At 63.1% G+C, this 48,029-nt stretch carries 36 protein-coding genes and 6 tRNA genes (1 of these 42 running past the window's edge); 17 read left to right on the plus strand and 25 right to left on the minus strand.

All coding sequences use genetic code 11. The features are described 5' to 3' along the window. Window positions 1–378: 378 nt before the first annotated feature. From CSQ87_RS07635 to CSQ87_RS07645, 3 genes are all read right to left on the minus strand, one after another. A complete protein-coding gene (locus CSQ87_RS07635) occupies window positions 379–891 on the minus strand; it encodes a nitroreductase family protein (RefSeq protein WP_100513290.1) in 513 nt (170 codons plus the stop codon). Window positions 892–1,003: 112 nt separating this feature from the next. After that, window positions 1,004–1,079 (minus strand) — tRNA-Phe (locus CSQ87_RS07640). A gap of 55 nt (window positions 1,080–1,134) precedes the next feature. Continuing rightward, window positions 1,135–1,208 (minus strand) — tRNA-Asp (locus CSQ87_RS07645). Between the two features lie 323 nt (window positions 1,209–1,531). Here CSQ87_RS07645 and galE point away from each other — a divergent pair. From galE to CSQ87_RS07670, 5 genes are all read left to right on the plus strand, one after another. Then, window positions 1,532–2,545 (plus strand): UDP-glucose 4-epimerase GalE, encoded by a 1,014-nt coding sequence (galE, locus tag CSQ87_RS07650; RefSeq protein ID WP_100513291.1) that lies wholly within the window; start codon window positions 1,532–1,534, stop codon window positions 2,543–2,545. Window positions 2,546–2,733: 188 nt separating this feature from the next. Further along, window positions 2,734–3,639, plus strand: a complete 906-nt coding sequence (trmB, locus tag CSQ87_RS07655; protein WP_423734784.1) for a tRNA (guanosine(46)-N7)-methyltransferase TrmB — start codon at window positions 2,734–2,736, stop codon at window positions 3,637–3,639. Window positions 3,640–3,792: 153 nt separating this feature from the next. After that, a tRNA-Glu gene (locus tag CSQ87_RS07660) sits at window positions 3,793–3,864 on the plus strand. A 47-nt stretch (window positions 3,865–3,911) separates the two neighbouring features. Further along, a tRNA-Asp gene (locus CSQ87_RS07665) sits at window positions 3,912–3,985 on the plus strand. A gap of 46 nt (window positions 3,986–4,031) precedes the next feature. After that, window positions 4,032–4,107: transfer RNA gene (locus tag CSQ87_RS07670), tRNA-Phe, on the plus strand. 363 nt (window positions 4,108–4,470) lie between these two features. On the opposite strand, the gene CSQ87_RS07675 is transcribed toward CSQ87_RS07670, so the two are convergent. The 3 genes from CSQ87_RS07675 to CSQ87_RS07685 form a co-directional block, all read right to left on the minus strand. Then, window positions 4,471–5,004 (minus strand): low molecular weight protein-tyrosine-phosphatase, encoded by a 534-nt coding sequence (locus CSQ87_RS07675; protein ID WP_100513293.1) that lies wholly within the window; start codon window positions 5,002–5,004, stop codon window positions 4,471–4,473. Window positions 5,005–5,102: 98 nt separating this feature from the next. Next, the gene (locus CSQ87_RS07680; RefSeq protein WP_100513294.1) at window positions 5,103–5,774 is read right to left on the minus strand and encodes a dihydrofolate reductase; all 672 of its coding nucleotides are present in this window, start codon (window positions 5,772–5,774) and stop codon (window positions 5,103–5,105) included. 77 nt (window positions 5,775–5,851) lie between these two features. Then, window positions 5,852–6,724 (minus strand): thymidylate synthase, encoded by an 873-nt coding sequence (locus CSQ87_RS07685; RefSeq protein ID WP_100513295.1) that lies wholly within the window; start codon window positions 6,722–6,724, stop codon window positions 5,852–5,854. 278 nt (window positions 6,725–7,002) lie between these two features. Here CSQ87_RS07685 and CSQ87_RS07690 point away from each other — a divergent pair, with 278 nt between their 5' ends. Continuing rightward, a complete protein-coding gene (locus CSQ87_RS07690) occupies window positions 7,003–7,416 on the plus strand; it encodes an OsmC family protein (RefSeq protein WP_100513296.1) in 414 nt (137 codons plus the stop codon). A 183-nt stretch (window positions 7,417–7,599) separates the two neighbouring features. Here the strand turns inward: CSQ87_RS07690 and CSQ87_RS07695 are convergent, their stop codons facing one another. The 4 genes from CSQ87_RS07695 to CSQ87_RS07710 all read right to left on the minus strand — a co-directional run bounded on the left by CSQ87_RS07695 (window position 7,600) and on the right by CSQ87_RS07710 (window position 11,877). Beyond that, window positions 7,600–8,673 carry a universal stress protein gene (locus CSQ87_RS07695; RefSeq protein ID WP_100513297.1) on the minus strand — a complete coding sequence of 358 codons (1,074 nt, stop codon included), beginning with the start codon at window positions 8,671–8,673 and terminating at the stop codon, window positions 7,600–7,602. Between the two features lie 176 nt (window positions 8,674–8,849). Beyond that, window positions 8,850–9,689, minus strand: a complete 840-nt coding sequence (locus CSQ87_RS07700; RefSeq protein WP_165776795.1) for a C40 family peptidase — start codon at window positions 9,687–9,689, stop codon at window positions 8,850–8,852. A 283-nt stretch (window positions 9,690–9,972) separates the two neighbouring features. Further along, entirely contained in the window at window positions 9,973–10,806 is an 834-nt protein-coding gene (locus CSQ87_RS07705) for a C40 family peptidase (RefSeq protein ID WP_100513299.1), read from the minus strand. A 117-nt stretch (window positions 10,807–10,923) separates the two neighbouring features. Further along, window positions 10,924–11,877, minus strand: a complete 954-nt coding sequence (locus CSQ87_RS07710) for a CHAP domain-containing protein (RefSeq protein ID WP_100513300.1) — start codon at window positions 11,875–11,877, stop codon at window positions 10,924–10,926. A gap of 333 nt (window positions 11,878–12,210) precedes the next feature. Here CSQ87_RS07710 and serC point away from each other — a divergent pair, with 333 nt between their 5' ends. Further along, window positions 12,211–13,356 (plus strand): phosphoserine transaminase, encoded by a 1,146-nt coding sequence (serC, locus tag CSQ87_RS07715; protein ID WP_100513301.1) that lies wholly within the window; start codon window positions 12,211–12,213, stop codon window positions 13,354–13,356. Window positions 13,357–13,446: 90 nt separating this feature from the next. On the opposite strand, the gene CSQ87_RS07720 is transcribed toward serC, so the two are convergent. Then, window positions 13,447–15,018 (minus strand): type I phosphomannose isomerase catalytic subunit, encoded by a 1,572-nt coding sequence (locus tag CSQ87_RS07720; protein ID WP_100513302.1) that lies wholly within the window; start codon window positions 15,016–15,018, stop codon window positions 13,447–13,449. Window positions 15,019–15,101: 83 nt separating this feature from the next. Between CSQ87_RS07720 and CSQ87_RS07725 the strand changes: the two genes are divergently transcribed. Continuing rightward, window positions 15,102–15,365, plus strand: a complete 264-nt coding sequence (locus CSQ87_RS07725; RefSeq protein ID WP_100513303.1) for a DUF2530 domain-containing protein — start codon at window positions 15,102–15,104, stop codon at window positions 15,363–15,365. Between the two features lie 6 nt (window positions 15,366–15,371). On the opposite strand, the gene CSQ87_RS07730 is transcribed toward CSQ87_RS07725, so the two are convergent. Then, window positions 15,372–16,670, minus strand: a complete 1,299-nt coding sequence (locus CSQ87_RS07730; protein ID WP_243388887.1) for a sensor histidine kinase — start codon at window positions 16,668–16,670, stop codon at window positions 15,372–15,374. Between the two features lie 162 nt (window positions 16,671–16,832). On the opposite strand from CSQ87_RS07730, the gene phoU reads away from it, so the two are divergent. Beyond that, complete coding sequence (phoU, locus tag CSQ87_RS07735; RefSeq protein WP_100513304.1) at window positions 16,833–17,531, plus strand: phosphate signaling complex protein PhoU; 699 nt, start codon at window positions 16,833–16,835, stop codon at window positions 17,529–17,531. 237 nt (window positions 17,532–17,768) lie between these two features. On the opposite strand, the gene CSQ87_RS07740 is transcribed toward phoU, so the two are convergent. The 5 genes from CSQ87_RS07740 to CSQ87_RS07760 form a co-directional block, all read right to left on the minus strand. Further along, a complete protein-coding gene (locus CSQ87_RS07740; RefSeq protein WP_100513305.1) occupies window positions 17,769–18,506 on the minus strand; it encodes a phosphoglyceromutase in 738 nt (245 codons plus the stop codon). A gap of 155 nt (window positions 18,507–18,661) precedes the next feature. Next, window positions 18,662–19,885, minus strand: a complete 1,224-nt coding sequence (gene menA, locus CSQ87_RS07745; RefSeq protein ID WP_100513306.1) for a 1,4-dihydroxy-2-naphthoate octaprenyltransferase — start codon at window positions 19,883–19,885, stop codon at window positions 18,662–18,664. Window positions 19,886–20,090: 205 nt separating this feature from the next. Continuing rightward, window positions 20,091–21,455: a C40 family peptidase gene (locus CSQ87_RS07750; RefSeq protein ID WP_165776796.1), complete on the minus strand. Its 1,365-nt coding sequence runs from the start codon at window positions 21,453–21,455 to the stop codon at window positions 20,091–20,093. A 53-nt stretch (window positions 21,456–21,508) separates the two neighbouring features. Continuing rightward, complete coding sequence (locus tag CSQ87_RS07755) at window positions 21,509–22,234, minus strand: hypothetical protein (RefSeq protein ID WP_100513308.1); 726 nt, start codon at window positions 22,232–22,234, stop codon at window positions 21,509–21,511. Window positions 22,235–22,246: 12 nt separating this feature from the next. Continuing rightward, window positions 22,247–23,458, minus strand: a complete 1,212-nt coding sequence (locus CSQ87_RS07760) for a hypothetical protein (RefSeq protein ID WP_133122373.1) — start codon at window positions 23,456–23,458, stop codon at window positions 22,247–22,249. A gap of 488 nt (window positions 23,459–23,946) precedes the next feature. On the opposite strand from CSQ87_RS07760, the gene CSQ87_RS07765 reads away from it, so the two are divergent. After that, on the plus strand, window positions 23,947–25,671 hold the full coding sequence (locus CSQ87_RS07765) for an Ig-like domain-containing protein (RefSeq protein ID WP_100513310.1): 1,725 nt from the start codon (window positions 23,947–23,949) through the stop codon (window positions 25,669–25,671). A 211-nt stretch (window positions 25,672–25,882) separates the two neighbouring features. Here CSQ87_RS07765 and CSQ87_RS07770 read toward each other — a convergent pair whose 3' ends face one another. Then, window positions 25,883–27,118, minus strand: coding sequence for an MFS transporter (locus tag CSQ87_RS07770; RefSeq protein WP_100513400.1), 1,236 nt, complete (start codon window positions 27,116–27,118; stop codon window positions 25,883–25,885). Between the two features lie 1,121 nt (window positions 27,119–28,239). After that, a complete protein-coding gene (gene lysS / locus CSQ87_RS07775) occupies window positions 28,240–29,931 on the minus strand; it encodes a lysine--tRNA ligase (RefSeq protein ID WP_100513311.1) in 1,692 nt (563 codons plus the stop codon). 133 nt (window positions 29,932–30,064) lie between these two features. Between lysS and CSQ87_RS07780 the strand changes: the two genes are divergently transcribed. The 4 genes from CSQ87_RS07780 (at window position 30,065) to CSQ87_RS07795 (ending at window position 34,617) form a co-directional block, all read left to right on the plus strand. Continuing rightward, a tRNA-Pro gene (locus CSQ87_RS07780) sits at window positions 30,065–30,141 on the plus strand. Window positions 30,142–30,281: 140 nt separating this feature from the next. Further along, window positions 30,282–31,469 carry an MFS transporter gene (locus CSQ87_RS07785; RefSeq protein ID WP_100513312.1) on the plus strand — a complete coding sequence of 396 codons (1,188 nt, stop codon included), beginning with the start codon at window positions 30,282–30,284 and terminating at the stop codon, window positions 31,467–31,469. 195 nt (window positions 31,470–31,664) lie between these two features. Beyond that, window positions 31,665–33,794 carry a DUF4037 domain-containing protein gene (locus CSQ87_RS07790; protein WP_100513313.1) on the plus strand — a complete coding sequence of 710 codons (2,130 nt, stop codon included), beginning with the start codon at window positions 31,665–31,667 and terminating at the stop codon, window positions 33,792–33,794. A 67-nt stretch (window positions 33,795–33,861) separates the two neighbouring features. Further along, window positions 33,862–34,617: a DUF4125 family protein gene (locus CSQ87_RS07795; protein ID WP_100513314.1), complete on the plus strand. Its 756-nt coding sequence runs from the start codon at window positions 33,862–33,864 to the stop codon at window positions 34,615–34,617. A gap of 108 nt (window positions 34,618–34,725) precedes the next feature. Here CSQ87_RS07795 and CSQ87_RS07800 read toward each other — a convergent pair whose 3' ends face one another. Beyond that, complete coding sequence (locus CSQ87_RS07800; protein ID WP_100513315.1) at window positions 34,726–35,280, minus strand: GntR family transcriptional regulator; 555 nt, start codon at window positions 35,278–35,280, stop codon at window positions 34,726–34,728. Window positions 35,281–35,803: 523 nt separating this feature from the next. On the opposite strand from CSQ87_RS07800, the gene gdhA reads away from it, so the two are divergent. Then, on the plus strand, window positions 35,804–37,150 hold the full coding sequence (gene gdhA, locus CSQ87_RS07805) for an NADP-specific glutamate dehydrogenase (protein ID WP_100513316.1): 1,347 nt from the start codon (window positions 35,804–35,806) through the stop codon (window positions 37,148–37,150). Window positions 37,151–37,663: 513 nt separating this feature from the next. Next, a complete protein-coding gene (locus CSQ87_RS07810) occupies window positions 37,664–39,121 on the plus strand; it encodes a metallophosphoesterase (RefSeq protein WP_100513317.1) in 1,458 nt (485 codons plus the stop codon). 9 nt (window positions 39,122–39,130) lie between these two features. Here CSQ87_RS07810 and CSQ87_RS07815 read toward each other — a convergent pair whose 3' ends face one another. Further along, window positions 39,131–39,829 carry an NUDIX hydrolase gene (locus tag CSQ87_RS07815; protein WP_100513318.1) on the minus strand — a complete coding sequence of 233 codons (699 nt, stop codon included), beginning with the start codon at window positions 39,827–39,829 and terminating at the stop codon, window positions 39,131–39,133. Window positions 39,830–40,282: 453 nt separating this feature from the next. On the opposite strand from CSQ87_RS07815, the gene CSQ87_RS07820 reads away from it, so the two are divergent. Next, the gene (locus CSQ87_RS07820) at window positions 40,283–41,605 is read left to right on the plus strand and encodes a hypothetical protein (protein ID WP_243388888.1); all 1,323 of its coding nucleotides are present in this window, start codon (window positions 40,283–40,285) and stop codon (window positions 41,603–41,605) included. 123 nt (window positions 41,606–41,728) lie between these two features. Here CSQ87_RS07820 and CSQ87_RS07825 read toward each other — a convergent pair whose 3' ends face one another. The 4 genes from CSQ87_RS07825 to CSQ87_RS07840 form a co-directional block, all read right to left on the minus strand. Further along, window positions 41,729–43,150, minus strand: a complete 1,422-nt coding sequence (locus CSQ87_RS07825) for a tyrosine-protein kinase domain-containing protein (protein WP_100513319.1) — start codon at window positions 43,148–43,150, stop codon at window positions 41,729–41,731. Window positions 43,151–43,530: 380 nt separating this feature from the next. After that, window positions 43,531–46,542, minus strand: a complete 3,012-nt coding sequence (locus CSQ87_RS07830) for an InlB B-repeat-containing protein (protein ID WP_100513320.1) — start codon at window positions 46,540–46,542, stop codon at window positions 43,531–43,533. Between the two features lie 274 nt (window positions 46,543–46,816). Next, entirely contained in the window at window positions 46,817–47,590 is a 774-nt protein-coding gene (locus tag CSQ87_RS07835; protein WP_207761118.1) for a glycosyltransferase family 2 protein, read from the minus strand. Window positions 47,591–47,724: 134 nt separating this feature from the next. After that, window positions 47,725–48,029, minus strand: partial view of an immunoglobulin-like domain-containing protein gene (locus CSQ87_RS07840; RefSeq protein ID WP_100513322.1) — the 3' portion only. 2,572 nt of this gene lie beyond the right edge of the window; 305 of the gene's 2,877 nt are visible here — the last part of the coding sequence; the start codon falls outside the window, past its right edge; the stop codon is at window positions 47,725–47,727.

A 48,029-nucleotide genomic window follows, 5' to 3' on the forward strand; every position in this document is an offset into this window, starting at 1 on the left:
AAACCATGCTTGCGGGCGACATCGGGGATCTCCTTGATCGCACCGCGACCGAAGTACGCCGTCTGATTGAAAATCATCCTGTAGACCATCGTATTCTCCTTTGAGTGGTTGGTCATTCGTCGGATTTGCCGCATCCCACAGTGGATTCGACAACCGGTATTCATCGTACCGCCGATTTGATCGTTAAACTGTGAGCGTTCCCAAAATGTTGCGAGAATCCCGATAAGTGGGATGTGCGAGATCGGCCGAATGAGCCGCGACACTGCCGAAGCGCGGAATCACGCCACACCACGCCGTCACCGACAATGCCGCGCGCCCACGGATGGGCACATATTGGGATCGGTCGCACATCCCGAGCACATCCCATGTCCTCCCCGACTACCGGTATGAGACCAGTTCGTCCAGTGACTTGCGCTTCGCGTGCTTGGCCGACGGTTCGGTGTCGTCGGCCGGGTACCCGAGGTCCAGCATGGCCACGATCTCCTCCCCGTCCGGCACCGCAAACGCCTTTCGGGCCTTGTCCGGGTCAAACGCGTTGACCCAGCAGCTCGCCAGACCGGCGTCCGTGGCGGCCAGCATCATATGGGTCAAGGCGATGGAGGCGTCCTCCACACCGGACCCGTATCGACCACCGGGATAGGTATAGACGTCGTTGCGGGCGAACGTGACCAGCAGCACCACAGGGGCGCCATACCGGCATTCGGTCAGGGCGTCGACCGTGGCCAGACCGTCGTCGGAACGGATGACTGTGATGTGCTGTTCCTGCTGATCCACCGAGGTCGGCGCGATCCTACCCGCGTCGAGAATGCGCTCGAGCACCGGCTGCTCGACCTGCCGGTCGTCATACTTGCGGCATGCGTAACGGTTTCTGATGACTTCGTTGAATTCCATGGCGAATCCCCCAATCGACGGCCGCACGATGTTCGCGACCCCAATGCGGCACTATAATCCGTTAAATCGAAGGAAGATAACAAAAAAACCCGCGGAGTATTCCGCGGGTTGATGGTGGCTCCGAACGGCGTCGATCCGTTGACCTCACGATTTTCAGTCGTACGCTCTACCAACTGAGCTACAGAGCCAAGGGCGAACGGTTTGAAAAAAACCCGGCGAACCGGGCTGATCAATCCATTCAAGCGACTCCGACCGGACTTGAACCGGCGACCTCCGCCGTGACAGGGCGGCGCTCTAACCAACTGAGCTACGGAGCCATTTCCGCTGCGATCTCAAAACCGCAACGAATGAATATATTACTCGAAATCAAGAACAACGCAAGTCCAATCACACAATCGCTGTTTCGGGCGTGTCGCAACAGTCTCCAATCCTTGCAAAATCAAGCTTTTCAACCAATGCCACACCCCCTTCACGCAGGGGTGTCGCAACCGCGATCCGTGCGCTATACTGAAGATGTTCGAAAAAGTAACAAAAACGAGCACAAACGAACACTCGATGTGCGGGTGCCTGCGGCCAAGGAAGTGCCGCATCCCATGCGCACGACCCTGCCCACGGCTCGTTGCTATCAGAAAGGTGTGAGATGACAGTTCTGGTTACCGGAGGTTGCGGTTACATCGGCGCCCATGTGGTCCACGCGCTTCATCAGGCCGGAGAAAACGTAGTCGTGGTGGATGATCTGAGCTATGGCAAGCCCACCCGCATCGAAGGCTCCCGTCTGTACGGCATGGATATCTCCGCGCCGGGCGCCGGCGAGCGCCTCGCCGAGATCCTCGACGCCGAGGACGTCGACGCCGTCATCCACTTCGCCGCCCGCAAGCAGGTCGGCGAATCCGTGGAGAAGCCGCTGTGGTACTACCAGCAGAACATCGGCGGCATGCTCAACGTGCTCACCGGCATGAGCGAATCGAAGAAGACCCGCAAGCTCGTCTTCTCCTCCTCCGCCGCCACCTACGGCGTGCCGCCGGTCGACGTGGTGCCCGAGGACGTCGTGCCGATGCTGCCGATCAACCCGTACGGCCAGACCAAGCTGTTCGGCGAGTGGATGGCCCGCGCCTGCGAGGGCCGCTACGGCATCCGCTTCTGCGCCCTGCGCTACTTCAACGTGGCCGGCTGCGGCCCCGTCGAGCTCGAGGACCCGGCCATCCTCAACCTGATCCCGATGCTGCTCGACCGCCTGAAGAAGGGCAAGGCCCCGCTGATCTTCGGCGACGACTACCCGACCCCGGACGGCACCTGCGTGCGCGACTACATCCACGTCTCCGATCTGGCCGACGCGCATATCGCCGCCCTGCACTACCTCGACCGCGACGAGCGCAAGTACGACGCCTTCAACGTCGGCACCGGCGAAGGCACCTCCGTCCGTCAGATCGTCGACGAGCTCAAGAAGGTCACCGGACTGCCATTCGAGGAGCATGTGCAGGGCCGCCGCGCCGGCGATCCGCCGCACCTGATCGGCTCCCCGAAGCGCATCAACGAGGAGATGGGCTGGCACGCCAAGTACAACGTGGAGGACATCGTGGAGTCCGCGTGGAAGGCATGGCAGGCCAATCCCGAACACCATATCGACGTCGAGCATTGGAAGCAGACCGACTGATCGGCTGACAGCTCGATCGACTGATCGATCACCAGTCGCCGCAAGGCCGTCCGGCATTCGTCGGGCGGCCTTTCTTCGTCCGCCTTCGGTATCGTGGAGGTCACGAAACACCGCCGGGCAGCGAACGCACCGGCGGCATGACAGCGAACCGTATGGCAGCGAACCCGCATGACAGTGACAACGGAGGATTGATGAACGACCCGAATACCACGGCATCTGAGACCGCAACGCCCGAGACCACGAGCCCCGAGACCACCACACCCGATTGGCAGCCGGTCGAAGGCGCGATGCCGGGCACGGCGGGACCGGGACGCCGCCGGGAGCTGATGTCGTTCGTCCGCCGGTCCTCAAGGCTCGACAAGCGCCTGCAGAAGGCCTGGGACGCCTACGCATCGGAATATCTGCTCAACCTGCCGCAGTACGAGCACCGTGAGCTGTCCATCGACCCGGATTTCCGGTTCGACCATGATTTCGTCATCCGCACCTGGGGCAACGACCATCCCCTGACCGTGGAGATCGGCACCGGGCAGGGCGAGAACATCGTGGCGGCGGCGCAGACGAATCCGGACCGCAACTTCCTGGCCCTCGAGGTCTACCGCCCCGGCGTCGCGCACGCCCTGCTCAAGGCCGGCAAGTACGGTCTGTCCAATCTGCGCGTGGCCGAGGTCAACGCCCCCGATCTGATGAAGGCCGCTGAAACCGGACTGTTCGACGAGGTGTGGACGTTCTTCCCCGACCCGTGGCCCAAGACCAAGCATCATAAGCGCCGGATCGTCCAGCCCGCGCTGGCCGCCGAGGTGCATCGGGCGTTGCGGTCCGGCGGGGTGTGGCGCATCGCCACCGACATCGAGGACTATGCCCTGCATGTGCATGAGGTGATGGATGGACGGGACGATTTCGAGAACGTCGGCGGCATGACGGTGAGCCTGCCGACCGAACATGTAAGCAAGGGCACGGCCGACATGGCCGCACAGCTGCCGCACGCCGACTTCGCCGAATCGGAACGCTTCGAAGGCCGCGTGCTCACCAACTTCGAGAAGAAGGGTCTTGAGGCCGGTCGCGTGATCCACGATTTCACGTACCGGGCCGCGTAACACCGCCGGCCGATCGCGAACCGGCCGGTCGAGATCGGCCGAAATCCATGGGCGGGACCGCTCTCAGGACCGCCTGAGACCGTGCAGCATTCCGCGCGACACGCCGTATGTTGCACGGTCGGTCATTCTTCGGTATTGTCTATCGAGTTGTTCGCCCCCGTCGTCTAACGGTTAGGACATCAGACTTTCAATCTGACAACGAGAGTTCGACTCTCTCCGGGGGTACGAAGCGAAACCGTAAGGTTGAGTTTCATGAGTAGTTCACTACTTGTGGCTCCGTAGCTCAGTTGGTTAGAGCGCCGCCCTGTCACGGCGGAGGTCGCCGGTTCAAGTCCGGTCGGAGTCGCTTGAATAGTCTAGGCCCGGTTCATCCGGGTCTTCGATTATTCGCTGGCTCTGTAGCTCAGTTGGTAGAGCGTACGACTGAAAATCGTGAGGTCAACGGATCGACGCCGTTCGGAGCCACCACCAAGCCCGCCCCGTGCGGGCTTTTTTCATACATGTTTCATCCATGCCGATCATGCGCGCCATATCATACGCGTCCAGCAGACCGGACGTGGGCTCATTGGCTTGGCTCATTGGCTTCCCCCTTCGGGGGAAGCTGGCAGCCGCAGGCTGACTGATGAGGGGACAGCAACACAAGGGTTAGTCGCGTCCTGCGCGCGACTGGGGGCAGCCAAGGCAGTCTTCACTTAACCACCCCCAGTCTCGGTACTCTTCACCCTCACCTCATCCGTCTGACTTCGTCAGCCACCTTCCCCTCAAGGGGAAGGCAAAGAACAAGGGGATTAGACCGGAAAATCCATACGCCATAACGCGCTTCCGGTGGCGTCACTGCTGCAACTGGGTTTCGATCCAGTCAACGATGTAGGGGGCGACCTCCTCGATCTGGTCGATGGCCACCTCGAACTCACGCGGACCGCCGTACCAGGGATCCACCAGATCGATCTCGTCCTCGCGGCCGGGCTTCGGCTTCGGCAGGTTCGGGTCGAAGCTGCGGTACATGTGCACTTCGGCGCGCTTGCCGGCGGGCAGCTGACGTAGCAGCGCCCGCATGTGCGAAGCGGTCATCGGCAGGAACAGATCGGTCTCCTCGATCTCCTTGCGGGTGATCCGGTGTGCGAAATGATGAGCCGGCAGCTCGTATCCGCGCTCAAGCAGCACCTTGACCGCCCTGCGATCGATCGGATTGCCGTATTCCTCATCGCTTACGCCGCTGGACAGCACGCGCACCCGGTCGCCGAGCCCCCGCTCCTCGACCAGATGCCGCAGGATGATCTCCCCCATCGGGGACCGGCAGATGTTGCCGGTGCAGACGGTCATCACCGTGTACCTGTGGTCGTCGTTCCTGTGCTCGTCGGTCATACCTCACCTTTCCTTGATCGACGTCTTCCGCTCATTCAGCTTGATTCGGCCCGTTTTGGCTCATTCGGTGCAGCCCCGCTCGACGCAGACCGGTACGCTCACCGATCCACGCGCTCGTAGTTCACGAAACGGTATCCGCGGATGTCGCCCGCCTTCTCCGGCTTCATCCACCCGGTTTCGGTGGCCACCTTCCACGCGCCCTCATGCACCAGCGCGGCCAGATCGGGCGCGAACGTATCGGCGTCGAAATCCGCGTCGATCTCGGTGACGAAGGCCTTCGAGGCGAACGGCAGAGCCTGCTCAAAGATCTGCGCCCCACCGATCACCCAGATCTCGTTGCGTTCGATGCCGTCGTCGGGAATCGACTCCTGACGCGCGAGGTCCAGCGCGGCGTCGAGCGAATCCACCACGGTGGCGCCGACCGCGCGATACCGCCCATCATGGGAGATGACGATGTTGTCGCGGTTGGGCAACGGCCGGTACCGCTCCCCCAGCGACTCCCAGGTCTTCCGGCCCATCACCACGGGATGGGAGATCGTCAGACTCTTGAAATGCTTCAGATCCTCGGAAAGATGCCACGGCATCGTCCCCTCGAAACCGATCGCTCCCTCGCGACCGTCCTTCGACCGGGCCTGGGCCCAGATCAGATTCACCACGATGGGCCGAAGATCATCGTCGTGAAGATCCTCGTTCTCCCATTCCTCCTCAGAGCGCCCGGCGATACCGGGCTTGGGTTCGTGATAGCCGCTGCGGCTACTATCATGCTCCATGATGCATAACTCCTTACGCTGACAGTGTTCCTTATCGTAACCGTGAGAGAAGACGAGAGAAGACGTCCGGCAGTCCGTCAGACGGCCACGGGAGCCTTGATCGCCGGATGGTGGCGGTAGTCGATCAGCGAGAAGTCCTCGTACCGGTAGTCGAAGATCGAATCAGCCTTGCGGATCTCGATGCGCGGGTACGGATACGGCTCGCGGGAAAGCTGTTCGAGCACCTGATCGATGTGATTGTCGTAGATGTGGCAGTCGCCGCCGGTCCACACGAACTCGCCCGGCTCGAGACCGGCCTGCTGGGCCAGCATCAGGGTGAGCAACGAATACGAGGCAATGTTGAACGGCACGCCGAGGAACATGTCGCAGCTGCGCTGGTAGAGCTGGCAGCTCAGACGCCCGTCCGCCACGTAGAACTGGAACAGCGCGTGGCACGGCGGCAGGGCCATGTGCTCCACTTCGGCCGGATTCCACGCCGAGACGATCATGCGGCGGGAATCGGGATGGTTGCGGATGAGGTCGAGCACGTTCGCGATCTGATCGATGGTGTGGTTCGGGTCCTCGGGGGTCGGGGCCGGCCAGCTGCGCCACTGGACGCCGTACACCGGGCCGAGATCGCCGTTCTCGTCGGCCCATTCGTCCCAGATGTGCACGTTGTGCTCCTGCAGCCAGCGCACATTGCTCGATCCCTTGAGGAACCACAGCAGTTCGTAGGCCACGCCCTTGAAGTACACGGTCTTCGTGGTGACCAGCGGGAACGAGTCCTTGAGATCGAACCGCATCTGCTGGCCGAACAGGGAGATCGTGCCGGTGCCGGTGCGATCGGACTTCAGCGTGCCCTGCTCGAGGATTTTGCGGACCAGATCCTCGTACGGCGTGGGAATATCGGTTTCCGGACGGGCGGGGATGATGCTGCGAATGTGCGCGAGCTGCTGTTCTGTCAATGCCATGGGCACCAGTCTATCGGGGTCCATCGGCAGTGCTGGGCGATCGGCGGGGCGGGAGGATTGTCGTGACGGGAGATCGGCAGGACGGGAGATCGGCAGGACGGGAGATCGGCCGCATACTAACCGGCAGCATACGTAACCGGCAACATGGATGTGACGGACCCCATATTGCCTTGTCAGCGTACTTGGGTGGTCATGCGGGAGTTTGCGAGCGCCCATGGACTAGATTGGTAGGGGAAATACATCGTTATCGATGCATTACTAGGCACAAGGAGGCAAGCATGGGCAAGCGTATTTGGGTCGAGCGCAACAAGGACGGCTCCTGGGACGCGTTCTCGGAGGACGGCGCCCACATCAAGTTCGGCAAGGGCAAGGGCCTGTTCAACCCCGGTGATCTGATGAAGGTGGCTCTGGCCGGATGCGCCGCGCTGAGCAGCCAGTTCGCCATCGAGAACGCGCTGGGCGAGGGCAAGGGCGCGAAGATCTTCGTGGACGGCACACCCGACCAGAAGAACAACGCCTACAGCGATTTCAGCGAGGAACTGCACATCGACGCCTCCGGCGCCGGACTGCGCAAGGCGCAGGTGGATGACCTCAAGGAGCGTGTGCGTCGCCACGTCGAGAAGGGCTGCACCGTGCAGCACACCTACCAGCGTGAAACCCCGGTCGATCTCACCATCACCATCGACGAGTAGGACCTCTCATACATGTGCCCCCGCTGGCGGGGGCTGTCAGCTTTGCTGACTGGGGGTGGCCGAGTTCTTGATGATGAATTTTCATTCACCGTTACGATGAACTTGACCACCCCCAGTCCGTCTTACGACGGACAGCCCCCGCTAGCGGGGGCTCGGTGTATCATCGGCAGGCGATGCCTGCGGTTACGCCTTGTGCTCGGGATCGATCGTGGCCTCGATGGAGTGGGCGGTTTCCGGATCGGCGGTCGGCACGCTGACCTCCTGCACGCCGGAGATGTCGTCGATGGCCTTCGGGCTCACGTCGGCGGGCGAGGCCGGCACGGTGTCGAGACGGGACTCCGCGGCCTCCACGTACTTGCGCGGCACCACGTAGACCGGTCCCACCGAATGCTGCAGCAGGCCCTGGCTGGTGGAGCCGAGAATCAGACCGGTGAAGCCGCCGCGACCGCGGGAGCCGACGACGACCACGTCGTTGTTGTGGCTGGCCTCGGTCAGTGCGGTGACCGCGGAACCGGGCACCACCGACTTGGCGATCACCAGATCGGGGTAGCGCTCCTGGATCGGGGCGATACGCACGTCGAGATCCTCCAGATACGATTCCATGATGCTGTTCGCCTCGGCGCCGCCGGAGCCGCCGGACGCGAACATGCCCATGCCGCCGAAGCTCGGCACGGCGGAGAGCACCGTCAGTTGGGCTCCCCACTGGTGGGCGAAGTCGGCGGCGATGTCCAGCGCCTTGAGACCCCACTTCGATTCGTCGGAGCCGACGACCACGCGGGTGATGGTGTTGTTCAGGTGCATGAGGTTGCCGTCGTCGTCGGTGTACGGCACCACCACGATCGGGCAGTAGGCGTAGGCCGGCAGGCTGGAGCTGGTGGTGCCCAGCAGGCGTTCGGCGAGGCCGCCCTTGCCGCGGTTGCCGATGACGATCAGGTTGTAGTTGCGGGAAAGCTCAACGAATACGGAGCTCGGGTCGCCGGTGACGATCAGCGTGGCGGCCTCCACGCCCTGCTCGTCGGCGATGGCCTTGGCCTTCGACAGGATCTCCTGCGCGTCGGTGTGCGCCACGTTGTCGTCCCCCATCGCCGTGTAGGTGGCGTCGAACGATACCGCGGCATAGCTGGGCAGTGAATATGCGCAAACGATCTGCAGAGTCAGACCGGCATGCTTGGCGTAGTTCGCCGCCCACCATGTGGCCTTGTAGCTGGCATCCGAACCGTCCACACCAACAAGAATGGCTTTTTCGTTGACAGTCATGATGACCTCCCCTTGGAAAACCGTGAGCCCCGCGCCTATGCGTGGCTCTTACCTCCTAGGATAACGCCCGGAATCATGAAATGCACGTATGAAAACGCCCCAACCCGGTGTGGGGTTGGGGCGTGGAACGCATGCGATCGGGCCCATGCAACGGGCCTGAGGACTGCCGAAACGGACTAGTTCAGGGCGCCGCCGCCGATGAACGGCATGGTGCTCACGGCACGGACGGCGACTCCGCTACCGGCGGAATCGACCATCAGACCGTTGCCGATGTAGATGCCGACGTGGCCGGGATGACGTCCGGCGTAGTCGAAGAACACCAGATCGCCGTAGGCGAGCGAACCGGTGCTGTGCTTCATGTTGCCGGCGCCGCTGACCTTGGCGTACAGACCTTCCGGCGTATTGGAGTTGGTCGGCAGGCCGAGTGCGTAGTCGACCAGACCGGAGCAGGTGAACGCGGAGCTGGAGGTGCTGCCGGTCCACACGTAGCCGCTGGCACGGTAGGCGGAGCCGATCACCGACATGGCGCGACCGACGAAGGTGTTGTCGGATTCGCTCACCTCGGCGGCGCCGGAGTCCGCAGTCGCGGCCGACTCATCGGACGTGGAGTCGGTGGACGAAGACGAGGACGCGGAGGAGGACGTCGTGGATGCGCCGGTGGAGCCGGAAGCGCTCGACGTAGTGCTCTGCGCACTGCGCTCGGAGGATCGGCTGGCGGCTTCGATGTTCTGCTGGGCCTGTTCCTGAGCCTTCTTCTTGGCTTCGGCAGCGTCGCGCTCGGCCTTCGACTGGGTCTTGGGAACGTTGAGCGTCTCGATGCCGCCGTAGCTGTCATCGGTCTTCACGGAGGTGGACGTCGACTCCTTGAGCAGCGAGTCGTCACGGGTCTTCTGAGGGGTGAAGGAACGGGAGGAGGTCACCGCACCATCCTCCGCGGCGGAGGCGGTGGCCCCCGTAAACGAGATCAGCGTGCCGCTCATGGCAACCGCGGCCGCAATGGAAACAATCCTACGCATATATGTCATCGTTTCCCCACCCTACCGCACCGGAGGCGACAGGATCCGTCCGGACCGCGGATTTTTAGGGAATTTTAAGGTAAGCACGGCCATTCTGTAAGCCAGATCACATATTGCCGTCAGCAGTATGAGCCATGCGGACCGGACCGACAGGCATGGCCATGCACGGCAATGCGCAACCGCTTGCCCAGATCAGGGACCGCCACCGACGAAAAAAAGCGCCTCCGAAGAGGCGCTTGTAGACTATCGCTGTTATGGCAGCCGAAGAATCACGGCTCGAGGATCACAGCACGCGGCGGATGGCGTAGTTGCCACCGGGGAAGCCCCAGCTCACCGGGGTGAGCTGCGTGCCACGGCTCGGGTTCAGGGCGTTCATGATCATGCCGTCACCCACGTAGATGGCGGAGTGGGTGCTGTTGGCGAGGATGTCGCCGGGCTTGGCGTCGGCGAGGCTGGCGACCGGGGTGCCCACGGCGGCCTGTGCGCCGGAGCTGTGGGGCAGGCTGACGCCGAACTTGGCGAACACGTACATGAGGAAGCCGGAGCAATCCCAGCCGGACGGCGTGGATCCGCCGTACACGTAGGGAGCGCCCTGATACTGCAGTGCGGTCTCCACGACGGCCGTGGCGGTGCCGCTGGCGGGCGTGGTGGATGCGGCGGTATCGGTGACCGCGGCGGCGGACGACGAGGAAGCGGCCGCAGAGTTGGAAGACGAGGTCGTACCGGTGCCGGTACCGGTGGCGGCGCTACGAGACTGGGAGCGGCTGGCGTACGAGGACGTGGCCTGCTGCTGGGCCGCCTGCTGGGCGGCTTCCTGCGCGGCCTGCTGAGCCGCCTCGGCGGCGGCCTTGGCAGCGGCTTCGGCATCCTTCTCGGCCTTGGACTTGGTCTTCGGCACGTTCAGGCTTTCGATGCCGCCGTACTTGGTGGTGTCCTTCACGGAAGTCGAGGTCGACTCCTTGAGCAGCGCCGTGGTGCGCGACTCCTGTCCTTTGAAGGAACGCGAGGAGGTCACGACGGCAGCATCGTCCGCCATCGCGGCGGGAGCCACGAATGCGGAAAGAGAAACAACGGCGGCCGCGGCCGCGATAATCGAAACAGGCTTTGTCAGTGTCATTGGTTCACCACCATACCATCCGAACGGTAAATCGTTCGCTCACCGTCCGAAACAATCGGAATCGTCATCGGGAATTGCTACGAAAAAGCGGTTCCGAGGAACCGCCGAAAAGAACTGTCAGTAATGGATGTACTGGAAGTCGCTCACATTGGAGAACGTGCGCGAGAAGGACTTGCCGTTGTAGGTGGCACCGCATTCCGAAGTGATCACCTTGCCGTCCTTGATGGCCTCCACGATGGCCACATGGCCGTATGCGGAGCTGGCGCCTTCCTGACCGCGCTGGAAGACCATGATGTCGCCGACGCGCGGCGTGTTGTCCACCCAGTAGCCGAGCTCCTTGGCGGAGTTGGCCCAGTCCGCGCCGTTGCCGAAGTAGGAACCGACCGGCAGACCCAGCTGCTGACGGCGGGTGTAGGCCCACCAGGTGCACTGGGAGAACGCGTAGGCGTTGCCGGTGTCGCCCGAGGCATGATTCGGGTTGAATCCCTCGGGAATGCTGCCGGCGTCGCGATCCATCAGCTTGGCGACGTGGGGGTTGGCGGCCAGCGACTTCGACATCTGCGAGGTGTCGATCGTGTCGGCGGCCGAAGAGATGCTCCAATCGGCCGAGGTGTCGGCCACGGTGGTTTCGGCGGGGACGCCACGTTCCTCGGAACGGGAGACCATCACGCCGTCGCCGTTCTCCTGCGTGGAGACGTCGGATGCCGCCACGGCGTCGGCCTTGGCGATCACCGAGGTCTCGGCCTTGTCGGCCAGCGGCGTGACCTCACGGGAAACGTTGTTCGAAGCGTAGACGAAGCTCGACGCCGTGGCCGCGAGCAGGGCCAGCGAGCCGGCGGTCACGAACTGCTTCTTGTGGGCCCGCTGACGGGCGGCCTGACGGATGGCGCGACGCGTGTTCGGCGCCGCCTCGTTGAGCATCCGGGCCACTTCGGGCACCAGGGCAGCCATAGGAGCGTTGGCCTCCACCGCTGCCGCCGTGTGGGCGTCGCGCATTGCGCGGGTATGCCCCATCCTCACCACAACGGCGTTGCGCTGGGCATTGCGTGCCTTATGAGCCGCATGTCTCATTGCGAATCACTCCTTGGATATTTTTACCAAGTCGTCATCATAACCGTCTCATATTGCGACGGCAACTTGATGTAACCGATCGGAAGGTACTACCGTGTAGAGTTCGATCATCAAGCATCAAGCAGGCTTTCAGCTTTCCTCCAGATTCCCCGACGTCGTCCCCACTGGCCAAATCCGGACGAAATACAGTATTTACCAAGGAAAACTCCATCGCTCCGTCACATTTGCGCACAACATCGATCATCCGGCGCGATCGGATTTTCCCCCGGATCCCCAAAATGGAGAAGATCTCATTATTCGAGAAGATACACTGGTCTGACTACGCTCGACACCATGATCGAATCCGTGAAAATTCCCGCTTCCCTACTGCCCGAAGACGGCCGATTCGGCTGCGGTCCGAGCAAGATCCGCCCCAAGCAGGTCAAGGCCCTCGCGCAGGCCGGCACCACGCTGCTGGGCACCTCGCACCGTCAGTCGCCGGTCAAGCACGTCGTCGCCTCCATCCGCGAGGGACTGGCCGACTACTTCTCCATCCCCGACGGATGGCAGGTGGCGCTCGGCAACGGCGGCGCCAGCGCCTTCTGGGAGATGGCCTGTGCCTCGCTGATCGCCCGCAGGGGGGCCTTCGGCTCGTACGGCTCGTTCAGCGGCAAGTTCGCCGCCAGCGCGGCCAAGGCACCGTTCCTCGAAGAACCCGTTATATATAAAGGTGAATACGGCACCTGCGCGCTGCCCGAATACACCGAGGACGTCGACGTCTACGCATGGGCGCACAACGAGACATCCACCGGCGTGATGGCGCCCATCCGCCGCGTGCGCGGCAGCGTGGAGCAGGGTGCGCTCACGCTGATCGACGCGACCAGCGGCGCCGGCGGCCTTCCCGTCGACATCGCGCAGACCGACGCCTATTACTTCTCCCCGCAGAAGGTGTTCGGCTCCGACGGCGGCCTGTGGATCGCCATCCTCTCCCCCGATGCCATCGAGCGCGCCGCCACCGTGGAGCAGAGCGCCGAACTGGAGGGCGCGCGCCGCTGGGTGCCGCCGTTCCTGTCGCTCACCAAGGCACTGGAGAACTCCCGCAAGGATCAGACGCTGAACACCCCGGCCATCGGCACGCTGGTCCTGCTCGATGAGCAGGTGAAATGGCTCAACGAGCACGGCGGCCTCGACTGGGCCACGAAGCGCTGCGCCAAGTCGGCGGGCATCCTGTACTCCTGGGCCGAACAGTCCGATTACGCCACGCCGTTCGTCAAGGACACCGCGATCCGCTCGAACGTGGTCGTCACGATCGACCTCGACGAGTCGGTCAGCGCATCCGCCGTGGTGTCGGCCCTGCGCGACAACGGCATCGTGGACACCTCGGGATACCGCAAGCTGGGCCGCAACCAGCTGCGCATCGGCGTATTCCCCTCGGTCAAGCCCGACGACGTGGAGGCGCTCACCCACTGCGTGGACTACGTGGTGGAGCATCTGCACTGAACACCCAGCGATAAGCACTCAATCGCTGAGTGTTCGGTACCACTGAGCACTCAGCCCTAAGGCACCGGATTCCGATTCCGGACCGAGGACCTATATGCCGGTGGAGGCCATCAGCAGGTTTCCACCGGTTTTTTGATGCCCGATCGACTCCGACCCGCCCCCAACGCCGGTCGAATTTCCCGCGCCGGTCATATTCCCCGCGCCGGTCACGCGCAACAGACCGTCGTCGGCAGGTACGAACACGCCCTCGCCGCGACGAAGCGTCATCCGACGGACGTCGTCGGAGCGTTCCGTCTCGCAGCACAGGGAGCCGTCCACGCACACCACGATCCGCGGCCGATCCTGCGCCAGCACCGGCAGCGGCCAGTCGGCCACCCGACCGGCCTCCACATGCCCGTAGGTCAGGCTGAACTCGTCGATGCACGGATGGTACAGCGTCAGCCCCCGATGCGGGTCACACCGCGCGGGCCTCCGCGCGCCGCCTCCCCGCCGTTCACCGTCCCGGACGGTATACGGCACGACGGGAGGGACCGGCGCCGTATTCAGCGACCGGAGCAGATTGGGGACGTCACGGTGCTTGACCGTCAGCCCGGCACGCAGCACGTTGTCGGAATTCGTCATGATCTCGGCGGCCAGCCCATGGATATAGACGTGCGGCGTGCCGGGGGGAATGGACACCGACTCCCCCTCGCGCAGACGCACCGGATTCATCATCAGCAGACACAGGGCGCTGGCGTCGCCGGGAAACGCCTCCGCGGCCCGCAGCGCATTGGCCAGCATCCGCGACGTCTCCGACGCAGCCGATGCCCCGGAACGCGATCCGGAAGACGACCCAGTCGGCAGTCCGGTCCCGCCCCCGGCGACCTGCCCGGCATGGTCCCCCAACCGGGACACCGCCTCGCGCAGCACCGTCACCGTATCGACGTCGCGCCCGTACATGACCGCGAGCGCAAAGGCCCGGAACACCCGTCTCGACGTCTCCGACCATACACGGGCCGATTCGGGCATCATCCGGTCGATCACCGCCATCGTCGGCTCCGCCGTCCCGACCGCCGAACGATCGGCGGGACCGGTCATCGATCCCGACTGCAGGATGTCGGCCATCGCCCGGGCCAGCGGATGCCGTACCGATCGCAGGGCCCGGATCTGCCGGCTCACCGGCGCGAACCCTACGGAGGCGTCGAACGGTTCCAGGGCGACCACCATCTCATGCTTGCCCTGCATGTCCCTGAACGACCGGGCCGGATCGTCCTGCGGGATGCCCGCCGACTGTTCCCGGTGGAATCCACGGCGGGCTTCGAAGTCAAGGGGATGCACCTGCAGCGACAGCGGCATGCGCACCGCGATCACCTTGAGCAGGTACGGCAGGGTCGGCCCCCAGTGGCGCGAGGCGGTCTCGCCGAGCATCGGACCGGGGTCGCCACGCAGCAGATCGGCCAGCGGCATCCGCCTTGTTCCCCGCCGGGCGCTACCGACGAGGACGTCCGAGGTCATCGATCGCTGCCCGTGCGCGCTAAACCACATTTCGGCCAGCGGCTCCCCCGTCATCGCACCGACATCGATCGGGCCGTCACCTGCCGTCCCGGCCGCGCCGAACATCGTCTGCAGACGGTCATACGATCCCCATGCGTACCACTTCGGCACCGGTAGTATCGGGACCATGACTCCCCCTTGCACCTCGCCGAATCGACTGACGGACCTGACGGACCCCACACAAGGTTACCCTGAGTTGTATGGTATTGCCTATGAAATTGGCACCTATTCTCGACCCAAACGCGCGCAAGCCGGGTCCCAAGCCCGCGCAGGTCGACCTTCACAAGGTGTTCTTCATCGGCACGGCGATCTGGCTGCTGCTGGGCATCATCTGCCTGGCGCTGGTAATCGCCGGCCGTCATATGGTCAGTGCGCTGGTGGTGTGCATCGCCGGCATGATCATCGGCATCCTGCTGCTCGTCTGGGAGCATTTCAACCGCTGGAACTACCGGCGTCTGGCCAATCAGAAGCAGTGACCCCGCTTACTGGGCCAATGGCAGCACGAACGTGAACGTACTGCCCTTCTTCGGTGCGCTCCAGACCGACACCGACCCGCGGTGGGTCAGCGCCACATGCTTGACGATCGCCAGGCCCAGACCCACGCCGTCCTTGGTCCGTCCCGTCTGACCGCTGCCGCGATAGAAGCGCTCGAAGATGCGGGACTGCTCGTCCTTGGCGATGCCGCATCCCTGATCGATCACCCGCACCACCGCATGACGCCCGTCCTTGGTGGGGGCGACCGCGACGCCGACCGACGCTCTGGCCGGCGAATATTCGATGGCGTTCTGCACCAGTTTGACGAACGCGCCGCGCAACTGGTCGGCGTCGCCGTTGACCATGATGCCCTCATGCCCCTTGACCACCACACGCACCTGATCGGCCTCGGCCTCCGCGGACACCGTCTTCACGGCGGCGTTCACCTGTGCGAGCAGGTCGATCCGGTTCTCGTCGTCGGGCACGATCTTGCCCTGGGCCTTGATGAGCAGCAGCAGGTCCGACACCAGATGCCCCAGATGATCGGCGTACCCGCGCACACGGCTGGCGCCGACCAGAATGCGGTCGATGTCCACCTCGTCGTTCTCGAGGTCACGGCCGAGGATCTCCAGTTCCCGGGTCGGCTTGAGCAACTGTTCGGTCACGTTCGCCACGAAGTCGTCACGCACCTGCGCGAACCGCTTCTCCTCGCTGACGTCGTTGATCAGCACCACGACCATCGTCTTGGACATCTTACCCACCGTCACCTCAAGCCAGTTGGGCCGTGACGCGGACTCGGCGGCGTCCTCCCGCCACGATTCGTCGCCGTGCTCCCGGACCTCGGCCTCCTCCATCATCGGGCCGACGAACTGGGCGCACGTCTGGGTCACCACCTCGGCCGACCGCTTGCCGCCGTGCTGGCGGACGTCGTCGATCATGCGGGCGATCTCGTCGTTGACGATGCGGTCGTCGGCCACCACGCCGAGCCGATAGGCCACCGGACCGGTGCGCAGCACCTCGCCGTCCTCGTCCACCACCACGGAGAGCATCGGGACGAGGGAGAGCAGTCGGATGGTCTCGTAGTCCATCTCGTCGTCGTCCTCGTCGTCATCGTGTTTTCTGCGCGACCGGCGGAAGGTGAGCACCGCGCGCCAATGCGCGATGCGGTCGGTGTTGATGTATTTCGAGATATACGGGTAGCATGAGTTGTACAACCGAGTGATCAAGGCGAAGATCGCGATGATGATCATCACCCCGAAAATGGCGAGGATCATCATCGAAGCTGCATCGAGTCTGTCTGTAGGCACGTTACCCATTGTGGCACGCATCAAAGATGAACGTGCAGTGAACAAAGGGATGAACACTCAGACAACTGGGGGTTTACTCTGCGGGTCCGTTTCGGGCCGGATGCCGTCTTCACCTAGAATGGGAACGGTTGCACCCAGACTATATGGAAAGGCAATGAGAAAATGCGCGTTATTTTCAACGAGGAGCTGAAGCAGGTGGCCGACGACCTCGATCGTATGGCGCAGGAGGTGCGTACGGCGATTCTCGGTGCCGGCAAGGCACTGCTTGAGTCCGATGTTGAGGCAGCTCAGAATGTCATCGACGGCGATCTCGAGATCGACGCCCTGGAAACCAGCGTGATCAACCAGTGCGTGCAGCTGCTGGCCAAGCAGGGACCGGTCGCCACCGATCTGCGCGTGGTCGTCTCCACGCTGCGCCTGGCCTCCACCTTCGAGCGTATGGGCGATCTGGCCCGCCACGTGGCCGAGATCTCCCGCCGCACCTATCCGGAATCCGCGCTGACGCCGGAGACCCGCGGCATCTTCGAGCAGATGCAGGCGTTCCTGGATAACACCACCCAGAACCTGATCACCGCCCTGTCCACCCGCGACGAGAAGCTCGCCGAGCAGATCATCATCGACGACGACAAGCTCGACGATCTGCACCACCAGATCTTCGACATCGTCAACGGCGAGAACTGGACCGGCAACACCCAGCAGACCATCGACGTGGTCCTGCTCGGCCGGTTCTACGAGCGTTTCGGCGACCACGCCGTGTCCACCGCCCGTCGTCTGGTCTACATCGTCTCCGGCTTCGACCCTTCGAAGGAGCCGAAGGGCAAGGCTGACGCCGCCAAGGACCCGTACCTGAGCGCCAACTGATTCCACCGGCTCCGGCCATCTCATCGGTTAAGCGAAACCCTCCGCGGGCAGTGCCCGTCGGAGGGTTTTTCGTATCCGCTGCATACGCACGCTCCGGATATGACAAGGGCCGCACCCCGAATGTTCGGGAATGCGGCCCTGTGCAGATCTGACGGATCAGATCTGATCGGTCAGATCATCTGACCAACCGATCAGATCAGCCGGAAGTCATCCGGGAGGATCATCGCGATCGGCGAATCACTTGCCCTGGTTGGCGACGGCGGCGGCACCGGCGGCGGCGGCCTCCGGGTCGAGGTACTCGCCACGCGGCTTGATCGGCTTGAAGTTCTCGTCAAGCTCGTAGACCAGCGGGATGGCGGTCGGGATGTTGACCTTGGCGATCTCCTCTTCGCTCAGGCCGTCAAGCATCTTGACGATGGCGCGAAGGCTGTTGCCGTGGGCGGCGATCAGCACGGTCTTGCCGGACTTGAGCTCGGGGATGATCTCGGACTCCCAGTACGGGGTCACACGGGCCACGACGTTGGCCAGAGCCTCGGTCTCGGGGACCGGGTCGCCGGCGTAACGCGGGTCGTTGTTCTGGGAGTACTGATCGTTCGGATCGATCTCGGGCGGCGGGGTGGCGTAGGAACGACGCCACAGCATGAACTTCTCGTCGCCGAACTCCTGACGGATCTCGGACTTGTTCTTGCCCTGCAGGGCGCCGTAGTGGCGCTCGTTGAGGTGCCAGCTGCGCTTGACCGGGATCCACAGACGATCGGCGGCGTCAAGGGCGATGTTGGCGGTGTTGATGGCGCGACGCAGCAGGGAGGTGAAGACGATGTCCGGAAGGACGTTCTTCTCCTTGAGCAGCTCGCCACCGCGCTTGGCTTCGGCTTCGCCCTGCTCGGTCAGCGGGACGTCCACCCAGCCGGTGAACTGATTGGTCTTGTTCCATGCGCTCTGTCCATGACGGAGCAGTACTAGTTTGTAAGTCATACGGCTCAGTCTAGGCGACCGATGGGACGAGCGACAGGGCGGATTCCACGATATTTCAGCCCGTGGAACCGTTCGCTTGCCGTTCGGCGTCCGTTTGGTCTCCGTTTGCGATCCGTTCGCCCGGCACGTCGGTACGCAGCCGCCGGACCACCCCGCTACATCAGGAACGACAGCGTCCAATACTCGGCGGCCAGCACCAGCGAGGAGATCGTACACAGCGGCAGGGCCGGGCGGAATCGCCGACGATGCACGGCGACGATTGCGGCCGCGCACAGTCCCACGAACACGGCCAGCAGCACGATCGACGAGTAGTACATGACCGTCTGCGTGTGATACCAGGCCGTGCCGCATGACTCGACGGCATGATTCAGATCGCCGTCCGGGTATGCCACACCGCAGTCCGGCCCGAGGGCGACCACCTGCCATGCGTAGCTCGCCCGGAACAACAACAGTGTCATCGCCGCCGCACCGGCCAGTAGCACGTCGAGCAGGATCCTGCCGCCGCGCTCCCCCAGCCGCACCGGCCAGGTGCGCTTGCCGTGCCGACGGTCCTCGTCGACGTCACGCAGATTGTTGACGGTGAGCACCGACACGGCCACCAGCCCCACGGTCACGCCGCCCCAAATGCCAGAGAGCGACACCGTGCCGGTGAGGGCGAACTGCGTACCGATCGTGGCCACCAGACCGAAGAACACGAATACCGACACCTCGCCCCAGCCATGATAACCGTAGGGATGGCGGCCGCCCACGTAGAACCATCCGGCCAGCAGACAGGCCACGCCCACGAGGATGAACCACCAGTATCCGGTGAGCGCCACGACGCCGAGACCGGCCAGACAGGCCAGCGCCGCGCTCACCCCCGCGGCGATCAACACCGTTCGCGGCGGGACGCCGGAGGCGACCAGACGGGCCGGGGCCGGGCGCGATGCGTTCGCCGCCGTTCCCCCGCCGGTCTGACTGACTCCGACGGCACGTCCGACCACGCCGGCATTCCCGATCGTGCCGGCACGTCCGACCACACCGGTACGCCCCTGATCGACGCCGCGCACGCCGTCGGAGTAGTCGTTGGCGAAGTTGACTGCGATCTGGAGGAACAGCGCCACCAGTGCGCACAGCACGGATACCGCGACGAACCATCCGACGGAGGTGGAGCAGGCCCCTTGGGTCGAGGAAGCCATCGCACCGTTGACGACCGAGTTGACGGTACCGTAGGCCTCCGGACGGCCGCCGAACGTCGGGCAGGGCGGATGATCGACGTCCCCGCCCTGCGAATACGAGAAGACGCCCATCCACGATCTGGCCACGCCGATCAGCACGGGAGCGAGCGCCAGTGGCAGGGTCTGCGGACGCATGCCGCGAATCCAGGTCGAAATGCTCATGGCACCCGAATATACGAAGCGGGGCTGCTGTGCGGCCCCGACACGCTTACGGCGTGCGGTATCTGCACAGCAGCCCCACATGGTTTTAGGCCGTCCGGCAGTGGCCTATCTGCCGTCCGGCAGTGGTTTATAGGCCGTCCGGCGTTTTACGCGATGCCGTCCACCCCGCCTTCGCAAGACCATACGGGACGGCATCGCGAGTCGATCAGGAGAACGGGCGGGAGACGGCCCACGGCACGCGACCGCCCTTGAAGATGCTGTTGACGCTCACTCGCGGCACGTCGGCCTCGATCACCATATCGTTGCCGAGGTAGATCGCCACATGGCCGGGGTAGAAGATCAGATCGCCGCGCTGACGCTGGGACAGCGGCACGCGCGGGAAGCGCTTGTCTCCCGAAAGGTTGTTGGCGTCATGGCTGTGCCACGGATCGTACCAGTGGTTGTACGGATTGTATTCGGCCATGTTCATGCCGGTGGCGTACAGCGACTGCATCACCAGTCCGGCGCAGTCCACGCCGACTCCTGGGGCGAGCGCGTAATCCCACACGTACGGCGTGCCCATGTAGTCGTAGGCGCGGCTGATCATCGCCTCGATCGCATCATGGCGGCTGGCGGTGACGCTGAGCCGCGAGGGCGACGCGTAGTTCCACGGGGCCGGACGGTTGAACGTGACGCTGCGGGAGCTGACCTGGAAGTACTGCGGCTTGTTCTGCCAGCCGTACTTGTCGGTGGCGCCGTTCTTCGGGTTGAACCAGCGGCGGTACCCGTCGATCATATGGGTGCCGGAAAGCCGGGCGCCGGTGCGCTTGTCGAAGTAGCAGTACCGGTTGCCGATCTTCTGCCAGCCGGAATGGCGGTATCCGCTGCCGGATTCGAAGTAGTACCAGCTCGCGCCGATCTTCGCCTCGCCGAAGACCTTCTTGCCGTTGCGGGGATTGAAGTACATGGTCCGGCCGTTGGCGAGACGGATCCATCCGGTGCGGCGGGCGCCGGTGCGGTTGTCGAGATAGTAGACGCCACCGGCGATGCGCTGCTGGCCCTTGAGCGGCACGCCGTTTTCGATGTAGTACCACTGGCCGCCATCCTGCTGCCAGCCCACGGTGGTGGATTCCGAGCCGCGGCCGGTCGGCGTGTTCGGCTGATCGCTGTTGGTGTGTTCAGTGCTTTCGCTGCCCTTGCCGTATTCCAGTTCGGGTGTGGAGGCCGACGACGATCCTGACGATTCGGTTCCGGCGGCCGGCGTCTGCGTTGGCTGGGACTGCGTCGACTGAGACTGTGCCGACTGGGACTGCGTCGACTGAGACTGCGACGGTGACGACGACTGGGTCTGTGCGGTGTCGGTCTGTGCGGTTTCGGTCTGCGCGGTCTCGGTCTGCGTAGTGTCGGTCTGCGTAGTGTCGTTCTGTGCGGCATTACCCTGCGCGGTGTCGGCGAGCGCCGACGGCAGCAGCATCGACAATGCGCACACGGTGATCGCGGAGGCGACCGCCGCCCGTACGGCGGACCTGCCCTTCGGCCCGCGGTGAGCCCACCGACCGGTCTGGTTCTGGTGATCGTTCTGTGTTCTCATGATTCTCTGTGCTCTCATGATTCTCATCCCTTTGGCGCTCACGGATCCGGCAATTACCGTCCGGCCGCGAACATCAGCTGCACGCCGACGTTGTCGTTGACCGACCAGGTCATCGTCACGCCGTCCCATGAGGCCGATTGCAGGCCGTCATTCATGCCGGTGGCCTTGACCCGGTTCAGCACGGACTGCGGCACACGCGTTTCGCGGACCGCGCACTGGTAGGTGCGCTTGTCGGAGTCCTTGCCGGACATCAGGGTCAGCGTTTTGCCGCCGGACTCGCCTACCAAGGATTCGGTGGCGGTGGAGCCGGTGAAGTTCACATGCGGGTTGCAGGCCTGATCGGCGTGCTCCAGCAGTTTCGCGCCGGACACTGCGGCGGAGGCGGCTGACGACGATGCGGTGCCGTCGTTCGATGTGGAGGCGCTATCGGCCGTGCTGCCCGCTGCGGCCGCGTCATCCGTTGCTGCCGCGTTGTCCGCCGCCGAACCGTCCGACGACTGCGAGGTCGTCGATGCCGCGGCACCGGTCGTGCCGGACGGCGTGGCCGAGGCGGCATGGCCCGCACCGCGCGTGGCGGCGAAGGCGAATCCCATGCCCACGGCGAGCATGATGATCACGGCGGCCGCGATGATCACCGCGAGCAGGGTGCGCCTGCCCGGTCGGATGGCGGTCTCGCCGGTCGCCACGTTGCCGGTCGCCGTACTGTCGGTCGATGCGATGCCGGGCGCCACGCTGCCTGATGCGCTACTCGGCACGTTGTTCGGATTCTGGCTGCTCATGTCGCTCACCTTCTAGTACAGCGAGGTCCACGCGACGTGCTCGCCGCGCCAGCCGGCACGGACCACGGCGTTGTATTCGCTGAGGCTGGTGGTGTAGACGTGTTCGCCGCTGTTGCGGTTGTATAGGCGGTAGACGTTGCGCACGCCGGCCTTGGGCACGCGCCATGCCACGCCTTCGGCCCTCCAGCCGAGCTTGACCAGATGGTTGCGTTCGGCGAGGTTCATCGTCCACAGATGGTTGCCGTCATGCCGGTTGTACACGCGGTACACGGGCGAGCCTCCCCGGCTCACGGCCTTGAACGACACGCCTTCGTAGCGCCAGCCGAGGCGGACGAGCGAGTTCTTCTCGAATGCGCTGGTGGTGTAGTGGTGCAGGCCGGAACGGCGGTTGTACACGCGGTACACGGGCACGGCCAGCGAGGCGTCCTCGTCGTCGTAGCTGACGGCGAGCCGGGCCGGGGAACCCTGCGCGTTGACTCCGCGGGCGGTCAGGGCGATGGTGATCGTGGCATTCGCATAGCCGGCGTTGTGGAAGTAGATCCAGTTGGATTCGGTGCCGGCCGCGGCTCGGCATGCGGCACGGGAGCACAGATCGGCGGTCCGGTTGCCGAGGAAGTAGTCGCCGTAGACGCCCTGTGCGGCGCGGTGGGTCAGCCACGCGCCGAATCCGCTGGGGCCGGCCCAGGTCGGACCGCCCTTCTGATCGCCGAGGAAGCCAGCGTAGGTGTAGCTGCCGGAGGTCTCGCCGCCGCCCAGCTGACCGTAGGCGGAGATCACGAATGAGGGACGGGTGCCGCTCATCGTCTGCGCGCTGGCGATGCGGAACCGTCCGGTGTGACGCGGCGCAAGCGTGACGGTGTAGGTGCGCACGGTCTGCGTCTGGCGGCTGCCGGACGAGGTGATCAGACCGCCCTGACCGTCGGCCTGATACTGTTCGCGCATGCCGCTGCGGGCGTCGGCCGCGCCGGCGTCACGCAGGGATCCGAGCTGGCATTGTTCGCTGGCCGTGCAGTTGAAGGCTCCGGCGCCGTGACTCTTCAGGTAGTCGGCGTAGGTGGTGACGCCGGAGGCGAAATCCTTCACGGCATCCCAGGAGTTGGCGGCCGCGGAAGATCCGCCCTGCACTGACTGGCTGGATTCGCCGGACTGGGTGCCGGTCGCGGCCGTGATGTCACCGATCGCGTTGCTGGTTTCGGCGCCGGTCGCATCGGACGATCCGACCACGACACCCAACCCCTTCGACGGAAATTCGGAAGCGGTCAGATCAGACGCCGCGGCGGACGCGGTTCCGACCGTTCCGGTCGTCTCATCGGCCGACGCGATCCCGTTCGGCACCCCGAACGACAACGCCAGCGCGGCCGCACAGCATACGATGATTCCGCTTGCCACGGGGAAGCGGAGCGAACCCCTCGATATCTCACTCACACGCGAAACATACCCCCGACCCGCAGACATTGTCCGGCATGCGGATGGGGCGGTGGCGGCAGATGCGTTGCGGGACGGAAAGTCTAGAGCGAAAAGAGGAAACCCCGGCCTGGAAAACGGCACTGCCGAAGACGACCAGCACGAAGGCTACTACCATGAGCGGCAGAGAAGAACACCATTACGAAGGAGTCATGATGAGGTTCGGATTCCGCCTATTGCGGCAGGCCTCTCGCCAACCGCTATCCCATGCCATGCGCCGATCATTCGCCGGTATGGCGACGGCGGTCATGATCGTCACGATCGGCATCGGCCCGTCCACTGCGACCGCACAGACCACACAGACCGCTGCCGCCATACCGACGGTCACGGAGGTGCCGACCACAACCGTACCGGTCACGACCACGACCGGCGATGCCGCCGCGGCGACATCGGGCACGGCGATGTACCGCATGTACAACCGCAACTCCGGCGAACACTTCTACACGAGCCGGGCAGCGGAGCGCGACTATCTGGTGAAGGTCGGCTGGCGATACGAAGGCGTCGGCTGGTACGCCCCGACCACGGGCGATCCCGTCTACCGTCTGTACAACAGTCATGCCGGCGATCACCATTACACGAAGAGCGCGGCCGAACGCAATTATCTGGTGAAGGTCGGCTGGCGATACGAGGGCATCGGCTGGCGGTCGGGCGGATCGATTGCGGTGTACCGTCAGTACAACCGCCACGCCCGCAGGGGATCGCATAACTACACGACCAGCAAGGCCGAGAACGACATGCTGGTGCGGGTCGGTTGGAGGGCCGAGGGCATCGGCTGGTATGCGGCCGGTCTTGGACACGGAGCCAACGTCACGCCGGGAAGCAGCAGCAAACCGAATACCGGCAGCAACAGCAGCGGCAGCAACAGCAAACCGTCGAATCCTTCGACCAGCAAGCCGATCTCCGTGCCGTGGAACAGCACCACCCAGAAGGTCAGGCCCGGCAAGACGCTGAATCTCAACGTCGCCGGGCTCAAGGGCGCCACATGGACCAGTGCCCGTCCGCAGGCCGCCACGGTGAACCAGAACGGCGTGGTCACCGGCAAGGTCGTCGGAGAAACCACTATCATCGCCAAATTAGGGTCGCAGACGTTCTCCTGCAAGGTGATTTCCATCTACGATTACCGACTGTATCTGCTCAACGACTACGCCCATATGAACCGGGTCGATGGCATGGGCGTCTTCGCCTTCGTCAAGACCGACGATCCGGAGCCGCTTGATATCGGTTTTGACAACAGACAGTCGCCCAACGCCGGCGCTCCCGCGCAATTCGACGATATCAGCCAGCAGATCATCGAAGAGACCGTCAGCAACTATGCGAGGGTCAAAGGCGGCTATGTGTACCTCACCTACGCAACAAAGGGAGCGAATACATTTCTCCTGTCACGTGTCCGGGAGGACCAACACCAGTATTCGGCGGATCGCTTCAAACTGGCTTCGATCACCATGGATTTCGCCGACTATGACACCGCGGAGAACCAGTGGATCGACGGGCTGATCCGGGACCATACGAAACCCGGAATGACTCCGGTCGAAAAGATGAATGCCATCGCCGACTATCTTGGACCATTCGGCGACTCCGGTTTCACCTACAACCTCAGCTACATAGATGAGAATTCCCGGCAGCACGCGGCCATGCTCGCCACCGGACCGAAGATGAGCAAGCAGCCGTTCTGGCAGCGCAAGTACTGGGATTCCGCCGTCTCCCCCGGAGCGCTGGCCGACATCGCCAATCGCATCGGCGGCTGGGACGGCAAGGCCACCAGCATGTACCACAAGTACCAGTGGGGTTCCACGGACTGGCAGCGGTGGCACTCCTACGCCACCGCCACCTACCACGGCAAGGAATACCGCTGGTCGGTCTGCCCGGATGATTTCACGGGCGTGATCACTTTGCCGAAGCTGGACTTCACCAACCCCTCGTGGATGTACCCGGTGACGATGGAGAAGATGCCATCCGAGTTGAGCCATTTCTGAGCCGGACAGTCAATCGGACAGTCAAAGGCATCGATTACAACCATGATGCCTCATACGGAAGAGCCCGGGAACTCCCCTGATGCTTAGGGGAATTCCCGGGCTCTTCGGTAATCGGACTCGCTGAGTCGGCCGACCGGCCGACTGGCGGATGGCCGTTAGCGGACGGCTCTGCTGGCGGACGACGTTAGGTGGTTCTGCTGGCGGGTGGCCGTCAGCGGGTGGCGCCGTAGGAACGGAAGAAGGCGCCCATCGCGGCGATGTAGAGCACGCCGACGGTCATCACGAGGATCGCGCCGAGCTGCATGCCCATCGCATCGGAGGCCAGACCCATGAGCGGCGGGAAGATCGCACCGCCGATCAGGCCGATCATCATCAGGCCGGAGACCTCGTTCTGGCGCTGGGGCAGATGCAGCAGACCGGTGGTGAGCATGATCGAGAACACGTTCGCGTTGCCGAGGCCGACGCAGGCGAGGCCCACGTAGGCCAGCCACACCGGCATGCCCGCGACGCCGGAGAACAGCAGGAAGCACAGCGAGGACGCGGCCATGAGACCGCCGCACACGCGCAGCATGGCCTTGCGGCTGAACCGCTGCAGCAGCACCGAGCCGGACAGGCAGCCCAGGGTGCGGAACGCGAAGTACACGCTGGTGGCGCCGCCGGCCACCTCGAGGCTGAGCGAGGAGTGCTCCATGAGGATCTTCGGCGCGGTGGCGTTGATGCCCACGTCCACGCCCACATGGCAGACGATGCCGATGAAGCACAGCAGGATCACCGGGTTCTTCAGCAGCGCGAAGCAGTCGACCACGCTGGTATGACCGGCGTCGGGGGCGTTCTCGTTGATCTCGTCGAACTTAAGCATGACGAACGCGAGCACGGCCACCACCAGATAGATGGGATACAGCAGCCACCACTTGCCGAACATCATGGCGGCCCAGCCGGCGATCAGCGGCGCGATGAACGAGGCGATGGCCTTGACGAACTGGCCGAAGGTGAGCATGCCGGCGAGCTTCTCGTCATGGGCGAGGTTGCCGACCAGCGGGTTGAGGGAGACCTGCATGAACGTGTTGCCGATGCCGAGCAGGCAGAACGAGACGACGATGAAGACCAGCTGGGCGCCCTTGGCGGGGATCAGGTAGCCGATGATCGGCAGGAGGCAGCCGAGGGCGGTGATGGCGATGCTGACGAGCACCGTGTGACGGCGGCCGATGCGGTTCATCAGCATGCCGGCCGGCACGGAGAGCACCAGGAACCAGAAGAAGGTCATGGTGGTGAAGATGTTGCTCACCGAGTCGGACAGGCCGAAGTCGGACTGCACGTAGTTCGACGCGGTGCCGACCAGATCGACGAAGCCCATCACGAAGAACGACATCATGACGGGGACGAGTACGGTGAAGGGCGCGTTGCCGAGCTTGTCGGCAGCGGGTTCCCTGACCTCTTCGGAGGTCATGGTCTGAGAGGTGCTCATCGTGTGCTCTCTTTTCTGCTTTCCCGGATTCCGCGGTTTCTGCGGAATGACTGGTAGATATGACGCCGGTTGCGCCTTCAGGAACTCCAAGATGAGCAATGATCACAAGGATTTTGAAGTAACGCCCTTAATCGATTAACGGAGTTTATTAATAGAACGTTCAAACCGCAAATCGACACGCACAGGGCGGGGCAGAGGCTGGATTGGGAATGGATGAGAGGATCGCCCTGCCTCCGGCAGCCAGCTCCCGACATCTTGTGCGACATATAGCCTCATAGCGCCCCGCCGACGAGGACTGTCAGACTGGGGGCGGTCCGGCACCTATCGGATTCAACCGCCCCTCATCAGTCGGCGGGACCGACAGCTTCCCCCAGAGGGGGAAGCCCGAACACGACATTTCCCGCCTTCCCCTTGAGGGGAAGGTGGACGGCGCAAGCCGGCCGGATGAGGTGACAGGGGGGGCAAAGCAACATCCACCCACCCGTCAACCGACGGAGCCGACAGCCTCGAAGCCTTGCGCTTTGTATTCGTCAGGCCGGACACCGCGCCTCCCGGTCGGCCATATCGCCGATCCTCCAGCCATCCTATCCCCAGCTGCATGCCCAGTTCTCTCCATCCCTGATGGATTCGACTGCATATCGGCGTTTTTGCGTTCCGATCCATCAAATACCGACGATTTGCGATGGATCGGAGCGCATATCCGCACTTTTTGCAGCCCAATCCATCGGCCATCGGAGTCACGACATGAAGGAACCGCATGATTTCAACGATCTTGAAATCACGGATATCGGATTCCGATGGAGAGCACTGCAAAAATCAGGTTTTCGCACTCCGATCCATCAAATATCAGCAGATTTCGATGGAGCAGGGGCGAAAAATCGTATTTTGGCGTCGTTCTCCATCGAACGGAAACCGAGCAGGCCAGAAAGAGTAAAGAAAACCCCGCCGAAGCGGGGTGACAGGCGAGATCAACGTCCGACGCCCTCATCAGTCGGCGGGGCCGACAGCTTCCCCCAGAGGGGGAAGCCCCACAAGGATGCCGGGTCGTCCTCTCGCCTACAGGGCCAGCCTCTCGCTTAGAGAGCCAGCGGCTTGACCATCGTCTAGAGGGCCAGCGGCTTGACCAGCGGGAAGGTGATGGTTTCGCGGATCGTGGCGCCGGTCAGGGCGATGAGCAGTCGGTCGATGCCCATGCCCATGCCGCCGGCCGGGGGCATGCCCACGCCGAGGGCCTCGAGGAAGTCCTCATCGATGTCGCAGGCCTCTTCGTCGCCGGCGAGCGCGTCCTTGGCCTGGGCCACGAAGCGTTCGCGCTGCACGACCGGATCGTTGAGCTCGGAGTAGCCGGTGGCCAGCTCGAAGCCGCGCACGTAGAGATCCCACTTCTCTACCACGCCGGGCTTGGTGCGATGGCCCTTGACCAGCGGGGAGGTCTCCACCGGGAAGTCGCGCACGAAGGTCGGCTCGTAGAGCTTGTCCTCGTAGAAGTGCTCCCAGAGGTGTTCGACGAGCTTGCCGTGGTTCTCCACGTCGTCGCGCTCCACGCCGAGCTTGTCGGCGATCTCGCCCAGATGCTCCACGGAGGTGCCGGGGTTGTCGGGGCCGCCGTTGGGCACGATCTCCTCGCCGAGCGCCTCGGAGAGGGAGCCGTACATGCTCATCGTCTTCCATTCGCCGCCGAAGTCGTATTCGGTGCCGTCGAGCAGCGTCACCTTGTAGGAGCCGAACACGTCCTTGGCGGTCTTCTGCACGAGCTCCTTGACCAGCTGGCCGATGGTGTCGTACGTGCCGTAGGCCTGATACGCCTCGACCATGGTGAATTCAGGGGCGTGCGTGGCGTCGACGCCTTCGTTGCGGAAGTCGCGGTTGATCTCGAACACGCGGTCGATGCCGCCGACGAGGCAGCGCTTGAGGAACAGCTCGGGGGCGATGCGCAGGTAGAGGTCGAGGTCGAAGGCGTTCATGTGCGTGGTGAACGGACGGGCCGCGGCGCCACCGTGCACGGTCTGCAGCATCGGGGTCTCCACCTCGATGAAGTCGTGGTCGTCGAAGGTGCGGCGCAGGGAGGCCACGGCCTTGGAACGGTTGCGCACCATGTTGCGGATCTTCTCGTCCGCGATCATGCCGATGTACGGCTTGCGGGTGCGGGTGTCCTCGTTGAGCTCCTTGTGCAGGGCGGGCAGCGGCTGCAGCGCCTTGGAGGCGATGGCCCATTCGGTGGCGAACACGGAAAGCTCGCCGGTCTTGGAGGCGATGACGCGGCCACGGATGTACAGGTGGTCGCCGAGGTCGACGAGCTGCTTGAACTGCTTGAGCGAATCGGCGCCGATCTCGCGCTTGGAGACCATGCCCTGGATCTTCGTGCCGTCGCCCGCGGCGAGCTGCACGAAGCACAGGCCGCCGGCGTTGCGCAGGAACAGCACGCGTCCGGCGATGCCGACCACGTCCTCGGTCTCCTCGCCGGCTTCGAGCTTGCCGTCGTACTTGGCGCGCACCTCTTCGATGGTGGCGGTGACGTCAAGGTGCACCGGGTAGGGCGCGAGGCCGGAGTTGAGCATCAGGGCGCGCTTGGCCACGCGCATCTGCACCTGCTCGGAGTGGCCCAGCGGGCCGAATTCCTTGCCGGAGGGGTCGATGGCGTCGTCAAGGGTCGAACCGTTCTTCACGCGCTCGGTGATGGCGGCGTCCTGCCGCAGCAACATTTCGGCACGTTCGACGGTGGTCATGTGCGGGGTGGATTCCTGCTCGGTTTCGGAGGAATCGACGATGGGAGTGTTCTCGTTCGACTCAGTCATATCATCACAGTGTAGCGATGCGGCGATACAGCCCGACCGCGGCGGCAGGCCTCCCCTCCCCCACTGATTTTCAACGCGACACGCCGTATTTTTGCCAGCCGAATGAATCCGTGTATTATTTATCGAGGTTTTACGGGCTGTAGCGCAGCTTGGTAGCGCGCTTCGTTCGGGACGAAGAGGCCGCGGGTTCAAATCCCGCCAGCCCGACCAGTAAGGAGAACACCGGTTTCCGGTGTTCTCCTTTTTTCTATTCCAGAAGCAAACCAACAAACCAATCCCACACCACAACCAATCCCACACCACCACATCAACCACAATCAATCCCCACATCACCAATCAATGGAACCGCGATGAAGAAGAGTCTTATTGCACTGGCGTTCGGCGCCTTCGCGCTCGGCGCCGCCGAGTTCGTCATGATGGGCATCCTGTCGCAGGCCGCCCGCGACATGGGGGTCACGATCCCCCAGGCCGGCCATTACATCTCCGCCTACGCGATCGGCGTGTGCATCGGCACACTGATCCTGGTATTCGGCCGGCGCGTCCCGCCGAAGAAGCTCGTCATCCTGTTCATGGTGCTGGTCGTGGTGGGCAACGCCATGTCCACGTTCGCCACCGGCAACCTCATGCTCATCGTCGCCCGGTTCATCTCCGGCCTGCCGCACGGCGCGTTCTTCGGCACCGCCACGCTGATCGCCAAAACCGTGGCCGACAAGGGCAAGGAGGCGCAGGCCGTCTCCGCGATGGTCACCGGCCAGACCATCGCGAACATGCTCGGCGTGCCCGCCGGCACCATGCTCGGCGAATTCCTCTCATGGCGTCTCGCCTTCGGCGTGCTGGCCGCATGGGCCGCGGTGACCATCGTGCTCGATCTGCTGTGGATCCCGAACATCCCGGCCGTGCCCGACAAGGGTCTGGCCGGCCAGTTCGAGTTCCTGAAGAAGCGTGGGCCGTGGCTGATCCTGGCCGCGGTGTTCCTCGGCAACGGCGGCATCTTCTGCTGGTGGAGCTACGTCTCCCCGTGGCTGACCCGCGTGGGCGGCTGGTCGTCCGGCATGGTGCCCGCACTGATGATGCTCGCCGGCTTCGGCATGGTCGTCGGCGGTCTGATCGGCGGCCGGATCTGCGATTCGTGGCGGTACGCCGGCACCGCGGCCCTCGGCCAGACCATCTCCATGATCGGCCTGGTGGTCATCTTCCTCATTCCCGGCGGCCACGTCGGCACGGCGATCATGACGTTCGTGGTGGCGTTCGGCCTGTTCTTCGTCTCCTCGCCGCAGCAGCTGCTCATGGCCAACGCCGGCAAGGGCGGCGGCGAGCTGATCGGCGGCGCGACCGTGCAGGTGGCGTTCAACTTCGGCAACGCGGTCGGCTCGATGATCGGCGGCGCGGCGCTGAACGCCAGCGGCATGGACTATCACTTCACCGCACTGTCCGGCGTTCCGCTGGCCCTGATATCGGTGGTCTGCCTCGTCGTGTACTCCATGCGGCACGAATCCAACACCGGCGCGTACGAGCGCATGCGCGAGATTCAGGTCTGATCCGGATCTGATCCGGGTCTGACGCCACCCGCCGCGGCGAAATCGGAATCCTCGGAATCCTCGTGGGAGCTTCGACCGGAAAGGCAATGTGGGAAACCTCACAGGGCTTTTCCGGCCGAAGCTCCTTTCCGTATGACATAAACCGCATAGACTGAAATGCGGATTGGGCAGCGTCGACAATGAAACGAGGATCTTATGAGCAATTTCGACGTCAATGGGTTCATCAAGGGTCTGGATGCGATCTTCTCCGCACACGATGCCGCGACGAAGGCGGAACCGTATCTGCTGGAGGCTTTGCGTCACGCGCGTGAGGCCGCGGACGACGGCGCCCAGCTCACCGTGATCAACGAGCTGCTGGGCTTCTACCGTTCGCAGGGACGGCACGACGACAATCTGCCGCTGGTGAAGGAGTCGCTGGATCTGGCGAAGCGCATGGGGCTCGAGGGCAGCGACGCCTGGGCAACCACGCTGATCAACGCGGCCACCGCCACCCGCGCGGCCGGCAAGTACGACGACGCGGAGAAGCTGTACCGCGAGGCGTTGGAATCCAGCGAAAAGACGCTGGCCCCCACCGATCGCCGTCTGGCCGCGCTGCACAATAATCTGTCGATTCTCTACAGCGAGACGAACCGGTACGATCAGGCGGAGGCCGAACTGCGCGAGGCGCTGCGGATCCTGGAGTCCTCCAGCGTCAACGCGGCCGAGGACGTCGACGTGGCCTCCACGCACACGAATCTGGCGCTGATCCTGATGAACGAGAACCGCGACGACGAAGCGCTCAAGCACGCGGCCGAGGCGCTGCGCATCTACCGCCGCGGCCATCTGGAGAACAGCGCGCACTTCGCCTCGGCGCTGGCCGGGTACGCGCAGGCATGCTTCCACGCGGGCGATCTGGCGAACGCGGTGCGCGCCTACCGCAAGTCGCTGGCCGTGATCGAGGAATGCTACGGCCACAACGACTACTACACGATCACCAAGGAGAACCTCGAAGGGGCCGAGCAGGCCGCGACCAAGGCCGGCGTGCAGGTCCCGGCCGACGACGGCTCCGATTTCTGGGATGACGAAGGCTCCCGATTCGCCGACGACTCCTCCACCGCCACGAAGATCGCCGGCGCCGCGCAGTCGTTCGACTGGCATATCAAGCCCGAGGAGCAGGCGATGACCTCGTCCGCGGCACAGGCCGCACCGACGGCGTCTCCGGCTCCGGCAGCACAGCCCGCAACCGCGTCCGCACCCGACAAGCCGGCGACGACCGCACAGCCGACAACCACGCAGCCGGCGACCGCTCCCGCCCGTCCCGACATCACCGGTCTGGCGCTGGCCAAGCAGTACTGGCTCCACTGCGGCAAGCCGATGATCGCCGACCGCTACCCCGAGTATCAGGGCCGCATCGCCGCCGGTCTGGTCGGCCACGGTTCGGAATGCTACGGCTTCGACGACGCGATCTCGCAGGACCATGATTTCGGCCCGCGCTTCTGCCTATGGCTCACCGACGAGGATTACGCCAAGATCGGCGAACAGCTGCAGCACGATTACGAGACGCTGCTGCCGAAGGAGTTCATGGGGTTCACGGTGAAGGGCGCCGACTCCTCCACGCCGCGTGCGCAGGGGGCGAACCGCCGCGAGGGCGTGTTCTCCGTCGGCGACTTCTTCGAAGGCATCACCGGCTACCGCGAGGCGCCGGGCGATGACCCCGCCAAGGCGCACGAATGGCTGCTGCTGGACGAGGCCACGCTGGCCGCCGCCACGAACGGTCAGGTCTTCGCCGATCCGCTGGGCCTGTTCTCCAAGACCCGTCAGGGATTCAAGGCCATGCCCGACGACGTGCGGATCGCGTTGATCTCCCGCCGGCTGGGCATGATCTCACAGGCCGGCCAGTACAACTTCCCCCGCATGATCGAACGCGGCGACGGCGCGGCCGCATGGCTGTCGCTCGACGAGTTCGCCAAGGCGGTCTCGTCGTTCGTGTTCCTGCTCAACGAGCCGATCACCGTGGGCTACCTGCCGTACTACAAGTGGCAGTTCGCCGCGCTGCGCAAGCTCAGCCGCGGCATGTTCACCCGCCTGAGCGACGTGTGCGAGCAGCTGGAGACCATCCTGCGCCTTTCGTCGGCGGCCTGCTTCGGCGGCGCCGGGTTCGGCGAGGGCGGCAAGGGCGCGGGCCCGGCCGTGGACACCATCAACCAGACCATCGAGCACATCTGCGCCGAAGTGCTCAAGGAGATCAGGCGCGACGGGCTGACCCGCAGTGACGAGCCGTTCCTCGAATGGCAGCGGCCGTACGTGGAGGAGCACATCAGCAACCCGTGGCTGAAGAGCCTGTAAAACCACAATCACGGATTACGACGAAGACACCGCAGACGAAGACACCGCAGACATCAAGGAGACTGTCATGGCAGAAGAACAGCACGACAACGCAGCGAAACAGCCCACGGCGGACCGGCCTACGACGGACAAGGCCACGGTGGACCATGCCGCGGCCGACGACACCCACATCCTGCACCGCACGCTGTGGTACGACACCCCGGAGGACGTCAACGATCTGGCGCACAAGGCCGAGCTGGTCGTGCGGCATGAGTGGTCGCAGTTCCAGCAGGTGAACAATCAGGGAGGCCGGGCGAACTGCCAGGGCAACTGGCCGACCTTCCACCAGATGCGACTGAGCCAGTTCCTCACCTGGCGGCTTGAGATGGTCGACAGCTACGCCGAGGATCTGGACGACGCCGACGCCACCGGACGGAACCTGCTCACCGAGAAGTACGCCCGCATGATGGAGTCCACCGAGCCGGAGCGGTACCGCACCGAGCTCGAGCCGCATATGCCGAAGCTGGATCCGGAGCGGATCAAGGCGCAGGAGGCGGTGATCAAGCAGCAGGTGGCGTGGGCCCGCGACTTCCGCGAGCGCTTCCCGAAGCTCGGGCAGGCCATGCGCGTGCTCACCACCAGCGAGGACGTGATCGGCACCACGTCGTTCGAAACGTATCTGCGCGGCGAGCTGTGCACGTATTCGAACCGCACGTTCGCCATGTACGCGCAGATGATCGTGGATCTGACGAACGCCGGCGTGAATCTCACCGAGGAGACGCTGTGGCTGACCGTCTCTCTGGGCGGGTTCTCGTCCCTTGAGGAGGCCGAGGCCGCCCAGTGATGATCCCGGCGTCTGACGACCCCGTCTGGCGCCGGACGATCCCGACGGTGACTGTCCGACGGTGACTGCGAACCGGATCTCCCGGTTTCGCGGTCACCGTTTTTTCTGTCACCGTGTTCTGTTTCTGGCGGACGATCCCGTTCTGCCTGACCGCTGCATCTGCGCCACCGAGGCGAACAGCACCGACGTGGGCGAATCGTCCATGCCATCGGACAAGCGACCGGACGAGCGGCCGGAGGCGGACGGCACCGCCGTCGGAGTTTCCGTCCTGCCCGCCGCGTCATCCGTTCCGGCGATCTGCCGATACCGTCGGGCCATCGCCTCGGTCAGGTCGTCCAGGGAAATGCCCAATGTCACGGCCTCCCGTGCGATTTCGGCGACCCTCTCCCCCAGAAAGCGCATCCGGCCCTTGCCTCTCGCGCGCTGCTGCGCGCCGTCCGCCACGAACATGCCCAGACCGCGGCGCTTGACCAGCAGACCCTGATCCACCAGCAGGTTCATCCCCTTGAGTACCGTGGCCGGGTTGATCCGGTACGTCGCGGAGATCGCCGTGGTGCTGGGCACCTGCGTGCCCTCGGCGAATTCCCCGGTCAGGATCGCCGCTTCGATCTGCTCCGCCACCTGCAGGTACAGCGGCACGCCATTGTCCGTCGAAAATCGCATCGTCGTTCCTTCCGTCCTTTCGTCTTTCGTCGTTCCGTCTGTCGTCGATGCCGGCATCGTTACCTCATTACCGATGTAAGTAACCTTAGCGTAATCATGCTTTGTCCCCGATCGCGCCGCGCTCGACCACCCCCAGTCACGCTGCGCGTGCCAGCCCCCGACTCGTTGTGCGACGTGTGTTCGCAGGAGCACACTGCCACGAACAGTCCACTGGACTGTTCGTCCAGCGGGGCAAAGGCGGACCTACCAGCAAGCGCATTCTCGGCCCCCGCTGGCGGGGGCTGTCGGCGAGAGTCGACTGGGGGTGGCCGAACACCACGCACAAAGTCAACTGCGCAACCAGCATTCCGCCCAATAGGAATTTCCTATATCTGGAATAGGTATTCACAGGGAGCGGCCGTTGCCCTATGATGAGGGTGTTCATCAAATGGAGCCGTCGGCCAGCCCGCACGCCCGTCATCACAGTTGACGACCAGAGCATGCATCCATGCGAACCGTTCGGCTCATGATCAAGGGAGAACATATGTTCACCAACGAGTATCTCAAGCGCGTCTACGAGCAGGTCGAGCAGCGCGACGGCGATCAGCCCGAATTCCTGCAGGCCGTCAAGGAGGTCTTCGAAACCCTCGAGCCGGTTGTGGAGAAGCACCCGGAGTACGAGAAGAACGGCGTGCTTGAGCGCATCGTCGAGCCTGAGCGCGTGGTGAAGTTCCGCGTGGCCTGGGTGGACGACGAAGGCAAGGTGCAGGTGAACCGCGGCTACCGCGTCCAGTTCAACTCCGCGATCGGACCGTACAAGGGCGGTCTGCGCTTCCACCCGACCGTCAACGAGGGCGTCATCAAGTTCCTCGGCTTCGAGCAGATCCTGAAGAACAGCCTGACCACGCTGCCGATGGGCGGCGGCAAGGGCGGCTCCGACTTCAACCCGAAGGGCAAGTCCGACGCCGAGGTCATGCGCTTCTGCCAGGCATTCATGACCGAGCTGTGCCGTCACATCGGCCAGTTCACCGACGTTCCCGCCGGCGACATCAACGTGGGCGGCCGTGAGATCGGCTACCTGTTCGGCCAGTACAAGCGCATCCGCGACGAATACTCCGGCGTGCTCACCGGCAAGGGCCTGGAGTTCGGCGGATCGCTCGCCCGCACCGAGGCCACCGGCTACGGCGTGTGCTACTACACGCAGGAGGCCCTGCGCGTGCTGCGCAACGATTCGTTCGAGGGCAAGACCGTCGTGATCTCCGGTTCCGGCAACGTGGCCATCTACGCCGCGCAGAAGGCCGAGCAGCTGGGCGCGAAGGTCGTCACCGTCTCCGACTCCAATGGCTACGTGTATGACCCGAACGGCATCAACGTCGACGTGGTCAAGCAGATCAAGGAAGTGGAGCGCGGCCGCATCAAGGAGTACGCCGAGCGCGTGCCGGGTGCCGAATACCACGAGGGCTGCTCCGGCGTGTGGACCGTGAAGTGCGACATCGCGCTGCCGTGCGCCACCCAGAACGAGATCGACGAGGAGTCCGCCAAGGCGCTGGTGGCCAACGGCGTGCAGGCCGTGGTCGAGGGCGCGAACATGCCGAGCACCCCGGAGGCCATCGCCGTCTATCAGGACGCCGGCCTGCTGTACGGCCCGGCCAAGGCCGCGAACGCCGGTGGCGTGGCCGTCTCCGGTCTGGAGATGAGCCAGAACAGCTACCGTCTGAGCTGGACCTTCGAGGAGGTCGACGCCAAGCTGAAGAACATCATGGAGACCATCGTCGCCGAATCTCTGGCCGCCGCCAAGGAATACGGCCACGAGGGCGATCTGATGCTCGGCGCCAACGCCGCCGGCTTCGTCAAGGTCGCCAACGCCATGGTCGCCCAGGGCGTGCTGTGACCGTAGGCACCATCACCGCCGCCGTCACCGCCGCCGCGCGGTGATCCCACTCTAACGGTAATGGCCGGTCGCCTTCCTTTTCCCATACGGGTCGGGGAAGAAGACCGGCCATTACGTTCATCGGAACGTCCCAGCGTCCGCCGAGATCACCTATCTCCATTCTGAGGGCACATTTTGGGGGTATGCAGACACCTATCTCCATTCTGAGGGCACCTGCGCAAGTAGAACGACCGTTCACGCCACCCCACAAACCTTGAAATTCCAATAACGCCCCGACGACCATACTCGAGATCCGCCCGCCAAGCCGCCCCACAAAACGCAGATAGGTGGTTGCAGAGGCCCCAAACCGCCCCACAAAACGCAGATAGGTCCCGATAATGACGACGATCCGCGTCGAAACCGGCAATCAGCGGTCTCCCACCACGAAAGATTTTGTCCGTAAGACACCAAACGTTCAGATCGGGGATGCGAGGACGCTCGGACGAGCGAACCCCCACGATATACAGTGGTGGTATGACTCTTCGATTTCGCGGGAACGGCACGTTTCGTGTGCTGCAGATGGCCGACATCCAGGACGGGCCGAACGTCAACGAGGACACGATCCGTCTGATCCGTGAGGCGATCGACGTCACCGAACCGGATCTCATCGTACTCACCGGCGACCAGATCCGCGGATATGATCCCGCCTACATCGACACCTTCCTGCGCCGTCGCGGCGACCGGCCCGGCGAGCACATCCGCTCGGTCACGAAATTCGAGGCGAAGGTGCAGGGCATACACAGTGAGGACGTCGACCCGATCACCGCGATGAACCATACGCGCGAGAAGGTGCGCGAGACCTTCGCCTCGTTCCTCGAACCGGCGACCACCGCCGGGGTGCCGTTCGCCGCCACCTACGGCAACCATGATTTCCAGTGCGGCATCCTCGCCGACGAACAGGACGACATCTACCGCGAATTTCCCGGATGCCTCAACCCCCGGTGCGGTTCGGACGCACCGGCCACGCCGAACGAGCCGAACGCACTGAACGCACCGGCCAAGAACAGCGCCGATCCCCTCGCCTGCGAACCCGGCACGTTCGCCCTGCCGGTCGAGGCGTCGGACGGCAGCGGCCGGATCGCCATGAGCGTGATGATGGTGAATTCCGGCGACTACGCGGGCGACGGCGGCGATGAGGATGGCGAACCCGGCCCGTATCTCAACACCGAGGATCAGGAACGGAAGCACCCGATCACATTCAGCCTGTATTCGCAGCATGCCCGGACGATCGATCTGGCGGACAGCTCCGGCTACGGCACGCCCAGCCCCGAGGCCATCGCATGGCTCGGCGACGTGCAGCGGCATCTCGGCGAAAGCAACGGCGACGGCAAACCAGTTCCCGCGATCGCCTTCCAGCACATCCCCTCGCAGGAGTTCTACCAGTGCCTGCGCGAGGTGCCGGCATGGACCCCCTACGCCGTGGAGGGCACGCGCACCTTCGCCGGCAAATGCTATCTGCTCGATGAGTCCAAGTGCCGTCCCGGTTCGCTGCTCGGCGAGTCCATCGGCTGCGCCGACACGAACTGCGGCGAGGTCGAGGCGATGCGCGAGGCGGGCGGCTATTTCGCCCTGTTCGCCGGGCACGACCACAAGAACGCGTTCGTCGGCCACGTCGACGGACTCGATCTCGGCTACGCCCCCACCTGCGGATTCACATCGTACGGTCCGAAGTCCGCGTTGCGCGGCATCCGCCTGTTCACCTTCCACGAGGACGATCCCGCCGCCTACGACACCCGCATGCTCACCTGGGGCGAGCTGATCGGCGGACGCTCGGCAAACGAGGTGCGCGTCTTCGTCGGCGACCATCTCGTCACCGACGGCGCCTCCATGCGCAACGAACTGCGCAAGCCGCCGGTCCTCGCCACGCTCACCCTCACCGTCGCCGACATCGCCCACGTCCTGTGGCACAGCGTATTCAGGCGCCGGCGGTAAGCGGTTCTCCTATTCGGCGGAGCGGCGGGTGCGCCAGATGAGGTAGGCGGCGAGGGTGATGCAGTCCATGATGTCGCCGGCGGCGATCATCTCGGCGATCTCCTCCTCGGAGAGCCAGACCAGACGGGAATCCCGCGATTCGGCCGGAATGCGCCCGCCGTCGGCATCGATGGCACCGGCACCGGAAGCACCGACACCCCCGTCGACCGGCTGACCGTCGACGGCGAGCTCCACCACGGCGATCGAATCGCGAAGCTTGCAGGAATCGGCGTGCACCGACTGCAGGATCCGCCGCGAGGAGGCCCGCAACCCGGTTTCACGCAGCAGCTCCTCCTCGGCCACGGCGCCGGCGGTCATCCCCTTCATGCCCATGGACCGCGGGAACTCCCACTCGTACGAGTCGGTGGCAAACCGCCAGTGACGGGCCAGCAGCAGCTTGCCGTCACGCACGGCCACGCACACCACGCCCGGCATGCCGCCCTTCACCTGGGCGAACAGGATCGGCATGTGCTCATCAGCCGCAGAAGCCTCGTCCACGTCGGCGGACGACTCCCGGGCCTCGGGGCGGCCGGCCATGCTCACGTCGGCCTCAATCACCGTGAACCCGGACTCGTCTCCCCCTTCGAACACCACGCGCTCGTCATTGACCACGAACCCCGTCTCCAGACCGGATCGCACCGACGCCACGACATTGTCCACGTCCGCCATTCGTCATTCCTCCATATAGATCAAGTAGCAACAGATTGTTCCAGCCTATACGGTTTCCCCTTCGATCTCCAGCATGAACGGCAAAAGTCTCACCGTAGCCGATGGCCTTACACCCCCTCTTTGGGACGTCCGTGACTTTCCGTCGTCTTCACCTGATCTTCGTTTTCGCCTCGTACACTATGTACAGCTGATACGAACAAACCGACAGATCGTACCGAACAACCGTAGGAATCAACCGGATCAACAGACAGTACGACATAACAGCCCGGACCGTACCGACATACGGTACGACCATCACATATCTGGGGATGACGAATCACGATGGACACGAAACCGATCACATCACAGCCCGCAACGCCACAATCCGCAACGTCACAATCCACAACGTCACAATCCGCAACCCTTAAGCCCATGACACCGGAACATCTGACAATCAACACCGGCAGGACGACCGTGGAAACCGGCAGCCGATCCCGTCCCGGCGACCCCTCCCGTCCGATCATCGCCGATCTTTCCGATGGTCTGCTATATCTGGCGCTGGTCACCCTGCCGATCGACGGCACCTTCGCCGGCATCCAGCTGCCGTACTGGACGCCGATCGCCCCCTGGTTCTTCCTCGCCTACGCACTGGTGAACTGGCGGTATCTGCGCCTGACCGTGCGGCGGTTCCTGCCGTTCTTCCTGTTTCCGCTGCTGCTGGCGCTTACGTCGGTGTACGGGTGGCAGACCATCGCGGTCCACCCCACGGCGCTGATCAAATCGTTCCTGTCGATCGTGCTGGCGCTGGCGTGCCTGTCGTCGCTGGACATCGCCTTCCGGCAGAAGCGGCTTTCGTGGAAATCCGCGGTCACCGTGCTGGTGACGACGTACTGGGTGGCGTTCGCCACGGGAATCCTGCAGTATCTCGCGCAGGGCAACCATCTCAACTGGTATCCGGTGCGGGCGTATTTCATCGATATCCTGTATCGCCGCTACATCTGGGTGCGACCGCAGTTCCTGTTCGCCGAACCCTCGTACATCGGCATGCATCTGTTCGGCGTGCTGCTCCCCTGCTACTGGGTCACCCGCGACCGGCGACTGGCCGTGCTCGTGCCGGTGTTCGCCGTCGGCGCCATCGCCATGGGATCGGGCACGCGCATCATCATCGATTCCGTGGTCGCGCTGTTCCTGTGGCTGATCGCCTCGGTGAACTTCCGCAACCGCAAGGCCACGTGGGGGTTCATCGGCGGCATGGCGGTGATCGGCGTCGGATCGGTCGGCGCCATGTTCCTCAATCCGCGGCTCAATTCGCTGCTCACGCATGGGCTGCTGGCCGGGGACGGTTCGATGTCGGCGCGCATCTTCCACGCGCTGGCGCCGATGTGGTCGTGGCTGCATTATCCGTCGCGGTTCCTGTTCGGCTGGGGCGCCGGCAACATCGCCAACGCGGTGAAGGCCGGCTATGCGGGGGCGCGACGCTGGTATGACGCCCACGGCGGCGTTGTGGGCTGGGAGATCCGGAGCCTGGCCAATCCGCCGGCCGACACGTTCACGATGAGCCTGTATTCGAGCTTCATCACCGAATTCGGCATCCTGATGTTCGCCGTGTTCCTGCTGATGACGCTGATCCACGTCACCCGGTATCACGCCTGGAACCGCGTCACGATCGTGTGGCTGGTGCTGCTCGCCTACCTGTACATCCAGTTCGAGTCCTACGCCTTCTACGCCATCCCCCTGTTCATTTGGGCAGTGAGCAACCAGCATGAGCGTGGAAAGACGAACGAGATAACGAAGTAGGGAGGACCGCAAATTTCCGTATAGCACGACTTTGCTTGTGTTAGCAGTAAGGGCGAAACCCGTGAGTTGGGTTTCGCCCTTAGTTTGATCTGCCTTCAGAGGCTTCTACACTGAGGAGGCCAATCAGCGCTTGCGCTTCTTGCGGCCGTGGCCCTTCTTGTCGTCCTCGTAATAGTAGTAATAGTAGTTCTTCGAGTGGGTCTTCTTCGGGTCGGCGAAGTTGAACACGAAGCCGAGGATCGGCACTTCGGCGGTCTTCAGGGACTGCATGGTGTTCTGCAGCTCCTTCTTCTCGACCACGCCCTTACCGGTGACCAGCACGAGACCGCCGGCCATGCGACCGAACACCGTGGCATCGTTCGACACCGACAGCGGGGCGGTATCGATGAGCACGTAGTCGTACTGGGTGAGCGCCTGATTGACCAGCTCGGTCATGAGGTGCGAGTTGAGCAGGATGCTGGCGTTGGCCGGGCGCTTGCCGGCGGGCAGGATGTGCAGGTTCTGCTTCCAGTACTTCTGCACCACGTCCTTCGGCGTGGCCTGACCGGACAGCACATGAGAGAGGCCCACATGACCCTCGATGCCGAGCTTGTGTGCGACGGAGGGGTGGCGAAGATCGGCGTCAATGAGCAGCACGCGCTTGCCTTCCTCGGCGAGGGCCACGGCGATGTTGGAGGAGATCGTGGTCTTGCCTTCGGAAGGATCGGTGGAGGTGATGACGATCAGACGTCCGTGCTCGTTCTCGTCGGTGGTGAGGAAGGAGAGATTGGTACGGATGCGGCGAAATTCCTCGGCCTCACGACCGGCGGGCTGGGCCACGATGACCGGACGGCTTTCGTCAAGGGAACTGTTCTGGGCGATGGTGCCGAGCGAGGAGGCGTGGGTGATGGAACGCACGTCGTCGGAACTGTCGACCTTGGTGTTGAGCATGTCCTTGAGCAGTGCGGCGCCGATGCCGGCGACGACGCCGAGCACGATGGCGACAAGCATGTACAGCGGAATGTTGGGAGAACTCGGCTGGGAAGGCACGCTGGCCTTGTTCACCACGGCAAGCTGCACCGGGGACTTCTGCTTCTGCGGCGCAGTATCACTGGCTGACGCGCTTGATGTCACATAGTCGGACAGACTCTTGGCCACGGCGTTGGCGATATCCGACGACTGCTGAGCGTCCTTGCTTTCCACCGAGATATCAACCATGAACGTGTTGGTCGGATTGGACACGGTGACCATATTGGCCAGATCGTCGGCAGTGAGATTCAGACCGAGTTCGCTGATCACCGGCTCAAGCACGGCTTCGGTCTTGGCCAGCTGCGGATACGTCTGGATCTGGGTGGACAGGTAGGCGGCACCGGAATTCATGGCGGAAGAATTCTGCGTGGCATCGGCCACCGAAACGTTATAGGAGGCAAGGACCTCGGAGGTGGCAGTATATTTCGCCGGGGCGAGGAACGTATAGGCGGCGCCTGCCACAAACACCACAGCGAAGGCGACGATCGCAGTGACGATACGCCTGCGAAGCATCTGCAGAAGATCAGAAATACTCAAGACTCTTCCTTGTTCTTGGACACAGATTTATATACATCAGCAATCTAGCACACCCCGCTGATTGGCAAAGAGATCGCGAAGTACCCACACAAAACATGACCGTACAGTCCTCGCCCGGCATGACAAAGCCCCCGAACCGTACTGGTTCGGGGGCCAAGTAGCGAAGCGCCAACGCCCTTGCCTTCCCCTTGAGGGGAAGGTGTCCGGCGAAAGCCGGACGGATGAGGTGGCGGGCGAAGTCTCAATCAGCCAGTGCCCCCGCTGGCGGGGGCTGGCCGCCGCAAGGCGGACTGGGGGTGGCCAAACCGCCATGTGACGGGACTTGACCACCCCCAGTCGGCTCCGCCGACAGCCCCCGCCAGCGGGGGCGAAGGCGGAAGCTACAGCGACTTCCAGGCGACGCCCTCGCCACGCCAGCCGGCCGCGACCACCGCACGGTACTCCGCGTAGCTCGTCGTGTACACATGCTCGCCGCCACCGTTGCCGCGACCGTTCTTCGGCTTGTGGTACGGCTTCGGGTTGTACAGACGGTACACGTCCCTGCCGGTCGGCGAGGTGTACCAGGCGATGCCCTCGTCCTTCCAGCCCAGACGCACGAGCATGTCGTGCTCCGCCTTGTTCAGCGTCCAGTTGTGGTTGCCGCTCCGGCGGTTGTACTCGCGGTACACGGGCTTCGCGCCCGGGGTGTCCTTGCTCACCGTGACGAACGCGGAACCACCACGGTTCTCGTCACGCCAGCCCAAGCGCACCAGCATGTCGTTCTCCGCCTTGTTGATCGTGTAGTGATGCAGACCCGAGTTGCGGTTGTAGACACGGTACACGGGCACCTGCTTCACCGACGGCTTCGACGGCTCGGACGGCGTGGAGTTCTTCGTCCACTTGGCGGTCAGCGTGATGTTCGCCGTTACCCCGCGGTTGAAGTCCCACTTCGCGTTGCCGTAGTACCAGCCCGCGAAGGTGTAACCACTGCGCGACGGGTTCTTCGGCTGGGCGACCTTCGCGCCGTTCGCCACCTTCTGCGAGGCCACGGCCGAGCCACCGTTCGAGTTGAACGCCACCGTACGGTACACGACCGGCACCGCGTTCTTCGTCCACTGGGCGGTCAGGGTCAGGTTGGCGGTCACCGGCTTGTTGAAGTCGTACTTCGTCTTGCCGTTGTACCAGCCGGCGAACGTGTAGCCAGCACGGGTCGGGTTGGCCGGCTGAGTGGCCTTCTGGCCGTTAGCGACCTTCTGCGAAGCCACGGCCGAGCCGCCGTTGGAGTTGAACGCCACGGTACGGTAGGTCACTGGCACCGCGTTCTTCGTCCACTGGGCGGTCAGCGTGATGTTGCCGGTCACCGCACGGTTGAAGTCCCACTTCGCGTTGCCGTAGTACCAGCCGGCGAACGTGTAGCCAGCACGGGTCGGGTTGGCCGGCTGCTTCACCTTGGCACCGCTGTTCACGGACTGAGCGGCGACGGCGGAGCCACCGTTGGAGTTGAAGGCGACGGTGTAGGTGGTCACGACCGGGCCGGTACGGGTGCCGTACACCGAGATCTCGTGAAGACCCTGGTACACCTTTTCGGTCGGACGGGAAATGAGGGCGTCCTTAATACCAGTGACAGTCAGACGAACGTAGCGAGCGGAGACTGTCTGGGAAAGAACGTTCGGCATGAATCCAATGAATCGGTTATCGCCATCAGCCTTGTAAGTGTGGTAGGTCTTACCATCGAGGCTGTATTCAAGCTTGTAGTTGAATGTAGCCTGATGGTAAACATTAAGGCGCGTAGCAAAATCAATTTCCGAAACCGCCACGGGACCACCGAGATCGACGGTCACCGAGTACGGAGCCTTGGTCTCCATGGCATACGCATCAGAGTTAAGACTATCGCCATCCGTCAAGACAGAAGCACCATTTGACACGGATGTGCCAAGAGAAACCAGACGTGCAGCCTGAACGGGGACAGCGCCATACTGTGCATCAATATCCACGCCCTGATACCATCCATATGCCATGAACGTGCCATTCGCCGCAACCGGGAACTCACGCTGCACAGTTCCGAGCGACGTCCGCGGAGTACGATTTACACTGGCTCCGAAATGAATGCCTCGAGCCGTATATGTGGTTCGCGCACTTCCTTCATCCGCACGAACGCCTGCCTGCTGGGTATCGAATGTGGAAGCATTACCGATTTCCTGAGTGGCAGACCAGCCCGACAGCATGGACTTGGACCACTGGTACTTACCCTGAGACGGATTGCTCCATGCCGATCGTGACGTGAACAGGTAATACACACCGTCGCGCTTGATGACGGAAGGGGCCTCTCCCTGCTCGCCCTTGGCTGTGACGACCGTAGGAGCCGCGGCATCGATATCGGTCCAATGACCGTTCAACTTCACAATGCCGGTATCCTGCTGATTGTTGGCGGCACCGACAAGATAGGCGTCCTTGCCATCGGCAAACAACGTCACATCATGCAGATCCAAACCACCGAAATCCTTGACGGTGGCGCTGATGATCACCGGTTCGACGGCATCCATCTCCAGCAGACCGGTACCATCAGGTGCCTTGCTGCCACTGTTGGGCACAATACGCGCCGTAGCAATGCTGTTGTGCGTAACAGGGTTGATGATGTTCTGTGTAGCAGTGTTGTACTGCGCATTGTCGATCTTCCAGATCTTGCCACTCGTCGTATAGGTCGGCGTAGCAGCGGAATCGTAGCAATGCCCGGTTACTGGCTGCCCGTTATACGTCGTTGGGTACTCCCACCAAGACTTATGCTGCAAGTACACATAGGATTTACCTGATGAATCCTTGCCATTGGCCCACATGTACTTGGTCTTGTACGGGCGAGCGTTGGCGGGACAGTTCGGTGACGTGAACCAGACAGGACGCCCCTTGGAGTTCAGCGACGATGTAGCATCCGGAATATCGGATGAAAGATCGCCTCCCGGAGTCTCGCCCTTGATGTTGCTCATGGTACGGGTGATGTTCGTCGGAGTGAACGGCGTCACCACGTTGGAGGTGGCGGTGGCGTTGCTCGGCGAGGCCTTCACCTCGTAGGTGTACTTGGCGCCGACCTTCAGGCCGTAGTCATCCCAGGTGTGGCCGGTGGTGGTACCGATCTGGGTGCGGGTGGAGCCCTCGATGCGGTACACCGTGAAGGAGGTGGCTCCGCTGACGCGGCTCCAGTAGATCTTCGCGTTGTTCGCGGACTTTTCGTTCTTCAGACGGAACTCCTGCGCGGCGACCATCAGAGATCCGCTCGCCGCCGAGGCCTGGCCTTCGTCGGCCACGGTGGTCTCCGCGGCATTCGCGCCTGCAGGAATCAGGCACAGCAACATGCTTGATGCGGCAATCGCCGCGAGCATGCGCCGGCCCTTACCTTTGCTCATCAAAGGAATGCGCATATTCTCTCCTTACCGCATAGCCCGTCGGGTATAGGTGCCTCAACGTCAAGGCGACAATAACTGCTGCTCAAATGCAGAAGAAATTCCGGTCCCATACCAAATACTATGAACGGGCTAACTTGTTCATCATAACATTGACAACACCCCTCAACGGGGGTGACGCATCGATAAGGAAAAATGGTTTGACCACCACCCTATTCACCTGTGAAAAGACGCGGTGGCCAAACCATCTCTGCGACATTATCTATGTCATCAGATCAATTACCACTGCCGGCTACGCCAGTTTCCATCCCCATTTGTTGAAGTAATGGATCATCGACTGAACATGTAGCTTGAGCAGTTTGATGTTCTTATGCGATCCTTGCATCCACTTATGAGTGACCGTCGCATACGGACAGTACTCAAGCTTGGACACGGCATTCACTCTCTTGCACAGATCCGCATCCTCGAGATACAGGAAGAAATCGTCATCGAATCCGCCGAGCTTCTGATACAGCGGAGTACGAATGACCAAGAAACTTCCCTGACCGAACGGTACGTCGAAAGGCTTCGAGTAATCCATGTGCTGCAGGGTGTGATCTTTCATTCGTTTGGGGAACAGTGAAGGACATACCATACGAATTACCATGTCCAGAACGGTCAATTCCTTGCGATATGCCGCCTGCAGCTCGCCGGAGGTGGTTTCGATCCGAGGAATGCACATCCCCACATCAGGTCGCTTCTCCATGAAGTCGATGAGCTTGGAGAAAGCGTCTTCCTTCAGGATGATGTCCGGATTAACGATGGCGTGGTAATCAGAATCCAATTGGTTCAGAACGAGGTTGTGCCCACGACCAAAACCGATGTTACCGTCGGCGGAGACATACTTCACATCAGGATACGGCTCGATGAATTTGCGGAAATCACGCTGCCCGGATTCCTTATCGCTATTGTCAACGATGAAGATCTTTTTGGAAATCGTCTTCGGCGTCATCTCCTCAATGGAGGCGACGGCCTTTTTCACATCACTGAAGTCGTTATATACGACGATCGAAACGGATAGGTTCATTGTTCTTATCGTGCTTTCTTTTCCGTACATCAGTTCAACGCCGATGTCTCCATCAGGTATAAACAAATTCGCATCTATGATCGGACAAACCAATCATAGATGCGAATTGCTAATCATAGAACAGGGTCAAGCAATCAGAACCACTTACCGGGGAGCACCTGATCGTTGGCAAGACCACGCTGGAAGATCGTCTGCTTGCCACCACCGTTCAGCTGGTTGGTCACGTAGTACGTGTTACCACGACGAACGGCAAGCGTATCCTTGCCATCACCGTCCCAGTCACCCACCAGCACCTGATCATTCGGCAGGCCACGCTGGAACTTGATCTGCTGACCACCACCGTTCAGCTGGTTGGTCACGTAGTACGTGTTACCACGACGAACGGCAAGCGTATCCTTGCCATCACCGTCCCAGTCACCCACCAGCACCTGATCATTGG

This window comes from Bifidobacterium simiarum (assembly GCF_002802905.1).
GTDB classification, from domain to species: domain Bacteria; phylum Actinomycetota; class Actinomycetes; order Actinomycetales; family Bifidobacteriaceae; genus Galliscardovia; species Galliscardovia simiarum.

Excerpts from the sequence above, each read along its gene's own strand:
- CSQ87_RS07755 (WP_100513308.1), bottom strand. The coding sequence starts at position 22,234 with ATGAGCAGCCAGAATCCGAACAACGTGCCGAGTAGCGCATCAGGCAGC.
- CSQ87_RS07800 (WP_100513315.1), bottom strand. The coding sequence starts at position 35,280 with ATGCGATTTTCGACGGACAATGGCGTGCCGCTGTACCTGCAGGTGGCG.
- CSQ87_RS07815 (WP_100513318.1), bottom strand. The coding sequence starts at position 39,829 with ATGGCGGACGTGGACAATGTCGTGGCGTCGGTGCGATCCGGTCTGGAG.
- serC (WP_100513301.1), top strand. The coding sequence starts at position 12,211 with ATGATCGAATCCGTGAAAATTCCCGCTTCCCTACTGCCCGAAGACGGC.
- CSQ87_RS07695 (WP_100513297.1), bottom strand. The coding sequence starts at position 8,673 with ATGACTGTCAACGAAAAAGCCATTCTTGTTGGTGTGGACGGTTCGGAT.
- CSQ87_RS07705 (WP_100513299.1), bottom strand. The coding sequence starts at position 10,806 with ATGACACTGACAAAGCCTGTTTCGATTATCGCGGCCGCGGCCGCCGTT.
- CSQ87_RS07685 (WP_100513295.1), bottom strand. The coding sequence starts at position 6,724 with ATGGCATTGACAGAACAGCAGCTCGCGCACATTCGCAGCATCATCCCC.
- CSQ87_RS07795 (WP_100513314.1), top strand. The coding sequence starts at position 33,862 with ATGGCAGAAGAACAGCACGACAACGCAGCGAAACAGCCCACGGCGGAC.
- CSQ87_RS07830 (WP_100513320.1), bottom strand. The coding sequence starts at position 46,542 with ATGCGCATTCCTTTGATGAGCAAAGGTAAGGGCCGGCGCATGCTCGCG.
- CSQ87_RS07710 (WP_100513300.1), bottom strand. The coding sequence starts at position 11,877 with ATGAGACATGCGGCTCATAAGGCACGCAATGCCCAGCGCAACGCCGTT.
- CSQ87_RS07750 (WP_165776796.1), bottom strand. The coding sequence starts at position 21,455 with ATGAGAACACAGAACGATCACCAGAACCAGACCGGTCGGTGGGCTCAC.
- CSQ87_RS07635 (WP_100513290.1), bottom strand. The coding sequence starts at position 891 with ATGGAATTCAACGAAGTCATCAGAAACCGTTACGCATGCCGCAAGTAT.
- CSQ87_RS07690 (WP_100513296.1), top strand. The coding sequence starts at position 7,003 with ATGGGCAAGCGTATTTGGGTCGAGCGCAACAAGGACGGCTCCTGGGAC.
- CSQ87_RS07785 (WP_100513312.1), top strand. The coding sequence starts at position 30,282 with ATGAAGAAGAGTCTTATTGCACTGGCGTTCGGCGCCTTCGCGCTCGGC.
- CSQ87_RS07770 (WP_100513400.1), bottom strand. The coding sequence starts at position 27,118 with ATGACCTCCGAAGAGGTCAGGGAACCCGCTGCCGACAAGCTCGGCAAC.
- CSQ87_RS07835 (WP_207761118.1), bottom strand. The coding sequence starts at position 47,590 with ATGAACCTATCCGTTTCGATCGTCGTATATAACGACTTCAGTGATGTG.
- gdhA (WP_100513316.1), top strand. The coding sequence starts at position 35,804 with ATGTTCACCAACGAGTATCTCAAGCGCGTCTACGAGCAGGTCGAGCAG.
- CSQ87_RS07810 (WP_100513317.1), top strand. The coding sequence starts at position 37,664 with ATGACTCTTCGATTTCGCGGGAACGGCACGTTTCGTGTGCTGCAGATG.
- CSQ87_RS07720 (WP_100513302.1), bottom strand. The coding sequence starts at position 15,018 with ATGGTCCCGATACTACCGGTGCCGAAGTGGTACGCATGGGGATCGTAT.
- CSQ87_RS07725 (WP_100513303.1), top strand. The coding sequence starts at position 15,102 with ATGAAATTGGCACCTATTCTCGACCCAAACGCGCGCAAGCCGGGTCCC.
- CSQ87_RS07675 (WP_100513293.1), bottom strand. The coding sequence starts at position 5,004 with ATGACCGACGAGCACAGGAACGACGACCACAGGTACACGGTGATGACC.
- CSQ87_RS07790 (WP_100513313.1), top strand. The coding sequence starts at position 31,665 with ATGAGCAATTTCGACGTCAATGGGTTCATCAAGGGTCTGGATGCGATC.
- menA (WP_100513306.1), bottom strand. The coding sequence starts at position 19,885 with ATGAGCATTTCGACCTGGATTCGCGGCATGCGTCCGCAGACCCTGCCA.
- CSQ87_RS07765 (WP_100513310.1), top strand. The coding sequence starts at position 23,947 with ATGATCGTCACGATCGGCATCGGCCCGTCCACTGCGACCGCACAGACC.
- galE (WP_100513291.1), top strand. The coding sequence starts at position 1,532 with ATGACAGTTCTGGTTACCGGAGGTTGCGGTTACATCGGCGCCCATGTG.
- CSQ87_RS07680 (WP_100513294.1), bottom strand. The coding sequence starts at position 5,774 with ATGGAGCATGATAGTAGCCGCAGCGGCTATCACGAACCCAAGCCCGGT.
- CSQ87_RS07700 (WP_165776795.1), bottom strand. The coding sequence starts at position 9,689 with ATGCGTAGGATTGTTTCCATTGCGGCCGCGGTTGCCATGAGCGGCACG.
- CSQ87_RS07740 (WP_100513305.1), bottom strand. The coding sequence starts at position 18,506 with ATGACTTACAAACTAGTACTGCTCCGTCATGGACAGAGCGCATGGAAC.
- lysS (WP_100513311.1), bottom strand. The coding sequence starts at position 29,931 with ATGACTGAGTCGAACGAGAACACTCCCATCGTCGATTCCTCCGAAACC.
- phoU (WP_100513304.1), top strand. The coding sequence starts at position 16,833 with ATGCGCGTTATTTTCAACGAGGAGCTGAAGCAGGTGGCCGACGACCTC.